The 54,673-nt window shown below is 62.7% G+C and carries 60 protein-coding genes and 1 pseudogene (1 of these 61 cut by a window edge); 38 read left to right on the top strand and 23 right to left on the bottom strand.

Annotated elements, in window-relative coordinates:
* On the top strand, nt 1-35 hold the final stretch of the coding sequence (locus NKI61_RS01150) for a mandelate racemase/muconate lactonizing enzyme family protein (protein WP_352838685.1). The gene continues 1,180 nt to the left of window position 1, outside the view; the window shows 35 of its 1,215 coding nt (coding positions 1,181-1,215); its start codon lies beyond the left edge, outside the window; the stop codon is at nt 33-35.
* Nucleotides 32-949, top strand: a complete 918-nt coding sequence (locus NKI61_RS01145; protein WP_023683741.1) for an NAD(P)-dependent oxidoreductase — start codon at nt 32-34, stop codon at nt 947-949. The genes NKI61_RS01150 and NKI61_RS01145 overlap by 4 nt, the downstream gene beginning before the upstream one ends.
* 92 nt (nt 950-1,041) lie before the next feature.
* Here the strand turns inward: NKI61_RS01145 and NKI61_RS01140 are convergent, their stop codons facing one another.
* Nucleotides 1,042-1,980: a diacylglycerol/lipid kinase family protein gene (locus NKI61_RS01140; protein ID WP_023689702.1), complete on the bottom strand. Its 939-nt coding sequence runs from the start codon at nt 1,978-1,980 to the stop codon at nt 1,042-1,044.
* A 771-nt stretch (nt 1,981-2,751) separates the two neighbouring features.
* Between NKI61_RS01140 and NKI61_RS01135 the strand changes: the two genes are divergently transcribed.
* Nucleotides 2,752-2,952, top strand: coding sequence for a hypothetical protein (locus NKI61_RS01135; RefSeq protein ID WP_027049921.1), 201 nt, complete (start codon nt 2,752-2,754; stop codon nt 2,950-2,952).
* A 38-nt stretch (nt 2,953-2,990) separates the two neighbouring features.
* Here NKI61_RS01135 and NKI61_RS01130 read toward each other — a convergent pair whose 3' ends face one another.
* The gene (locus NKI61_RS01130; RefSeq protein ID WP_352838684.1) at nt 2,991-3,623 is read right to left on the bottom strand and encodes a hypothetical protein; all 633 of its coding nucleotides are present in this window, start codon (nt 3,621-3,623) and stop codon (nt 2,991-2,993) included.
* Between the two features lie 285 nt (nt 3,624-3,908).
* Here NKI61_RS01130 and NKI61_RS01125 point away from each other — a divergent pair, with 285 nt between their 5' ends.
* On the top strand, nt 3,909-4,424 hold the full coding sequence (locus tag NKI61_RS01125; RefSeq protein WP_352838683.1) for a hypothetical protein: 516 nt from the start codon (nt 3,909-3,911) through the stop codon (nt 4,422-4,424).
* A gap of 224 nt (nt 4,425-4,648) precedes the next feature.
* On the opposite strand, the gene NKI61_RS01120 is transcribed toward NKI61_RS01125, so the two are convergent.
* Nucleotides 4,649-5,617, bottom strand: a complete 969-nt coding sequence (locus NKI61_RS01120) for a hypothetical protein (RefSeq protein ID WP_352838682.1) — start codon at nt 5,615-5,617, stop codon at nt 4,649-4,651.
* A gap of 46 nt (nt 5,618-5,663) precedes the next feature.
* Nucleotides 5,664-6,710, bottom strand: coding sequence for a CapA family protein (locus NKI61_RS01115; protein ID WP_352838681.1), 1,047 nt, complete (start codon nt 6,708-6,710; stop codon nt 5,664-5,666).
* Nucleotides 6,711-6,856: 146 nt separating this feature from the next.
* Between NKI61_RS01115 and NKI61_RS01110 the strand changes: the two genes are divergently transcribed.
* The 4 genes from NKI61_RS01110 to NKI61_RS01095 all read left to right on the top strand — a co-directional run bounded on the left by NKI61_RS01110 (nt 6,857) and on the right by NKI61_RS01095 (nt 13,608).
* Nucleotides 6,857-8,122: a hypothetical protein gene (locus NKI61_RS01110; protein ID WP_352838680.1), complete on the top strand. Its 1,266-nt coding sequence runs from the start codon at nt 6,857-6,859 to the stop codon at nt 8,120-8,122.
* Nucleotides 8,123-8,244: 122 nt separating this feature from the next.
* Nucleotides 8,245-11,421 (top strand): excinuclease ABC subunit UvrB, encoded by a 3,177-nt coding sequence (uvrB, locus tag NKI61_RS01105; protein WP_023821589.1) that lies wholly within the window; start codon nt 8,245-8,247, stop codon nt 11,419-11,421.
* A gap of 338 nt (nt 11,422-11,759) precedes the next feature.
* On the top strand, nt 11,760-13,286 hold the full coding sequence (locus NKI61_RS01100) for an ABC-F family ATP-binding cassette domain-containing protein (protein WP_352838679.1): 1,527 nt from the start codon (nt 11,760-11,762) through the stop codon (nt 13,284-13,286).
* Between the two features lie 148 nt (nt 13,287-13,434).
* Nucleotides 13,435-13,608, top strand: coding sequence for a hypothetical protein (locus NKI61_RS01095; protein WP_023672009.1), 174 nt, complete (start codon nt 13,435-13,437; stop codon nt 13,606-13,608).
* A gap of 48 nt (nt 13,609-13,656) precedes the next feature.
* On the opposite strand, the gene NKI61_RS01090 is transcribed toward NKI61_RS01095, so the two are convergent.
* Entirely contained in the window at nt 13,657-14,271 is a 615-nt protein-coding gene (locus tag NKI61_RS01090) for a glutathione S-transferase family protein (protein ID WP_023728227.1), read from the bottom strand.
* A 220-nt stretch (nt 14,272-14,491) separates the two neighbouring features.
* On the opposite strand from NKI61_RS01090, the pseudogene NKI61_RS01085 reads away from it, so the two are divergent.
* Nucleotides 14,492-14,833, top strand: a pseudogene (locus NKI61_RS01085) (VOC family protein); the annotation flags it as partial.
* Here NKI61_RS01085 and NKI61_RS01080 read toward each other — a convergent pair.
* Nucleotides 14,740-15,105 (bottom strand): hypothetical protein, encoded by a 366-nt coding sequence (locus NKI61_RS01080; protein ID WP_352630522.1) that lies wholly within the window; start codon nt 15,103-15,105, stop codon nt 14,740-14,742. The pseudogene NKI61_RS01085 and the gene NKI61_RS01080 sit on opposite strands and share 94 nt — an antisense overlap.
* Here NKI61_RS01080 and NKI61_RS01075 point away from each other — a divergent pair.
* Nucleotides 14,992-15,345: a DUF1428 domain-containing protein gene (locus NKI61_RS01075; protein ID WP_023683729.1), complete on the top strand. Its 354-nt coding sequence runs from the start codon at nt 14,992-14,994 to the stop codon at nt 15,343-15,345. The genes NKI61_RS01080 and NKI61_RS01075 overlap by 114 nt on opposite strands.
* A gap of 7 nt (nt 15,346-15,352) precedes the next feature.
* Here the strand turns inward: NKI61_RS01075 and NKI61_RS01070 are convergent, their stop codons facing one another.
* Both NKI61_RS01070 and NKI61_RS01065 read right to left on the bottom strand, forming a co-directional pair.
* Nucleotides 15,353-16,987, bottom strand: a complete 1,635-nt coding sequence (locus NKI61_RS01070) for a tetratricopeptide repeat-containing sulfotransferase family protein (RefSeq protein ID WP_352838678.1) — start codon at nt 16,985-16,987, stop codon at nt 15,353-15,355.
* A 203-nt stretch (nt 16,988-17,190) separates the two neighbouring features.
* Entirely contained in the window at nt 17,191-17,373 is a 183-nt protein-coding gene (locus NKI61_RS01065; protein ID WP_023728228.1) for a hypothetical protein, read from the bottom strand.
* 322 nt (nt 17,374-17,695) lie between these two features.
* On the opposite strand from NKI61_RS01065, the gene NKI61_RS01060 reads away from it, so the two are divergent.
* The 3 genes from NKI61_RS01060 to NKI61_RS01050 are packed head-to-tail and all read left to right on the top strand — an operon-like array spanning nt 17,696 to nt 18,403.
* Complete coding sequence (locus tag NKI61_RS01060; protein WP_023701590.1) at nt 17,696-17,965, top strand: hypothetical protein; 270 nt, start codon at nt 17,696-17,698, stop codon at nt 17,963-17,965.
* On the top strand, nt 17,962-18,228 hold the full coding sequence (locus tag NKI61_RS01055; protein ID WP_023711156.1) for a hypothetical protein: 267 nt from the start codon (nt 17,962-17,964) through the stop codon (nt 18,226-18,228). Before NKI61_RS01060 ends, NKI61_RS01055 begins: the two co-directional genes overlap by 4 nt.
* A 37-nt stretch (nt 18,229-18,265) precedes the next feature.
* On the top strand, nt 18,266-18,403 hold the full coding sequence (locus tag NKI61_RS01050) for a hypothetical protein (RefSeq protein ID WP_352626098.1): 138 nt from the start codon (nt 18,266-18,268) through the stop codon (nt 18,401-18,403).
* 377 nt (nt 18,404-18,780) lie between these two features.
* On the opposite strand, the gene NKI61_RS01045 is transcribed toward NKI61_RS01050, so the two are convergent.
* On the bottom strand, nt 18,781-19,197 hold the full coding sequence (locus NKI61_RS01045; RefSeq protein WP_352838677.1) for a Kazal-type serine protease inhibitor domain-containing protein: 417 nt from the start codon (nt 19,195-19,197) through the stop codon (nt 18,781-18,783).
* 472 nt (nt 19,198-19,669) lie between these two features.
* Here NKI61_RS01045 and NKI61_RS01040 point away from each other — a divergent pair, with 472 nt between their 5' ends.
* From NKI61_RS01040 to NKI61_RS01030, 3 genes are all read left to right on the top strand, one after another.
* A complete protein-coding gene (locus tag NKI61_RS01040; protein WP_192257800.1) occupies nt 19,670-19,882 on the top strand; it encodes a cold-shock protein in 213 nt (70 codons plus the stop codon).
* Between the two features lie 352 nt (nt 19,883-20,234).
* Nucleotides 20,235-20,447 carry a cold-shock protein gene (locus NKI61_RS01035; RefSeq protein WP_023672019.1) on the top strand — a complete coding sequence of 71 codons (213 nt, stop codon included), beginning with the start codon at nt 20,235-20,237 and terminating at the stop codon, nt 20,445-20,447.
* Between the two features lie 192 nt (nt 20,448-20,639).
* Complete coding sequence (locus NKI61_RS01030) at nt 20,640-21,065, top strand: BA14K family protein (RefSeq protein WP_023672020.1); 426 nt, start codon at nt 20,640-20,642, stop codon at nt 21,063-21,065.
* Between the two features lie 70 nt (nt 21,066-21,135).
* On the opposite strand, the gene NKI61_RS01025 is transcribed toward NKI61_RS01030, so the two are convergent.
* From NKI61_RS01025 to NKI61_RS01015, 3 genes are all read right to left on the bottom strand, one after another.
* Nucleotides 21,136-21,774 (bottom strand): MBL fold metallo-hydrolase, encoded by a 639-nt coding sequence (locus NKI61_RS01025; RefSeq protein WP_352838676.1) that lies wholly within the window; start codon nt 21,772-21,774, stop codon nt 21,136-21,138.
* A gap of 231 nt (nt 21,775-22,005) precedes the next feature.
* Nucleotides 22,006-22,320, bottom strand: a complete 315-nt coding sequence (locus NKI61_RS01020; RefSeq protein WP_023686110.1) for a hypothetical protein — start codon at nt 22,318-22,320, stop codon at nt 22,006-22,008.
* A gap of 145 nt (nt 22,321-22,465) precedes the next feature.
* Nucleotides 22,466-23,359, bottom strand: a complete 894-nt coding sequence (locus NKI61_RS01015) for a branched-chain amino acid aminotransferase (RefSeq protein ID WP_023672023.1) — start codon at nt 23,357-23,359, stop codon at nt 22,466-22,468.
* Between the two features lie 244 nt (nt 23,360-23,603).
* On the opposite strand from NKI61_RS01015, the gene NKI61_RS01010 reads away from it, so the two are divergent.
* The 4 genes from NKI61_RS01010 (at nt 23,604) to NKI61_RS00995 (ending at nt 27,579) form a co-directional block, all read left to right on the top strand.
* Nucleotides 23,604-24,137 (top strand): MarR family winged helix-turn-helix transcriptional regulator, encoded by a 534-nt coding sequence (locus tag NKI61_RS01010; protein WP_023734975.1) that lies wholly within the window; start codon nt 23,604-23,606, stop codon nt 24,135-24,137.
* Nucleotides 24,124-24,843, top strand: coding sequence for a response regulator (locus NKI61_RS01005; protein ID WP_023672025.1), 720 nt, complete (start codon nt 24,124-24,126; stop codon nt 24,841-24,843). Before NKI61_RS01010 ends, NKI61_RS01005 begins: the two co-directional genes overlap by 14 nt.
* A 76-nt stretch (nt 24,844-24,919) precedes the next feature.
* Nucleotides 24,920-26,335 carry an ATP-binding protein gene (locus tag NKI61_RS01000; protein ID WP_352521343.1) on the top strand — a complete coding sequence of 472 codons (1,416 nt, stop codon included), beginning with the start codon at nt 24,920-24,922 and terminating at the stop codon, nt 26,333-26,335.
* A gap of 221 nt (nt 26,336-26,556) precedes the next feature.
* Entirely contained in the window at nt 26,557-27,579 is a 1,023-nt protein-coding gene (locus NKI61_RS00995) for a glycosyltransferase family 4 protein (RefSeq protein ID WP_023672027.1), read from the top strand.
* A gap of 10 nt (nt 27,580-27,589) precedes the next feature.
* Here NKI61_RS00995 and NKI61_RS00990 read toward each other — a convergent pair whose 3' ends face one another.
* From NKI61_RS00990 to NKI61_RS00980, 3 genes are all read right to left on the bottom strand, one after another.
* Complete coding sequence (locus tag NKI61_RS00990) at nt 27,590-27,949, bottom strand: tRNA-binding protein (RefSeq protein ID WP_023672028.1); 360 nt, start codon at nt 27,947-27,949, stop codon at nt 27,590-27,592.
* A 6-nt stretch (nt 27,950-27,955) separates the two neighbouring features.
* Nucleotides 27,956-28,456, bottom strand: coding sequence for a type III secretion system chaperone family protein (locus NKI61_RS00985; protein WP_006202532.1), 501 nt, complete (start codon nt 28,454-28,456; stop codon nt 27,956-27,958).
* 315 nt (nt 28,457-28,771) lie between these two features.
* Complete coding sequence (locus NKI61_RS00980) at nt 28,772-29,074, bottom strand: accessory factor UbiK family protein (protein WP_023672029.1); 303 nt, start codon at nt 29,072-29,074, stop codon at nt 28,772-28,774.
* A gap of 77 nt (nt 29,075-29,151) precedes the next feature.
* Here NKI61_RS00980 and NKI61_RS00975 point away from each other — a divergent pair, with 77 nt between their 5' ends.
* The 10 genes from NKI61_RS00975 (at nt 29,152) to NKI61_RS00930 (ending at nt 37,312) form a co-directional block, all read left to right on the top strand.
* The gene (locus tag NKI61_RS00975) at nt 29,152-29,388 is read left to right on the top strand and encodes a hypothetical protein (protein WP_352838675.1); all 237 of its coding nucleotides are present in this window, start codon (nt 29,152-29,154) and stop codon (nt 29,386-29,388) included.
* Nucleotides 29,389-29,470: 82 nt separating this feature from the next.
* Complete coding sequence (locus NKI61_RS00970) at nt 29,471-29,710, top strand: BrnA antitoxin family protein (RefSeq protein ID WP_023683720.1); 240 nt, start codon at nt 29,471-29,473, stop codon at nt 29,708-29,710.
* A gap of 103 nt (nt 29,711-29,813) precedes the next feature.
* Entirely contained in the window at nt 29,814-30,698 is an 885-nt protein-coding gene (gene lgt / locus NKI61_RS00965) for a prolipoprotein diacylglyceryl transferase (RefSeq protein ID WP_023672032.1), read from the top strand.
* A complete protein-coding gene (locus tag NKI61_RS00960) occupies nt 30,695-31,759 on the top strand; it encodes a class I SAM-dependent methyltransferase (RefSeq protein WP_352838674.1) in 1,065 nt (354 codons plus the stop codon). Before lgt ends, NKI61_RS00960 begins: the two co-directional genes overlap by 4 nt.
* Before the next feature lie 151 nt (nt 31,760-31,910).
* Entirely contained in the window at nt 31,911-32,705 is a 795-nt protein-coding gene (gene pgeF, locus NKI61_RS00955) for a peptidoglycan editing factor PgeF (RefSeq protein WP_352838673.1), read from the top strand.
* On the top strand, nt 32,705-33,856 hold the full coding sequence (locus NKI61_RS00950; protein WP_023672036.1) for a M24 family metallopeptidase: 1,152 nt from the start codon (nt 32,705-32,707) through the stop codon (nt 33,854-33,856). Before pgeF ends, NKI61_RS00950 begins: the two co-directional genes overlap by 1 nt.
* A gap of 55 nt (nt 33,857-33,911) precedes the next feature.
* A complete protein-coding gene (locus NKI61_RS00945; RefSeq protein WP_023686118.1) occupies nt 33,912-34,508 on the top strand; it encodes a hypothetical protein in 597 nt (198 codons plus the stop codon).
* A gap of 141 nt (nt 34,509-34,649) precedes the next feature.
* Complete coding sequence (locus NKI61_RS00940; protein ID WP_023686119.1) at nt 34,650-35,585, top strand: ribose-phosphate pyrophosphokinase; 936 nt, start codon at nt 34,650-34,652, stop codon at nt 35,583-35,585.
* Nucleotides 35,586-35,678: 93 nt separating this feature from the next.
* Nucleotides 35,679-36,194 (top strand): hypothetical protein, encoded by a 516-nt coding sequence (locus NKI61_RS00935; protein WP_352838672.1) that lies wholly within the window; start codon nt 35,679-35,681, stop codon nt 36,192-36,194.
* Between the two features lie 146 nt (nt 36,195-36,340).
* Nucleotides 36,341-37,312 (top strand): Bug family tripartite tricarboxylate transporter substrate binding protein, encoded by a 972-nt coding sequence (locus NKI61_RS00930; RefSeq protein ID WP_352838671.1) that lies wholly within the window; start codon nt 36,341-36,343, stop codon nt 37,310-37,312.
* Between the two features lie 35 nt (nt 37,313-37,347).
* On the opposite strand, the gene NKI61_RS00925 is transcribed toward NKI61_RS00930, so the two are convergent.
* Nucleotides 37,348-38,220, bottom strand: coding sequence for an AraC family transcriptional regulator (locus NKI61_RS00925; RefSeq protein WP_352838670.1), 873 nt, complete (start codon nt 38,218-38,220; stop codon nt 37,348-37,350).
* Nucleotides 38,221-38,423: 203 nt separating this feature from the next.
* Here NKI61_RS00925 and NKI61_RS00920 point away from each other — a divergent pair, with 203 nt between their 5' ends.
* Both NKI61_RS00920 and NKI61_RS00915 read left to right on the top strand, forming a co-directional pair.
* The gene (locus tag NKI61_RS00920) at nt 38,424-39,668 is read left to right on the top strand and encodes an MFS transporter (protein ID WP_352838669.1); all 1,245 of its coding nucleotides are present in this window, start codon (nt 38,424-38,426) and stop codon (nt 39,666-39,668) included.
* Between the two features lie 142 nt (nt 39,669-39,810).
* Nucleotides 39,811-40,725, top strand: a complete 915-nt coding sequence (locus tag NKI61_RS00915; RefSeq protein WP_352838668.1) for an alpha/beta fold hydrolase — start codon at nt 39,811-39,813, stop codon at nt 40,723-40,725.
* A gap of 98 nt (nt 40,726-40,823) precedes the next feature.
* Here the strand turns inward: NKI61_RS00915 and NKI61_RS00910 are convergent, their stop codons facing one another.
* The gene (locus tag NKI61_RS00910; protein ID WP_352838667.1) at nt 40,824-41,666 is read right to left on the bottom strand and encodes an alpha/beta fold hydrolase; all 843 of its coding nucleotides are present in this window, start codon (nt 41,664-41,666) and stop codon (nt 40,824-40,826) included.
* A 149-nt stretch (nt 41,667-41,815) separates the two neighbouring features.
* Here NKI61_RS00910 and NKI61_RS00905 point away from each other — a divergent pair, with 149 nt between their 5' ends.
* Nucleotides 41,816-42,247 (top strand): MarR family winged helix-turn-helix transcriptional regulator, encoded by a 432-nt coding sequence (locus tag NKI61_RS00905; protein ID WP_352461951.1) that lies wholly within the window; start codon nt 41,816-41,818, stop codon nt 42,245-42,247.
* 22 nt (nt 42,248-42,269) lie between these two features.
* Here the strand turns inward: NKI61_RS00905 and NKI61_RS00900 are convergent, their stop codons facing one another.
* From NKI61_RS00900 to NKI61_RS00885, 4 genes are all read right to left on the bottom strand, one after another.
* Nucleotides 42,270-43,031: a glutamine amidotransferase gene (locus NKI61_RS00900; protein WP_352838666.1), complete on the bottom strand. Its 762-nt coding sequence runs from the start codon at nt 43,029-43,031 to the stop codon at nt 42,270-42,272.
* A gap of 78 nt (nt 43,032-43,109) precedes the next feature.
* The gene (locus NKI61_RS00895) at nt 43,110-44,111 is read right to left on the bottom strand and encodes a rhamnose ABC transporter substrate-binding protein (RefSeq protein ID WP_023701576.1); all 1,002 of its coding nucleotides are present in this window, start codon (nt 44,109-44,111) and stop codon (nt 43,110-43,112) included.
* 46 nt (nt 44,112-44,157) lie between these two features.
* Nucleotides 44,158-45,147, bottom strand: a complete 990-nt coding sequence (locus tag NKI61_RS00890) for an ABC transporter permease (RefSeq protein ID WP_023670040.1) — start codon at nt 45,145-45,147, stop codon at nt 44,158-44,160.
* Nucleotides 45,144-47,705 (bottom strand): ATP-binding cassette domain-containing protein, encoded by a 2,562-nt coding sequence (locus NKI61_RS00885; protein ID WP_023705906.1) that lies wholly within the window; start codon nt 47,703-47,705, stop codon nt 45,144-45,146. The genes NKI61_RS00890 and NKI61_RS00885 overlap by 4 nt, the downstream gene beginning before the upstream one ends.
* Nucleotides 47,706-47,944: 239 nt before the next feature.
* Here NKI61_RS00885 and NKI61_RS00880 point away from each other — a divergent pair, with 239 nt between their 5' ends.
* The 5 genes from NKI61_RS00880 (at nt 47,945) to NKI61_RS00860 (ending at nt 53,213) form a co-directional block, all read left to right on the top strand.
* Nucleotides 47,945-49,177 (top strand): ROK family transcriptional regulator, encoded by a 1,233-nt coding sequence (locus NKI61_RS00880; protein ID WP_352838665.1) that lies wholly within the window; start codon nt 47,945-47,947, stop codon nt 49,175-49,177.
* A 265-nt stretch (nt 49,178-49,442) separates the two neighbouring features.
* Entirely contained in the window at nt 49,443-50,087 is a 645-nt protein-coding gene (locus tag NKI61_RS00875) for a 50S ribosomal protein L25/general stress protein Ctc (RefSeq protein WP_023686131.1), read from the top strand.
* Nucleotides 50,088-50,108: 21 nt separating this feature from the next.
* Complete coding sequence (gene pth / locus NKI61_RS00870; RefSeq protein ID WP_023701571.1) at nt 50,109-50,849, top strand: aminoacyl-tRNA hydrolase; 741 nt, start codon at nt 50,109-50,111, stop codon at nt 50,847-50,849.
* A 94-nt stretch (nt 50,850-50,943) separates the two neighbouring features.
* Nucleotides 50,944-52,047, top strand: coding sequence for a redox-regulated ATPase YchF (gene ychF, locus NKI61_RS00865; RefSeq protein ID WP_023686133.1), 1,104 nt, complete (start codon nt 50,944-50,946; stop codon nt 52,045-52,047).
* 239 nt (nt 52,048-52,286) lie between these two features.
* Complete coding sequence (locus tag NKI61_RS00860) at nt 52,287-53,213, top strand: three-Cys-motif partner protein TcmP (RefSeq protein WP_084627161.1); 927 nt, start codon at nt 52,287-52,289, stop codon at nt 53,211-53,213.
* On the opposite strand, the gene NKI61_RS00855 is transcribed toward NKI61_RS00860, so the two are convergent.
* Nucleotides 53,168-53,920, bottom strand: coding sequence for a DUF5131 family protein (locus tag NKI61_RS00855; protein WP_023683701.1), 753 nt, complete (start codon nt 53,918-53,920; stop codon nt 53,168-53,170). The two genes, NKI61_RS00860 and NKI61_RS00855, sit on opposite strands and share 46 nt — an antisense overlap.
* A gap of 143 nt (nt 53,921-54,063) precedes the next feature.
* Nucleotides 54,064-54,673 (bottom strand): IS256 family transposase (locus NKI61_RS00850; RefSeq protein ID WP_352838664.1); only part of this gene is annotated, 610 nt, incomplete at its 5' end.

The following is a 54,673-nucleotide window of genomic DNA, read 5'->3' as shown; positions in this document are numbered from 1 at the left end:
ATTTGCAGATGATGCAAACGCCGCTGATGCCGTGAGCGAACGCTACGCCTTCATCGGCCTTGGCCATCTCGGCGGCAACCTTGCCGCCAGCCTGTTGCGCAACGGTTTTGTCGTCATCGTCTTCGACCGCGACCCCGCCGCCGTCGAGCGCCTCGTGGCGCTCGGCGCCACGGCCGCGACCAGCCCGGCCGAAGCGGCGGCACAGGCCGGCAATGCCATTACTTGCCTGCCCTCGCCCAAGGTCAGCGAAGCGGTGCTGGCGAATGCCGGCGGCCTGCTCGAGGGTCTGCCCAGGGGCGGCTCCTGGATCGAGATGTCGACCAACGGCCGCGACGAGATCCTGCGCCTCGCCGCCCTCGCCGCGGCCAAAGGCATCGAGACGCTGGAGTGCCCGGTCACCGGCGGCGTGCATCTGGCCGCGGTCGGAAAGATCACCGCGCTTGTCGGCGGCGATGCTGCGCTTTACGAGCGCCATCGTCCGGCCATCGAAGCGATGTGCGCAAAGTCGTTCCTGATGGGTCCGGTCGGCTCCGCGGCGGTGATCAAGGTGATCACCAACATGCTGGCCTTCATCCATCTCGTCGCCGCCGGCGAGGCGCTGATGTTGGCCAAGCAAGGCGGCCTCGACCTCGCGCAATCCTACCACGCCATCGTCGCCTCCTCCGGCAACAGCTTCGTCCATGAGACCGAAAGCCAGCTCATCCTCAACGGCTCCTACGACATTGGCTTCACCATGGACCTGGCACTGAAGGACCTCGGCTTTGCGCTTGCGATGGGCAGGGAGTTCAGACTGCCACTCCAACTGGCGCCGCTTGTGAGTGAGATTTTCCTGATGGGCAAACAGGAATATGGCGGCGGCGCCTGGTCGACCCAGATCGTCAAACTGCTCGAGGATGCCGTCGACATGGATCTGCGCGCGCCCGGTTTCCCAGCCAAGCTGGAAAGCTAAGCCGGGTAAATATGTCCTGCGATTTCAGGCCCTTGGCCGGTTCGCCGGAATCGCCGCTCAAACCACCTGAATCAATCCCTCAACGCCTTGATTCAATATCTCAGCGTCAGCGCTCCGGGCAGGATCTCAAACGTCGCGGGTATACGCCCCGGCGACTCGCCATCTATGTCGACCAGCGCGCCGTTCTTCTCGACATCGCCGATAGGTTCGACCACCACTTTCCGGCCACGCAATATGGTGATGGCCGGATGGTTGCGGTGCCGGCCGCCATAGAGCAGCCGAATATCCCAGATCAGCTTCAGCTTGCCAGCCGCGCGCAGGATGACGATGTCGAACTGGCCGTCGGCGAGTTCGGCGTCCGGGGCGATCATCATGCCGCCGCCGAAGAACTTTCCGTTGGCGACCGCCACCAGCGCCATGCGCGCCTCGACCGGGGTGCCATCGTCGACGGTGATCCGGACATCCTGGAAGCGGTAGCGGATGAACTCGACCACGGTGCGCCAGAAAAACAGCGCCTTGGCCGACATCCTGCCCTTGCGCTTGTCGGCATTGACCGCACGGTCCGTGGCGCCGGACAGGCCGAGGCTGGCGATATTGATGAAGTGCCGGCTGGCCAGCGCGCCATGGTCGTCGATGTAGCAGATGCGCCCGGCATCGACCTTGCGCGCCTTGGCTTCGGCGATCCGCTTCAGCACCGCATCCACCTCTTTCGGCAGCCCGAGCCCGCGCGCGAAATCGATGCCGGTGCCGCAAGGCAGCAAGCCAAGTTCGGTTGTCCGGCCGCTCTCATCGAATGCCTGCAGCAATCCGTCGGCCACCTCGCTGGCGGTGCCGTCGCCGCCGGCCGCGATCACCAGCTCGAAGCCGCTTGCCGCGAGGTCGAGCGCCAGCCTTTCGGCGTCGCCCTCGGCCTGCGTCTCGCGCAGCTCGAATTCGCCGAAATGCTTTTTCAGCGACGCAGCCACCTCCGGCCAATGCCGTTTCAGCCGGCCGCCGCCGGCAATCGGATTGAGCACCACCCCGACTTTCAATGCGTACCCTCCCCGCACCGAGCCGATAGGCTCGATGCTTTGCCGGCATTGAAGCCCGCGCCAGCCGGCGGAGCAAGGGGCACAGCCGATCAGGCGCCAAAAAGCGGGCGGGCTGTCTAATGCAGCTGGAGTCGAAATTCCGAGCTTTGTGGCAAACGATCCCCGATAATCCCGTTATCCACAGGCTCACGCCCATTCCCCAAAACCCTTACCCGGCGTAAGTTTAGCCCATCTCAGGCGGCTACCGATCGCCACGCCGAAAGGCAAAGCGAAAAGGCGGATTTCCTGAGGCCCGTACGGCCCGAAGCGAGAGCAGGCTTGCCTGTTCGAGGGACGGATGCCGAGACCTACGGGGCCGCGGAAAGCGTGCGAACGCCAACGGCGGACCGATGCTGCCATGAAGGACGGCGAAAACCTTCGATGGCGCGCCGAACGAAGCTCGCAAGGGTGGAGAACGGCGTGGTCTGGAACGGGCACTGCCCTCGGGCGGTGACTGGCAGGACCGTCAAAATCAAGGCCGGCATGGCGCGACGACTTTGCGGAAGTTGCTGCCGCGACCGTGTCCTGATCTGACAGGGAGGCGCTGGGAGAAATCCCGGCGCCGACTGTCTTTGGGCCAAGGGTCCGGTCGGCGAAGCGACGCGTAAGAAGCCGATACTTTGCTGGAACGCGATTTCGGCGCTGACGGCACCACTTCATCACCAGGCGCGGTCAGCAATTCACCGACATGATCCCGCGCCTGATCGACAGAGGCGTGTCCTTCGTCGATCGGTGGCAACGACGCGATCATGCTCACCGTGTTTCGGCGGCGGACTTCGCTCCGCCCAAAGGCTCCCGCACGCCGTTCAGCCAACCGTTCCGATCGATCCGGCCACCCGTCGCACCGGGCTGATCGTCGCCGTGCGCAAGCTGCACATCGTGCTGCCGGCGCTGTTCGAAGCAGGCGCGAGGCTGGAGCGCGTCTACAACTGAAGCCGCGCCCTGCACCGCGGCCTGCCCGGCGGGCCAAGCTACTTCTTCGGGCCGATGCCCGGGATCAAATTGAGGCCAGCGTTTATATATTCCGGCCGTATGGCGCCGCTGATGAGCGTGAAGGTGGCGAGCATGATGCAGGCCAGCGCACCGTCATGCCATGGCCTGAGGGCCAGCGCGTTGACGGCATAGGCCCAGAATGGGAAGGCGAGCATCGACATGACGATGTTGGCTCCCGGAGCCTCCGCATTGTCGGCTGAATCGCTGACCGATTTCAGATACACCGGCGTCATCGCCAGCGCGACGATCAACATGATCCATGAAATGGTCCAGACGCTGATACCGGCCATTTCAATCTTATAGATGGCTGCCTGCACCTTACCCGGAATGTCCCCCGGATTGCCTTTGGTCTCTTCCGCCACCGCATCGGTCAACGCCTTGGCAACCGGCTGCTCGGTGGCATTGACCAGGATGGAATTGACGAAGATGAAAAATGCCACGACTTCGGCAGGCACGTACTTCGCCACCCGGTCGAGATAGCCGTCGCCGCCTTTCGATCCTTGATCTCCTTGCTTGTCATCGTCGACGCCGAGCGGAGCATCGCCTGGAATGCCCTCGAGCGTTGAATCCCTTTTCGGCACAGGCTCGGCGGACCGGACAATTCTTCCCATGACAAACCCCTCCTATATTGTTGTATCGCCCCGTGAGTATCGTAGTAGAAAACCGGGCCAAGAAACAGTTGTCGCGGCCATAGCCGACAAGATTTATTCAGGCTTCTTCCTGCAAATGCATCACGCCCCCGCCCTATTGCTACCGGGTGTCTCGAAATCCACCTGTAGTGAGCGGTACCCAAAAAACGCATCCCCCGGCTCATCGCGTGATCGCGGCCAAAATCCCGCCTTGTTCGCGCGCGATGGAAGGACTGGCTGCCGGGGGGCAATCCGAAGGACAAGACCGTGCTCAAGACCGCCCTTGTCGCCATGACCATTGTCGGCTGCGACTGCGACGCCAAGCTTTGCGAATATATCGGCGAGACGCCGGCGAAGTGGGCGACCATCGCCGACTGCGAAGCGGCGATGAAAAGCCAGATGCTGCACCAGAAGAACTTCGACTATCCGCTGGTCTCCGGCATATGCCGCAGCAAGGGGTCGGCGTCTTCTTCGCAACTGGCGGCGGCCGCATCCCGCCCGGAACTGAAGCCGGCCAGCCGGAATGTCCAAACCCCGTTGCCGCCGGAACTGAGCCATCGGCCGAGCGTTTCCGTCGGCTCCCCGACGACGGCCATGGAGGCAGCAGCGGTACGGCCCGTCGCCTACGAGCAAGTGGTCGATGGCGGAACAGGCGTGCTCTACCGCACCAGGAACGGCTACGCCGTGGTGAAGACAGATCTCGGCCGCGTCGCGTCGGCAACGGTCGGCATGGCCAAGCGGTCCGCGAACTGGCTGGCAGGGCTGGTGCCGAGCGGGTTGTGAGCGGCCTGCCGTTCGGACCATACCACGCTGTCGCACTGCCGTTGAAAACTCCAGATAGATGCATGATGGTGTCAGGCATCGACACGCAGGAGCGCCATTTCATGAAGCATGCAGTTCGAACCGTGCTGTCCCTGGTGCCGGCCTTGGCGCCGGTTCCGGCCGGTGCGCAGGATTCCGGCCAGGGCGGAAGCGCGTCGCATGAATTCGTTTCGACGCGCGGCGCTTTAGGCCTCGCCATCCGTCGCGCCGATCTTGCGCACCAGCGCCGCGGTCGCCAAGATCGCGCCCATATCGGCGATCATCGGCGCGATGTGCTTGGTGTAATCGAGTGGCACGGAAATGGCGGGCAGTTCGAAGAAATTCTTCGGCTGCGGCAAGAGCAGGAAACCATCGCTGCCATTAAGTGCCACCCGCGCCGGATCATCGCGCCATGTCTCGTGCAGCCATTTCAGCGCCTGCGCCAACCGGCCGCTCACCAGCGGCTGCGCGGCGGCGACATTGTCGGTGCGAAATTCGTAGTCGCCGTCGAGCAGCGGATCGCCGCTGGACAGTTCCTGCATCTTGCCGGCGAAGATGCCGCGGAAGAAACCGACCACCGCGTTGCTGCGGCGCGTCGCGACCAATATGCCGGGGAACGGCGCGATCGTTTCGAACGCAACGATGACGCCCTTGAAGACCGTCGACGAGCCTTTGCCCGAACCTTGGCGCAACTCCGCCTCGTAGAGCTCGAACGGAAAATCCTCGTAGCGGCCTGACACGATGTCGTCGAAGCTCTGCCGGTTGAAGGCGCCGACCACGGCGCGCGGCAGCCGGTCGAAGGAATTCGGCGTCACGCTGTGCTGATAGCGCACATCCCTGATGAAGCCGAAGATGATCGGCAGCAGCGTCTCACGGAACGATTGCTGCAGCCGCGTCGCCGGCCTGATCGCCAGGAAGTACAGCAGCAGCGCCGCGAAGAAACCGCCGGCATAGAGGAACACATGCGGCGTCGAGAACCATTGCTCGTTCAAGTCGGCGACCTTGTTGAACAGCCAGGCCACCAGCACGACAAAAACCAGCAGCAGCCCCAGAAACACCGGCACCCGCCAGCGCACCTGGCGGCAGGCCGAAGCCCGTCCAGCCTCATAGATCTCGATATTCTTCCTGATGCCGGCGACCACCGCTTCATCAGGCATGAACTCAGCTGCTTCCATCGCCCCCTCGCAAAGTCCTATTATACCTATGATAACGGGAAAGTTGTCAGTCGCCAAAGATCGCCTTCAGCCTGGCCTGGACCTTGCCCTTCACCCGGCCAGTCAGCGCCTCGACCGGAACCAGCCGCTCATGCCCGCCTGCGCGCAGCCGCATGAAGGGATGCATCCGGTACCCGGCGATCGCACCGCGCATGCCGAGATCGGCGCTGACATCGACGACGAAAATGCCGGCGATGCGGCCGGGCCAGGGCTGCCGCGCCAGCGCCGTGCCGAGGAAGTCGCCAAGCCCGTAAGCCACGAGCGTCTTGCCGACCCATTGCACCGGCTGCACGACATGGGCGTGGTGCCCGGCAATCAGCCCGACGCCGTGACCGGCCAGCACCCTCGCCAGCATTTGCGTTTGCGGCTGCGGAAAATGCCGGAACTCCCAGTCCCAGTGCGGCACCGCACAGGTGAGATCGATATTCTTGTCGGCCGCGCCTCTCGGCCATGCCGCCGGATCGCCTTGCATCGAGACAAGCTCGGTGAATGGCCCGGCGTCACCATTGCGCCACAGTGTGAAGGCGGCAAAGCCGATCGTCAGCGGCCCGGCCTTGACCTGCTCGACCGGTCCTTTTTTCGCGGTGCCGATGGTGCGGATTCCAAGCCGCTTCAACGCCGCAACGGTCTCGTCGAAACCGGCGACGCCCTGGTCGAGCACATGGTTGTTGGCCAGCGACAGCACGAGCCTTTCGCGCGCGATGCCTACGGCGGCAAGCGCCGCGGCAAGAAACCGCTCGCTCATCGCATGGTGAGTGCCAAGCCGCGTGCCAAACGCCACGCTCGGCCGCTCGACGACCGGACTTTCGCAATTGCCGATCACCAGATCGGCTGAGCCCAAGAGCTTTGCGATCTCCGGATCGCACTCCGGCGCACTATGGTTGGCCACCGCCGAAATATCGCCGACAAAGGCCAGCCGCACCTTGCGCCCTGGCGGTGGATCGATGAGTGTCGTTGCCGCGATCGGCGCAAAATCCCTGACATCGCCGCCGAGAGACGGTTTCAGGAAGCGCGGCAGCCATGACAGTTTGTAGGAAAGCGGATAATTCGACACGCGACGCCCAATCGTTTGCCCAATCGGTTAGCTTGTGTAGACGGTCTGCCCGGGAAGTGTCGACCGTCAGTCCTTGAAACACTGCCGCCGGCAGACACGGCGCCAAATGCGTGTAATGTCTGCGCATCGCATAGTGGAGGGATGAGATGACACGTTTTGCAGGCCTGCTGGCGTCCGCCCTCCTCCTGTTGCTGCCTTTATCTTCGGCCCGCGCCGCCGCGCCCGAAGCGGCAACCGCTTTGTTCGAGGCCAAAACGGTGACCGAGCGCAACGCCGCGCTTACCACGCTCGAGGCTGCAGCCCAGGGCGATCCGGCGTCAGCCTATGCCGCCGGCGCCGGCGAATTCTTCACCGCGCTGGAAATCCTCGCCGGCGGTCTGCACCGCCACGGGTTCGAAAGCCCGCAATCCTTCATGCTGCCGCTGATGCGGCTGCCGATTCCGGACAATCCCAAGCCCGAACCGCTGACCTATGAGCAGTTCCGCGCCATTCTGGTCGCCTTCCGCGACCGGCTGGAGACATCCGCGGCCACTCTGGGCTCGGTACCCGCCGATGCCGATATCGGCATGGTCGTCGACCTCACCCATGCCGGCATCGATCTCAACGAAGACGGTGCCATCGCGCCGGATGAAAGCATGGCCGCGATCATGGCCTCGCTGTCGCGCGGCGGTATCTCGTCGGACGGCGCCGCTCCCTCGCTCACATTCCGCTTCGACCGGGCCGACGGTTTCTGGCTGCAGGGCTATGCCGAATTCCTGATGGCGCAGGCCGATTTCTGGCTGGCGCATGATTTCAGGACCATGTTCGACGGCTCGTTCCACATGCTGTTCCCGCACGCCAAACTGCCGCTGCAGGACGTTCTGGTGCCTCCCGCCGGGGACATGGGCAGCAGCATCTTCTCATCGGAATGGCGCATCGCGGATTTCATCTCCATGGTTCACCTCGTCAACTGGCCGGTGGTCGAGCCCGAGCGACGTCAAGCGGCGCGCCGCCATCTGCTCGAAATGATCCGGCTGTCGCGCCAGGACTGGAAGGCGATCCGCGCCGAGACCGACAATGACCGCGAATGGCTACCGGGACCGCAGCAGAAGGGCGAGAACCCGCTCACCGGGCTCGAAGTCGGCGAGGAGCAGGTCGAGGCCTGGCTCGCCACTCTGACCATGGCCGAAGACCTTTTGGAAGGCCGCAAGCTGCTGCCGCATTTCCGCATCACGGCCAGCACCGGCCAGGGCATCAACATGAAGCGTTTCTTCGAAGAACCGAAGCCTTTCGACCTAGTGCTGTCGATTACCGGCCCGGCCATCGCGCCCTACCTCGAGAGCGGTGAGATCGTGACCAGCGGCGAGTTCGACCAGATCCAGCGTCAGTTCGGTGGCGGTGGGTTTTTGACCTTCGCGCTGTGGTTCAATTGAGCAGGTGGCCCGGCTTTGCGTGACACAGCTCCTGACACCCTTGTGTCAGGAGCTTCGACCCGCTTAGTGTCCCTTGCCACTGCACTCTTTCCATTTTGGCGGACTCTGCCCATATTTGGGGCATGGCCAAACTTCCCGAGAAAAAGACACCGTCTCCGGCGGGTGACAACAGCGCTTCGCTGCCCAAGCGGCGCAGCCCGTTGACCGATTTCCTCGATGCTTCGGAGCCCTTGCACAAGGGTGGCTTCGCCGAGGCGCCGCAGGCTGACTTCACCGGCACGCCGCTGAGCGGCTCGATTGCCGACTGGGCCGAGCAGATCGAGCAGGAGGCCGAGAAGGAAGGCCGTCTCACCGGTAAGGGCGATGGCAAATCACCAAGGTCCGCGAAGAAGATCCCGGAGCGGTCCGCTGCGCCCGGCCGCAGTTCGCGCGGGACCTCGATGGGTGGCGCGGCAACGGCGCGCGAGCGCACCGCCGCCGGCCTCAACCCGGTCGCCGGTCTCGACATCTCGCTGGAAGACGCCGAGACGATGGCCTCGGGCAGCGTCACCGCGACGGTCGCGGCGCTGTCGGCGCTGATCGAATCCGGCAACCCGCTGCACAAGGACGGCGTGCTGTGGACGCCGCACCGCCCTGCCCGCCCGGAAAAATCCGAAGGCGGCATCGCTATCAAGATGGTGTCGGATTTCGAGCCGGCCGGCGACCAGCCGACCGCCATCAAGGATCTTGTCGAGGGCGTCGATAACAATGACCGCACCCAGGTACTGCTCGGCGTCACCGGCTCCGGCAAAACCTTCACCATGGCCAAGGTGATCGAGCAGACGCAGCGCCCTGCCTTGATCCTGGCGCCCAACAAAACGCTGGCCGCGCAGCTCTATTCCGAGTTCAAGAAATTCTTCCCAGACAATGCGGTGGAGTATTTCGTCTCCTATTACGACTACTACCAACCGGAAGCCTACGTTCCGCGCACCGACACTTTCATCGAGAAGGAATCCTCGATCAACGAGCAGATCGACCGCATGCGCCATTCGGCGACGCGTTCGCTGCTCGAGCGCGACGACGTCATCATCGTCGCCTCGGTGTCCTGCATCTACGGTATCGGCTCGGTCGAGACCTACACGGCGATGACCTTCCAGATGCAGATCGGCGATCGGCTCGACCAGCGGGCGCTGCTCGCCGACCTCGTCGCCCAGCAGTACAAGCGCCAGGACATCAATTTCGTGCGCGGCTCGTTCCGCGTGCGCGGGGACACGATCGAAATCTTCCCGGCGCACCTTGAGGACCGCGCCTGGCGCATCTCGATGTTCGGCGACGAGATCGAGGCGATCACCGAATTCGATCCGCTCACCGGCCAGAAGACCGGCGAGCTGAAGAGCGTCAAGATCTACGCCAACTCGCACTATGTGACGCCGCGTCCAACGCTCAACCAGGCGATCAAGTCGATCAAGGAGGAGCTCAAGCACCGGCTGGTCGAGCTCGAGCGCGCCGGCCGCCTGCTGGAGGCACAGCGGCTCGAACAGCGCTGCCGCTTCGATCTTGAGATGCTGGAAGCCACCGGCTCCTGCGCCGGCATCGAGAACTATTCGCGCTATCTCACGGGACGCCAGCCGGGCGATCCGCCGCCGACTTTGTTCGAATATATCCCGGACAATGCGCTGGTCTTCATCGACGAAAGCCACGTCACCGTGCCGCAGATCGGCGGCATGTATCGTGGCGACTTTCGGCGCAAGGCGACGCTGGCGGAGTATGGTTTTCGCCTGCCCTCCTGCATGGACAACCGTCCGCTGCGCTTCGAGGAATGGGACGCCATGCGACCGCTCTCCGTCGCGGTTTCTGCGACACCCGGCGCCTGGGAGATGGAACAGGCCGGCGGCGTGTTCGCCGAGCAGGTCATCCGCCCGACCGGCCTGATCGATCCGCCGGTCGAAGTCCGCCCGGCGAAAAGCCAGGTCGACGATGTCGTCGGCGAAATCCGCGACACCACGGCCGCCGGCTACCGCACGCTGGTCACCGTTTTGACCAAGCGCATGGCCGAAGACCTGACCGAATATTTGCATGAGCAAGGCGTGCGCGTTCGCTACATGCACTCCGACATCGACACGCTGGAGCGCATCGAGATTCTGCGCGATCTCCGCCTCGGCGCTTTCGACGTGCTGGTCGGCATCAACCTGCTGCGCGAAGGCCTCGACATTCCCGAATGCGGTTTCGTCGCCATCCTCGACGCCGACAAGGAGGGCTTTCTGCGCTCCGAGACGTCGCTGATCCAGACCATCGGCCGCGCCGCCCGCAACGTCGACGGCAAGGTCATCCTCTATGCCGACCAGGTCACCGGCTCGATGGAGCGGGCGATGGCCGAGACCAACCGCCGCCGCGAAAAGCAGATGGAATGGAACGCGGCCAACGGCATCACCCCGGAATCGGTGAAGTCGCGCATCTCCGACATTCTGGACTCGGTCTACGAGAAGGACCATGTCCGCGCCGACATCTCGCAGTTCACCGACGGCGCCGGCGCGATGATGGGCAACAATCTGAAGGCCCATCTCGACGCCATGGAAAAGCAGATGCGCGACGCCGCCGCCAATCTCGACTTCGAGAAGGCCGCCCGCATCCGTGACGAGATCAAGCGGCTGCGCGAGATGGAACTGTCCATCTCGGAAGACCCGCTGGCCAAATACGCTGACATGGAAAGCCCGGTCTCGGGCCGCGAGAAGGGCAAGCACAACAAGGGCGTGGCCAAGCACCGTACGGCTGAGGAACAGGAGCGTTTCCGCAAGTTCGACGACGCACGCGCGGCTGAAGAGGCGGCCAGGGCTGCCCGGTCCAACCTCTTCCGCAAGCCGGCGCTCGACGAGATGGGTGCCGAGGGCGCCGTGCCGGTGAAGAAACCGCTATTTGCCAAGCCGTCGATCGACGATATGGGGCCTGGTACCGACATGCCGACACCGTCAGGCGCGGTGTCGCGCTCGCTGTTCAAGAAACAGTCGGCGCAGGAAGCGCACGGCTCCGACTTCGGCATTCCGGGCGGCGCCACCAAGCCACTGTTCAAGAAGAATTCGCTCGACGAGATGACCGTGCGGCGCACGGAAAAGCCGGTCGAAGGGAAAGTGCCGGCCAAGCCCCAGCCAATCTCCCCCCGAGTGGAGGAGATGCCCGGCAGGGCAGAGGGGGGCGCGAAGGAACGCGACGATTCCCCAAAGCCATTCGTTCGCCAGCGCGCCGGCATCGGCTCCTACGAAGACCCAGGCGACGCCCGCCGCGAAAAGCGCCGGCCGGGCAAGACGGGACGGCCGGGGAAATAGCACCTCTTTCCTTCTCCACTTGTGGGAGAAGGAAAGAGCGCTCCACCACCGCCGCATCCGTCGCCCACTTGCCTCCACCCCCGCCTTTGGTGTAATCGCTCCACACACTCAAAGTTTTGTCTTGAAAGGAGGGCTGCGTGTCTATCGATCACCATCATCAGCGTGGCCCGATTTCTGCCCTGCGAGTTCGCTTGCAGGGTTGACCAGGGACATTACGGGTTTTCCCGTTTCGATTTTTTGGTCTGCCTTTCGTGGTGCGCAAAGCTGAGCCTGATGGCCGGCAAGCACACCGTCAAAGTGCATCCGGAGTTGTCTCCGGCGAGACCAGAGAAATCGCAATGGCCCTGATCAGCCTCAAATCCCTCGGCGTCACCATGAGTGCGCCGCTGTTTTCCAATCTCGACCTCACCATCGGCGCCGGCGACCGGCTCGGCATCGTCGCCGCCAATGGCCGCGGCAAGTCGACCTTGCTTAAATGCCTGACCGGCGCGCTGGAGCCGACCTCGGGCGACATTTCTCGCACGCGCGGCCTGCGTGTCGGCCATGTCGAGCAGTCGGTTCCGCCTGCCCTTCTTAGCCGCAGCTTCCATCAGGTGGTGGCCGATGCCTTGCCGGCCGAGCAGGCCGACAGCGAGATGTGGCGCGTCGATGTGGTGCTGGATTCGCTCGACGTGCCCGAGCCGATGCGCGAACGGCCGATGCAGGCGCTGAGCGGCGGATGGCAGCGGCTGGCGCTGATTGCCCGCGTCTGGGTCACCGACCCCGATGTGCTTTTGCTCGACGAGCCCACCAACCATCTCGACCTCGCCAAGATCAGCCAGCTGGAAAGCTGGCTGAACGCGCTGCCTCGCGAGGTGCCGGTGGTCATCGCCAGTCACGACCGCGCCTTTCTCGACGCCGTCACCAACCGCACGCTGTTCTTGCGCCCGGAGGACTCGCCGGTGTTTGCACTGCCCTATTCCAGGGCGAGGCAAGCGCTCGACGACCTGGACGCTTCGACGGCGCGCCGGTTCGAGCGCGACATGAAGGTGGCGCAGCAGCTGCGCAAGCAGGCCGCCAAGCTCAACAACATCGGCATCAATTCCGGCAGCGACCTTTTGACGGTGAAGACCAAGCAACTCAGGGAACGGGCGGAGAAGCTGGAAGACGCCGCGGTATCGGCGCATCGCGAGAAATCAGCCGGCGCGATCCGGCTGGCCAACCGCGGCACCCATGCCAAGGTGCTGATTACGCTGGACGACGCCACGGTGGAAACGCCGGACGGCATGCTGCTGTTCAAGACCGGCAAGCGCCACATCTGCCAGGGCGATCGCATCGTGCTGCTCGGCCGCAACGGCGTCGGCAAGTCGCGTTTCGTCGATCTGATCCGCAACGCCATCGCCGAGCCGGACACGGTGCCGAACGTCAAGGTGACGCCGTCGACGGTGCTTGGCTACAGCGACCAGGCGCTGGCCGGCATCAGTGGCGACGACACGCCGCTGGCCCTGGTCTCGCACCGCTACGATGTCGGCGAGCAACGCGCCCGCTCGCTGCTTGCCGGCGCCGGCGTGGTCATCGAGATGCAGGAGAAAAAGATCGGCGTGCTGTCCGGTGGCCAGAAGGCGCGGCTGATGATGCTGGCGCTCAGGCTCGCCAACCCTAACTTCTACCTGCTCGACGAGCCGACCAACCATCTCGACATAGACGGCCAGGAAGCGCTGGAAGCGGAACTGCTGGAACATCAGGCGAGCTGCCTGCTCGCCTCGCATGACCGTTCCTTCATCCGCGCCATCGGCAACCGCTTCTGGCTGATCGACAAGCGGAAGCTGACCGAAGTCGAAGACCCCGAGGATTTCTTCCGCTCGGTGGCTGAAACGGCGGGCTGAGGAACTACCACCATGGGCCGTACCGTGTTGCGGCCCATGCTTTCGCATCTCCCGCAAATATTTTCAGCGCTCTGTCGGATCGCCTGAACCTGCTGCGTCCTTGGGATGCCGACACGATGATGCCGGCTTCATCTGAGGAGAACGCATCATGTCCATTCTGTCATCCATAGGCCGCGTCGCCGCCCGTTACGCACAGAACCGCGCCCGCTATCGCAGCGAGCGCGAGCTTCTGGCCCTGCCGATCGAACTGCGCAAGGATATCGGCTGGCCGGAAATCCTCATCGACGCGCAAAACGGCCCGCGGATCTGCAGGGCGCCCTGACCATGCGGTCGGGAAAATCGATGCAGGCCGCCGCGGGGCGACCGTTGCTCAGTCATGCGTATCGCCCGACAGCGGCGTCGCCTGCATCGATCGACGCTTTTCGAACGCCTCGAACCAGCGCGTCAGCCGCGCCCGCGCGCGAAAGGACGGCAGCTGGCGGAACGTCATCCAGGACAGCGTGGTGGCAAGCGCTATGTGGCCGACATGGAGCGATGTCTCGTCGTCCAGCGCGCTTTCGATCCAGTCATAGCTGGCCTCGATTTTTTCCCGGTAGCCTTCGGCAAGCGCTGCATAGCGCAACTGTTCGGGCCGCCTTTCCGTCTCCCAGCGCAGGCCTATGCCCGTCTGCGCCAGGCCTTGGGCGACCGCCTGCAGCCGCAACGCCTGCCAGCGCGCTTCGCCGTCCTGCGGCAGCAATTTGCGGCCATCATGCAGCGTATCGAGATAGGCGCAGATGACATCGGAATCGAAGAGCGGCGACGCATCCGGCCGCAGCAGCACCGGCACCTTGCCGAGCGGGTTTTCGGCGTAGACACGGGCATTGCGCAAGGTCGGGCTGGTCTCGTGATGAATGACCTCGAGCCGGTCGGCAAGCCCGACCTCATGGGCGAAGACGAGCGCCTTGCGCGCAAAGGGCGAATGGGTCTGGTAATAGAGGATCATTGTCGTCTCAGCGGGTTGGAGAAGCAGTCCCCTTTTCTAGCCTGCTCATACCGAGGATTGCGCTCTGATTGGGCGCCGCCGACGCAAGTTCATTTCACCCCAAAAATCGCATCGGCCCAAAAAATCGCATCAGACATGTAGGATTGCCGCCGCCTCGTTCGTCCTGAGGTTCGCAAAGGCCAGACCAAGCGCCCAGACCAAACCCAAAGAGGAACAAGACATGACCGACCAGACCCCCATTCAGCCGGCCGCGAAAGTTCTCGGTGGATTGACCCCCTATCTGCAGCTGGACGGCGCCTTCAAGGCCGCCGAATTCTACAAGAAGGCCTTCGGCGCCGAGCAGGTGTTCTTCTATCCGCCCGATGAGCAGGGCCGCACCATGCACATCCATCTCCACATCAACGGCTCGACGCTGATGATTTCCGATTTCTACCCCGAAAACGGCATGCCTGCCGTCAAGCCGCAGGGCTATACCATGCAGCTCCATCTCGGCGCCGACGAGATCGATGACTGGTGGAAGCGCGCGGTCGATGCCGGCTGCGAAGTCGCAGTGCCGCTGCAGCTGATGTTCTGGGGCGACCAGTGGGGCAACATGCGCGATCCCTTCGGGGTCGAATGGGCGATGAACGCGCCGGCGAAGAAAGACTGACCACCGCTGACAAAGCTCCTCACCGGCTGACGCCGGTAAGGAGCTTTGTGAGATACTCCAAGGAGAACCTGATGTCCTATGTCGATGGTTTCGTGCTCGCCGTGCCGAAGGCAAATATCGATGACTACAAGAAGCTGGCCAACCTCGCAGGCCCGATATGGAAGGAACACGGAGCGCTCGCCTATGTCGAATGTATCGCCGACGACGTGCCCTATGGTGAGTTGACCTCGTTTCCGCGTGCCGTTCAGGCAAAAGACGACGAGATCGTCGTCTTTGCTTGGGCCGTCTATTCGTCCAGGCAAAGCCGCGACGCGGTAATGGCCAAGGTGATGGCCGATCCCCGTTTGACACCCGATTTGGGGCCCATGCCCTTCGATATGAAGCGCATGATCTTCGGCGGCTTCCAGCCCTTCATCGAGCTTTAGCCGCTGCTCAGGCCAGCTTGTCCAGCAGCGGCTTCAACCTGTCGCCATAGCGCTTCCAGAGATCGACCGAGCCCTGATACATCGGCTGGCGCACCTGCGCGGCCGAGGCCGTGCGCACCGGGCGGTCGGTCTCGTGGAACGACAGCGCCTTGTCGTCCCAGGACAGGCCGAGATGCCCGATCAGCGCCCGCGTCTGTCCCTCCTGGTCGGCCACGAAATCCTCGTAACGCACGTCATGGACGACGCCCGGCAGAACATCGTGCCAATGCGTCATGATGTCGGTGTAGATGTTGTGGAAATCGGCGAGCTCGCCCAGATCATAGCCGTAGCGGTGGTTGTCGCCGCGGAAATGCACTTTGTAGATCGAAAGGCAGGTCGCCGCCGCATCGCGCGCGCAATGGATGATCTTGGCTTTCGGCAGCATCATATGGATGAAGCCGATGAGCAGGAAGTTGCCGGGCATCTTGTCGGTGACATGCCTGAAGTTGGGATAGCGCTCATGCAGCATGTCGAGATAGGCTTGGCCCGCCTCCGCAAACTCCGCGTCGGATACATCGACCAGTCCCCAGGGGAAACCTCCCGGCATGGTCAGCGGAAATTGCTTGCCGACCGCGGTTTTCAACATGCTGAGCTCGCCCGCGCCATAGACTTGTGGATGGCTGGCGATGATCTGTTCGACCAGCGTGGTGCCGGAGCGCGGCATGCCGACGACGAAAATCGGCGTGTCGTCGGAGATTGCACTTGGCTTGTGCTTTTCGAAAAAGCCGGCGTTGAACACCGTCTTCATCGCCTCGAATTCGGCCCGCGTCCTGACCGGATCATAATCGATGCCCTTGCGGCGGATCGCATTGCCTTCAGCGAAATAGTCGAAGGCCCTGTTATAGTCCTTCAAATCGTCATTGGCCTTGCCGAGACCGAAGGACAGCTGCATGCGTGCCAGGCTGTCGGCCGGCGCCTTGGCATGCTGGGCCTCCATGCCGGCGAGTTCGGCGTCGCGCTCCTTCTGGCGCTTGACCTGCGTCAGCATCAGCCAGGCCTTTGCCATGCCTGGCGTGATCGCCAACGCCTGCCGAAACAGGTCTGCCGCTTCATCGAGCTTGCCTTTTTCCATCAGCCCGACGCCGAGCCCATGCAACAGGTCGGCATCCTTGGGCCGGATCGTCAGCGCCTCGCGAAAGGTCGCCAGCGCCTCATCCAGACGACCGGCTTCCTGCAACGTTTCGGCAAGCCCGATGCGGGCGCGGACATGGAAGGGATTGCGCCCGATTGTGCCGCGATAGATGTCCTCCGCAGCCTCGAACTGGCCGAGCTGTTTCAACGCCGAACCCAGATTGTCGCGTGCCGCGAGCTGGTCGGGCTTGAGATCGACCGCGCCGCGGAAGAAATCGGCGGACGCGGCAACGCGGCCGAGATCGCGCATCACCGTGCCGAGATTGTTGAGGAAATCGGGATTCTTCGGCTGCAGACGCACAGACTGCTCGATCAGCTCCAGCCCTTCGGGGCTGCGCCCGGTCTGGTGCAGCAACAGGCCCAGGAAATGCGCCGCTGCCGGGTGATTGGCCTTGCGCGCCAGCACCTGCCGGTACAGCGTCTCGGCCTCCTGCCGGCGCCCGGCCTGATGCAGCTGCAGCGCCTGCTGCACATATTGGTCGAGGCCCAGCGGCGCCTGTCCGCCAGCTCCAGCACCCGCCGCTCTTCTCTGATCTCTGTTGATGGGAAACCTGCCGTGTTTTGTCCGCTTGCCGCGATCTAGGCCATCGGCGCTGCAGGTTCAAGGGAAGAGTGGGCTCGCCAAGGGCGCGGACCTCTTCGAAACTCTAGAGGAATTCCAGGAAAATGTAGCGTTCAAATCAGCCGGTGGCTCTCGGCGAGCCGGCGCTCCCGCCGTAGCGTGCCGTCGGTGTCGGCAATCTTGCGCCGTGCCGCTTCGTCGCTTCTTATCGTCAGGCGCACTGATATTGCCTTGGGGAAGAGGACGATTGGCTCGATTGTTGCGGTCGGACGATCCGGCGTTTTCATGAATCTCATATATTTTTGCCTTTCGTAAAAAATAATCTTAGGGGCACCGGAATAATTTTCCGATGCTCTCTAAATAAGAAATTGGCTGATATTGTTCCACAGTAGCAGATTTATTAGGGGTTTATACGAGAAATTTTTTATACCGGTCGAGCCGTGGCGGAAATCAGCTTGAATAACCAACAATTTCGGATTATTGATCTGAGATCGTTTTTTGGGTCAAGCTTGGCATATAGCGGCGTCGGAGATACTCGACCCGCCAAACTCATTCCAATCGCCGATGGTTGAGTTCCCGGTTGATGCCGGAAAGCATCGACGAACCAGAGCCAAGCCAATGCCGGATCGCACCACCCGTTCCATCGCCCATTTCGCGGCACCCTTCGTGCTTAGCGGGCTGGAAGGGCAACTGCCGGCCGGCGACTATGACATCGATCACGACGAAGAGCTGATCGAGGGCATGTCGCGGCTTGCCTGGCGTCGCGTCGCCACCTTCATCCATTTGCCGGCAAGGGCGGTGAAGAACCCGGCCACCAGCCAGCTTGTCGCCATCGACTACCTCGAACTCGAAACAGCGCTGAGGCGCGACCAGGAGAACGCAGCATGATCCGCTTCCAGCAGAATGCGCGTCCGCGCACCGACACGCCCTCGCACCTCTTCGCCATCGGCCAGACCGTGCGCATGAAGAGCCGCAGCGGGCTCGCCCAGAAGACCGCCGAGCTGTTTCAGATCAAGAGCAGATTGCCGGTCAAGGATGGCTCGCCACAATATCGCATCCGCAGCGAGCAGGAGACGTATGAGCGGGTCACCACGGAAGACAACCTCGAAGTGGCGGACGCCCCGGCTGTCCCCGACAGCCCGGCCGTCTGACACCGCACCCACCCAGCACGTACGAAGGAACAGACAGATGGCCAAGGGTCAGCAGCGCAGCAATCGCGAAACGCGCAAGCCCAAGAAAGACAAGGTGGTGGCCAAGGCCGCCTCCCCGTTCGGTTCCTCGGTCAAGCAAGCCGAGAGCAGCCTGAGGCCGAAGTCGAAGGGCTGACAAGGCAGGGGCGCGCCTGGCGTACCTGCCGGCAATGGACTGACGATCTCGGACTGACGATCTCGCGCAAAACTCTGCAACGGAGGCTTGCTTGACGTTCTTCGTCGAGCCGCTCGCGCGACGTCGACGAAGCCACGCTCGACAAGGTATCCTTCTTCCCTTGGAGGTGAGAAGCCGGTCCGCGCAGCAGACGAAAAGGCCAATTGCTTGACTTTTCGAGTTTCGAGCGCCCTGAGCCTGCGAAGGACCGAGGGTGGCCCGGTCCACCTGCGGGGTCCCCGCTGCTTCGCAGCGTCCCGGCGTTCGCCAGCCTTTCATCGTGCTACAGAGACGATGGATACTCCTCCGGCGGACTCACCCGACAGGGGAGAAGAAAATCAGCAGGGGCCGTCCTCGACGACGCGGTAGTCGGCGGCACGGGCCTCGCAGGCGTTGGGAAAGGTGCGCAGCTCGCCATGGCGGCGGGCGCAGACCGGGGCGTATTCGCGCGTGCAGAATGTCGGCTCTTCGCCGCCACCACCGCCACCACCGCCGCCGTCGCGGCAAGGGCCGTCGCGAACGATGCGGTAGCCTTCCCGTTCGGCAAGGCAGGCATTGGCGAAGGTCTGGCGGTCACCGCCGCGCCGCGCGCAGACCGGCTCGTATTGCCTGGTGCAGAATTCCGGTTCCGGCCGTGGCGGGCGCGGACGTGGTCCCGGCCCGTCATCGACGACGACGGTGCAGGCCGCAAGAAGACCCGACAGGAAGAGAATGGCAAAACCCTGGCGCGAGAAGATCGCCGCAAGAAATCTCATGAATATGCCTCCCTCGAGCCGGCGCAAAACGCGCCTGTCGATCCTCGCCATTCCCTTGCCAAATGCAACCCCCGTTTGCGGCGCGGGAGCCATGCGATGCTCGCCCCCGCATTGGTCTGGCCCTGGCCAGACCGCTGGACCATGCGTGGCCGGGCTCTGGCCGATGATCTCTTAGGAGGCCGGGTTTATCGAAGCGCCTGCGTTGGGATGCGTCGATGGACGCGGCCCGCGGCGCTATCTTGCAACGATCACGTTTCCGTGCGATAAATTTTGTGTTCGGGCATTTGCGACCCGGAGAGCGGAACGTTTTGGACGACCTTTCCCCGATACTGTGAATCTCTGACGGCCCCGTTTTCGGCGGGGGGTTTTACCATGCGCAAATGCAGGACTGCCGAAGCAACCACCGGGACTTGCCCACGATGCCAGGCGGCGGGCAAACCACAAGACTGACACGGGTGAAGGAGTTTCCCCAATGGCCCAGACCGGCACCGTTAAATTCTTCAACGCGACCAAAGGCTTCGGCTTCATCACGCCCGACGGCGGCGCCAAGGATGTGTTCGTCCACATTTCCGCGATCGAGGCCTCGGGCCTGCGTACCCTCGTCGACGGCCAGAAGGTCACCTTCGACGTTGAACCCGACCGCATGGGCAAGGGTCCGAAGGCGGTCAACCTCCGCGCGACCTGAACCGGCGGTGCCCGCGCGCCCGTCAGGGCGCTCGAAAAAGCACCTCAAGCGTGCTTGAACCGGCGTTGTCAGCCGTCCAGAGTTTCGAAGGCGCGACGTTTCCCGTTGCGCCTTTTTCATGTCCGCCGTCGCCGGAGGCAAAGGACGCTTTACCGGTCAATGCCGTGGCTGATCGCCGGAGCAATCGTCTGGCGCGAATTGCCTTCGGTGCCACGATCTATTTGAGCAGCCTTCAGCGTTGCCGCCGTCGCTAAAACTTTCTCTTGCCGATAGCGCTAAAATAAAGGACAAATTTCCCTTCGGGCATTTGCCGGCCCGAAACTGGACTTTATGGGATCAAAGGGAGCTTCCCATGCCGCAGACCGGCACCGTCAAATTCTTCAATCATGCCAAAGGCTTCGGCTTCATTACGCCGGACGACGGGCAGAAGGATGTCTTCGTCCATATTTCGGCCGTGCAGGCCTCGGGTCTTTCCGGTCTGGAGGATGGACAGAAAGTGACATTCGACACCGAGCCGGACAAGCGCGGCAAGGGTCCGAAGGCCGTCAACCTGTCGGTCGGCTAAGCCGGCTCAAGACAGTCCGGACGGAGATTGACGAGGCGGAGCGCCTTGCGTACGCGCTTGGTTTTGCCGCAAGAACTGGATCGTATCAGCCAATTCCGTTCAGCCCCCGTTCAGCCACGGTCTTCTATTAATCGTCCCCTAGGCTGGACCGCATCCCCGAAAACTATCCGGGCCGGCACGAAGGAGACCAAAATGAATCGCATTTTCAAGACCGCCATCCTGGGCGCCGCTCTCGCCGCGACCACCCTCGCCACCTTGCCTGCCGCCAATGCCAAGGACTGGAACCGCTGGCATCATGGCCATGGTCGTCATCATAATGGCGACGCGCTTGCGGCCGGTGTCGTCGGCCTTGCGGCCGGCGCTCTGATCGCCGGTGCGCTGAGCAACCCGCAGCCGCGCTACAGCAGCTATGACGACGACTATGACTATCGCGAAGTGCGGCCGGCGCCGGTGCGCCGTTACTATGCCGAACCGCGGGTCGTCTATGCCGACCGCTATGCCGAGCCGTGGACCCGCGACTGGTACGAATACTGCTCGGACCGCTACCGGAGCTTCAATGCCCGCAGCGGCACGTTCACCGGCAATGACGGTGAGCAGCATTTCTGCGTCGCGAATTGAGGCTTCCCTGCCCCAAAAAAAAAGCGCTGACCGCAAGGCCAGCGCTTTTTTCGTTGGCAGAAAGACATCGCTAAGTCAGGAAGGGATTGGTCCGCCTTTCCTCGCCAAAGCGGCCACCCGGGCCGTGGCCGCAGATGAAGCCGATCTCGTCACCGAGCGGCAAAAGCTTGTTCTTAATCGAGGCGATCAGCGCCGCATGGTCGCCGCCCGGCAGGTCGGTGCGCCCGACCGAGCCGCGAAACAGCACGTCGCCGACATGAGCGAACTTCGCCGCGCGATTGTAGTATACGACATGGCCGGGCGCATGGCCGGGGCAGTGCAGCACCTCGAACATATGTGAGCCGAACGAAACCGTCGCGTCCTCTGCGAGAAACCGGTCGGGCACGCAGTTGCGCGCCCCGGCAATGCCGTAGCGCTGGCCCTGGTTCTCGAGATTGTCGAGCAATAGCTTGTCGGCTTCGTGCGGGCCGATGATCTCGATGCCGAGTGCTTCCTTCAGCTCCATGGCGCCGCCGGCGTGATCGATGTGGCCATGGGTGATCCAGATCGCAGCGGCGGTGATCGCATTGTCCTTCAGCACCGCCAGCACCTTGTCGATGTCGCCGCCCGGATCGATGACGACGCCATGCTTGTCATCCATGTCGAACAGGATGGTGCAGTTCTGCTGGAAAGGCGTGACCGGCACGATGCCGGCATTGAGCTGACCCATGATTGTCCTTTCGCTGTTCAAGCGTGATGTAGAGGCGCGGGCGAAGGCCGTCCACTGCTGAAAGGCAAACAGTCCGTCCCAAAACAGAAAATGGGCGGCCCAACGGCCGCCCATTTGACGAAGCCTGAGTCTCGAGCAATTCCAGGAAAACTGTAAAGCGGTTTTCCGTCCGGAATTGCGTAAAACAACAAACTAGATCATTCGCCGTGAAACGGTGAATGATCTAGAGGCTTACTTCTTCATCGCGCCCATGACCGCACCGATGATGCCGGTCAGGATGGCGCCGCCACCGGCGCCGCCGAGCAGGTTTTTGAGGTTCAGCGTATCACCCAATCCGCCCGCTGCCGTGGCAGCCGCTGCCGGGTCGGCCGTGCCGCCGAGCAGGCTGCCGAGGATCGCCGCGCCGCCGACGCCGCCAACGGCGCCACCGATGATTTTGGTCAGCTGGCCCATCGCCGCATTCTTCAGCGCAACGCCGACCGCCTGACCACCGACAACACCTGCAATTACCTGTACAACGAGCGCAATGAGCGTATTCGTATCCATGTACCTAGTCCCTCCATAGCTGCCAGCCTCCCGGGCCGACACCATCATGAGACGCTGAATTATACGAAAGTCAAATGCACAGATGCTGAAATAAAGGGGCGGGCCTCAAAACCGCCCCTGCTTGCGAAAAAAGCTGTGACTTTCGTTATTCTGCGGCTATCGCATGCTTAGGTTGCACCGCAGCAGAATAGTCGTTCATCAAAGTCTTGGCGATCTCGCCGACCTCGAATCGGTACGGACCGATCTCGGAGACCGGCGTCACTTCCGCTGCCGTTCCGGTGAGGAAGCACTGTTCGAAGCCTTCGAGTTCCTCAGGCATGATGGCGCGCTCGACGACTTCAAGGCCGCGGTCCTTGGCGAGGCCGATGACGGTGCGGCGGGTGATGCCGTCGAGGAAGCAATCGGGCTTCGGCGTGTGGATCTTGCCATCCTTGACGAAGAAGATGTTGGCGCCCGTTGCTTCGGCGACCTGGCCGCGCCAGTCGAGCATCATGGCATCGGCATAGCCCTTGGCCTCGGCGGCATGCTTGGACATGGTGCAGATCATGTAGAGGCCGGCGGCTTTCGACTTCGACGGCGCGGTGCGCGGATCGGGCCGGCGCCATTCCGCCAGATCGAGACGGATGCCCTTGAGCTTCTGCGCCGGGTCGAAATAGCTCGGCCATTGCCAGATGGCGATGGCGCAGTTGATGCGGCTGTTCTGCGCCGACACCCCCATCTGTTCGCTGCCGCGCCAGGCGATCGGCCTGACATAGGCGTCCTGGAAACCCTGCTTCTTCAGAAGCGTGGTCGAGGCGTCATTGAGCTCGGCCACGGAATAGGGAATATTGAAGCCGAGCAGGCGCGCCGATTCATGCAGACGCTCGGTGTGCTCATTGAGCTTGAAGATGGCACCGCCATAGGCGCGCTCGCCCTCGAAGACGGCGCTGGCATAGTGCAGGCCGTGGGTCAGCACGTGGATCTTGGCGTCGGCCCATTTGACGAACTCGCCGTTGATCCAGATGAAGCCGTCCAGTTGGTCGAAGGGAACGGATGCCATGGAAACCTCCCGCGGGCGGCGACCCGCATATCATTGGTGTTGTTTTTGTTGCGCGACAGCCGCGTCGGGCGGCCCTTGAAGCGTAAGCGGAGAATCGAACTCTGGCAAACTCAGGAAGTTCCGGAAAAACCGCACTCCCTTGCCTTTTCGTTCGCATTCAGCCGAAAAGCTTGTCTAAAATTACCATTGCGGGGAAATTACGTCAATAGTACTGACATAATTTCCCTCTATGGACGGAGAAATGATGACGGATCGAAGCCCAGCTGCCGGAAAACCGATCAAGACGCCGATCACCGACGAAGACGGCATCGACTTTGCCATCATCGAACTGTTCTTCTTTGCCTATCGCGATTTCACTTCCGATCCCGACCAGATCCTGGCCGATTACGGCTTTGGCCGCGCCCATCACCGTGTGCTGCATTTCGTCAACCGCCGGCCGGGACTGACGGTCGCCGAACTGCTCGACGTGCTCAAGATCACCAAGCAGAGCCTGGCGCGGGTGCTCAAGCAGCTGATCGACACCGACCATGTCGTCCAATTGCAGGGTCCGCGCGACCGCCGCCAGCGGGAGCTCTATCCGACAGCCAAGGGCCGCGCCTTGGCGCTGGCCCTGGCGCGGCCACAGTCACGCCGCATCCGTGCTGCATTGGAAGATTCCGGAGCCAGCGAGCGTCCCTTGATCGAACGATTCCTGGAAGCCATGGTCAATCCGGAACTAAGGGCGCAGATCGACATTGTGCCTGCAAACATGTCAGGGAAAAGCCATGGAGACCATTGAGAGGGTGGACCAGCCGACGGCGCCGGACGATGACGCGCCGCATCTGCTTGTGGTCGACGACGACACCCGCATCCGCAATTTGCTCAAGCAGTATCTGACCGAAAATGGCTTTCGCGTCACTGTCGCCGGAAATGCCGGCGAGGCCAGGCGCAAGCTCGCCGGGCTCGACTTCGACCTCCTTGTCCTCGACGTCATGATGCCCGGAGAGACCGGCGTCGACCTCACCAAGGCGCTGCGGGCGGAGAAGAACGTGCCGATCCTGATGCTCACCGCGCTATCGGAAACCGACAGCCGCATCACCGGGCTCGAGGCCGGCGCCGACGACTATCTGCCCAAGCCCTTCGACCCGCGCGAACTGATCCTGCGCATCAACAACATCCTGCGCCGCGGCGGCCCGGCGACGACGCCCAAGGTCGAGCAGCTGGTCTTCGGCCCCTACACCTTCCAGATCGCCAGGCGCGAGCTGAAGCGGGGCGGCGAGGCTCTGAAGCTGACCGACCGCGAGCAGGAGATCCTGGCGATCTTTGCCGCGCGGGCCGGCGAAACCATCCCGCGCCATGAGCTTGTCGGTGACGATTCGGAAGTCGGCGAGCGCACCATCGACGTTCAGATCAACCGGCTGCGCCGCAAGATCGAGCGCGATCCGTCCAATCCGGTCTGGCTGCAGACGGTGCGCGGTATTGGGTATCGGCTCAGCGTGGAATAGAATGCCGCTGACGGCCGCCCTTTGGCCATAGATATGTGGCCATCGACCAGCGGCCATTGACCCAGCGGAAGGATAAATGGCGACCACGCAACTGGAACGGCCGGAACAAGGCGGCTTTGGCGCGCGCGTATCACGCGCGCTGAAAGCAATGCCGCGTGCCTGGAAGCGGTTCTGGCGGCTGGTTGCGTTCTATATGCCCAAGCGGCTTTATGCCCGCTCGCTGATCATCGTCATCGCGCCGATGATCCTTCTGCAGTCGGTCGTCGCCTTCGACTTCATGGAACGCCACTGGGCAACCGTGACGCAGCGCCTGTCGCAGGCAACCGTGCGCGACATCGCCGCGATCATCGACATGATCGAGACCTATCCGCATGATGGCGACTACGCCAACATCATCCGCATCGCCCAGGACCGCATGCAGTTGAAGGTCGACCTCTTGCCGCCCGACCCGTTGCCGGCGCCTGGGCCCAAGCCCTTCTTCTCGATCCTTGACGACGTCCTTTCCACCGAGATCACCCGCCAGATCAACCGCCCGTTCTGGATCGACACGGTCGGCAATTCCAACATCGTCGAGGTCCGCATCCAGCTCGAGGGCAAGGTGCTGCGCGTCTTCGTGCGCCGCAGCCAGGCCTATGCCTCCAACACCCACATCTTCCTGATCTGGATGGTCGGGACGTCGCTGGTGCTGCTGACGATCGCCATCCCGTTCCTTCGCAACCAGATCCGGCCGATCCTGTCTCTGGCCGAGGCCGCCGAAAGCTTCGGCAAGGGCCGGCCGATGCCGCGCGATTTCCGCCCACGCGGCGCCGAGGAGGTCCGCCGGGCCGGCTTTGCCTTCATCCAGATGCGCGAGCGCATCGAACGCCAGCTGGAACAGCGCACCGCCATGCTGACCGGCGTCAGCCACGATCTCAGAACCATCCTCACCCGCTTCAAGCTGCAGCTGGCGCTGGCCGGCGGCAAGCCCGAGACCAAGGCCGCGCTCAACCAGGACATCGACGACATGCAGTCGATGCTGGAAGGCTATATCGCCTTTGCCCGCGGCGAAGCGTCGGAAGATGCCGGCCATTTCGATCTCGAGGCCTATTTCCAAAAGCTCGGCGAGGAGGCGTCGCTGCACAAGCGCAAGCTATCGACCGTGCTCGCCGGTGATCCGGACGTGCATGTGCGCCCGCACGCTTTCGCCCGGCTGTTGTCCAATGTCGCCGGCAATGCCTTGCGCTATGCCAAGACGGTGGAGATCAGCGCCGATCACGGCCGCGGCTCGCTCGTCGTCACCATCGACGATGACGGTCCGGGCATTCCGCTGGAAAAGCGCGAGGACGTGTTCAAACCGTTCGTGCGGCTCGACGAGGCGCGCAACCTCGACGCCAGCGGCACCGGCCTTGGCCTCTCCATCGCCCGCGACATCGCCCGCAGCCATGGCGGCGACATCACGCTGGAAGACAGCCCGCTCGGCGGCCTGCGGGCGGTGATCAAGGTGCCCGCCTGACCAAAGCATGATCTGAAAGGCGGGTTCAGCCAAAACCACCTTCATCCGCCCGTCATGAAACCATGGTCAAGAGCGCGCATGAAGCGCGCGACCTCAGTTGATTCAGCTCAGCCGCCTCACTTCGACCTCGTGCCTGCCCGGGTGCGCTGGAGCGAAGCGAGGGCAGCCGGGCCGTACCGCTATCGCATCAAGGCAACTGTCGACCCGAGCAAAGGACCGCCATGCGCATCCTGATGGTCACCGACGCCTGGCGGCCGCAAGTCAACGGCGTCGTCCACACGCTGGAGCGGCTCACCGAAACGCTGAAAACCTTCGACGTTGCGGTCGACTTCCTGACCCCGAACATCTTTCGCACCTTGCCGTTGCCGACCTACCCCGACATCAGGCTGGCGCTGACCACGCCCGGCCATGTCGCGCGGCTGATCGAGGCTCGCAAGGCCGACCATATCCATATCGTCACCGAAGGCCCGCTCGGCATCATGGCGCGGCGCTATTGCCGCAATGCCGGCCGTCCCTTTACCACCAGCTATCACACCCGCTTTCCCGAATATCTGAGCGCCCGCCTGCCAGTGCCGGAGAGCTGGGCCTATCGCTGGCTGCGCGATTTCCACAATTCGGGGCAAGGCACGCTGGTCGCCACCCAGTCGCTGGCGGAGGACCTTGCGTCGCGAGGCTTCACCAAGCTCAGGCCGTGGACGCGGGGCGTCGACACCGATCACTTCCGCCCGGACAAGAAGAAGGACCTCGGCTTTCCCGGCCCGGTATTCCTGTGCGTCGGCCGCGTCGCCATCGAGAAGAACCTGAGCGCCTTCCTCGATCTCGACCTGCCCGGCAGCAAGGTGATCGTCGGCGAAGGACCGGAACTGGCCAGGCTCAGGGCGAAGTACCCGCAGGCGCACTTCCTCGGCCATCGCCCGAACGATGAGCTGGCCGAGATCTACGCCTCGGCTGATGTTTTCGTTTTCCCCAGCCGCACCGACACGTTCGGCAACGTCATCATCGAGGCGCTGGCCAGCGGCACGCCGGTGGCCGCCTATCCGGTCACCGGACCGATCGACATTGTCGGCGACGGCATCGGCGGCGCGGTGTCGACCGATCTGCGCGAGGCCTCGCTCGCAGCGCTCAATGTCGACCGCGCCGAGGCGCGCGAACGCGCCATGCGCTACAGCTGGAAAGCCTGCGCCGAAATGTTCATGGACACGGTCGAAGAGGCGCTGGGAACGAAGCGCAAGCTGGCGGCCTGACGCAATCTTCCTAAAACAACCTGCCGCCGTCCGGCACCTTGCGCTCGATGGCGCCAAGGACCACGGCGCCTTCCTCATCAGGGAAGCCGAGCGTGAGCACTTCCGACATGAACGGACCGATCTGGCGCGGCGGGAAATTCACCACCGCAAACACCTGCCGTCCCACCAGCGTTTCCGGCGCATAGTATTTCGTGATCTGTGCCGAGGATTTCTTCACGCCGATCTCAGGGCCGAAATCGATCTTCAGCTTGAAGGCGGGTTTGCGCGCCTCGGGGAAAGGCTCGGCCTCGACGATCGTGCCGGCACGGATGTCGACACGATCAAAATCGGCAAAGCTGATCTCGGGCTTGCGCGCGCTGCTCGAACTCATGGAAGCTCAAGCGTTGCCATAGGTCTCGAACAGGACACCGGCCAGCGCATCCTTGGCCGAGGTTCCCGACCAGACAACGAACTGGAAGGCCTGGAAATAGCATTCGCAGGCTTCAAGCGCCGACGACAAAAGCACCTCGACCTGCTGGCTCGACGGTTCGACCCCGCCGGCGAGCAGCAGTGACTGGCGAAACATGATCGCGCCCTCCTGCTCCCAGAGATCGAAATGGCCAAACAGCATCTGCTCGTTGATCAGCGACAAAAGCCGCATCACTTCCAGCGCGCGGGCTTCCGGCACCTTGATGTCGAAAGCACAGGCCAGATGCAGCGCCTCGAAGTCCTCCATCCATGAGAAGGAGACGTGATAGTCGGTCCAGCTGCCGGCAACCGAGATCGAGATTTCGTCATCGCCGGCCCGTTCGAAGGACCAGTCATTGTTATGGGCGACCTGCTCGATGACATCCACCGGATGGATTTCGCGGGAGAATTCGAGTTCGAGAAGTTCCATGGAATGCTTCCTGTGTTCAGGGGAGCGCCACACGCTCCGCGGGGCACACACGACGAACAATCTTGTCTTGAACTCGGACGGCCAGGACTTCACGACACAAAGACCCCGGACCGGACCCCACCGCCCGGCCGCATGACCCTGCTCGAATCATGCAACAAATTCAGTCTATTGATCGGGAGTCGCGTGAACAGCCTAATTTTTCGCACTGCGTCATCAGCATGTGGAAAGGCGCTGTCACAAAGATTCATGCATCGCCGGTAAACGATTCACGGCAAAGCATTTTTTCGGATTGTGCTTTGTGGAAAAGTTCAAATTTTATTTTTTTGCTTTGGGCTTTGCCGCAGCCACAGGTGCGGCCTGTCCGGTCAATTCGGCAAGCCTGGCCTCGAGCGCATCGATGCGGGCGGCCAGCCTGGTGTTTTCTTCGCGGGCCTTGGCAGCCATGTCGCGGGCAGCCTCGAACTCCTCGCGCTGCACCACATCCATGGTGTTGAGGATGCGCTCGGCCTGCCCCTTGAAGGCAGTCTCCACCTCGCGGCGCACGCCTTGTGCGGCACCCGCAGCATCGGTCATCAGCTTGGCGAATTCATCGAGAATGCGGTTCGGTCCGGTCGACATGGCAAATCCTCGCTTGCTGGAATTGACGTAGTGGCACTGCCTGCGGAATGCAAGAACGTTGAAGCTGGTGCGGCTTCATGTCGGACGCGATTTGGCTCACGTTCCGGCCGACAGATTGCTATTATCGCAAATGGATTCTTGGAACGACGGTTGCCGTGACGGACAGTGCGGACTTGGAGAAGCGCTTTGCAGCACTCGATGCAGCACTCGCAAAGGGCATTTCGGATGCCGATGCGGGCCGGGTCAAGCCTGGCGACGAGGTGCTGGACAGGCTTGAAGCCAAATACAGGGCAATGGCAGAGAGAACCAAGTGAAGTTACTGGTCTTCACAGACCAGCGGCCTAGTTTTCCTCACGACTTGCTCCAGGCAAGAGTCACTCTCATTCAGGATCAACCATGGCAACGCCCCCGCGCCGACCGACCAATCCGATGGAAGCCGCTGAAGCGGCCTTCAAGCCGGTCAAGAAACCCGCGCCTCCCATTCGCGAACCCTCCGCCGCACCAAACGTTCGCGAGCTTGTCTCGATCAGGATCGATCGCGCCGTGCTCGACCATTTCCAGGAAGATGGCCCCGGCTGGCAAGACAGGATCAACGATGCGCTCAGGCAATTGGTCGCCGGCAAGCCGCAGGGTTGAGCCCATTATCTCTGACGATCAGGCTGTCGTCACCTTGCCTTGACCCCGCCAAAACCCTGCCGCATGGTCCGCGCCCTAACGCGAGCCCTCCCAGGAGATCCTGTTGAACGACTATTTCCCGCTGCCGATGGCGTCGCTGTCCTTCCCCAACATCGACCCGATCCTGGTTCAGATCGGCCCGCTGGCTGTGCACTGGTACGGCATCGGCTATATCGTCGGCATCCTGTTCGCCTGGTGGTACGCCAAGCGGCTCGTCACCAACACAAGGCTGTGGCCTGATGGCGTCTTGCCGATGAAGCCGATCGACCTCGACGATTTCATCGTCTGGGCTGCCGTCGGCGTCGTACTTGGCGGCCGCACCGGCTATGTGCTGTTCTACGATTTAAAGCGCTATATCGACCACCCGCTCGACATCTTCGCCGTCTGGCAGGGCGGCATGTCGTTCCATGGCGGCCTGCTTGGCGTCATCCTCGCCATGACGCTGTTTTCCCTCAAGCGCGGCATCCGCACCTGGACGCTGTTCGACGTGGTGGCAGCCGGCGTGCCGGTCGGGCTCGGCCTCGTCCGCATCGCGAACTTCGTCAATGCCGAACTCTGGGGTCGCGTGACCGACGTGTCGTGGGGCGTCGTCTTCTGCAACGAGCGTCTCCAGCAGACCGTGGCGGGTTGTGTCGCGGGCCTGGAGCCTCGCCATCCGAGCCAGCTCTACGAAGCGCTGCTCGAGGGCGCGGTGCTGTTCCTGGTCCTGCGCTTCCTCACCCATTCGCGGCTGAAGCTGAAGACGCCGCGCTTTGTCGGCGGCGCCTTCATTTGCGGCTACGGCCTGTCACGCATCTTCGTCGAGTTCTTCCGCGAGCCCGACCAGCAGCTCGGCTACCTCCTCGGCGGCTGGCTCACCATGGGCATGGTGCTGTCGCTGCCGATGGTGCTGGCCGGCATCTGGGCGATGGCCACAGCCAAACCGGCGCCGCAACCACAGCCGGCATGACACGGCTGAAGACCCGCATCGTCGACCTGATCGGCGCGCTCGGCCCCCTCCCCGTCAACGAGTACATGGCGCTCTGCCTGTTCGATCCCAGCGACGGTTACTACACCACGCGCGAGCCGTTCGGCGCCGCCGGCGACTTCGTCACCGCACCCGAGATCAGCCAGATGTTCGGCGAACTCGTCGCCGTCTGGCTCTATCAGGCCTGGCTGGCGATCGGCCGACCCCTGCCGGTCACCATCGCGGAGATCGGGCCTGGCCGCGGCACGCTGATGAAGGACATGCTTCGCACCCTGACGCGGCTCGATCCGGCTATCGCCGCCGGAGCCTCCTTCGCCCTGGTCGAGACCAGTCCGCGGCTGACTGAAATCCAGAAGCAGACGCTTGCCGAAACTTCGGTTGAGCTCGGCTGGCACGAAACCATCGCCACACTGCCGCAGGCGCAGTTGCTGATTGTCGGCAACGAATTGTTCGACGCTGTGCCGATCCGCCAGTTCATCCGCGCCGGCGCCGGATGGCGAGAACGGATGATCGGCCTTGATGACGCAGATGAGTTGAGCTTCTTCGCCGGCGCCGGTTCGGTCGAGGCAACGCTGCTGCCGGAAGACGCCGCCGAGGCGCCACAAGGCTCTATTTTCGAAATAGCACCGGCCCGCGCGGCACTGATGGCGACCATTGCCGAACGCATAGCCGACCACGGCGGCGCCGGGCTGTTCCCCGATTACGGCCATCTCCAGCCCGGTTTCGGCGACACATTGCAGGCCGTGCGCAGGCACGCCCCCGAAGATGTGCTGGCCAATCCCGGCGAAGCCGATCTCACCGCCCATGTCGACTTCGCTGCACTGGCCGCCGTCGTGCGGGCGCATGGCCTCGATGTGGAATTGGCGACGCAGGGCGACTTTCTGCTTGGCATGGGATTGCTTGAGCGAGCTGGCCAGTTGGGCAGCCAGGCAAGCCAAGAGGCACGACAAACCATTGCCGATGCCGTCGAGCGCCTGGCCGGACCCGACGGCATGGGCACGCTGTTCAAAATCCTGAAAATCCTGCCGCATCAGCCAGTCTGACCCTCAGAGATCGTTACAAGCCGTCCCGCCATGTCGCTTGTGGTCGCATGCCTGCTTTTGGCCAATGCAAAGTCGACGCAGCAGCACTGTCGCAATCACTCGGCCGAACTTCGCCTTGACGAAAACGCCGGCGCGGACAACAAACCCATCCATGCTGAATCAGACCAAACCGGATCCTGTTCGCTCGCCGCTGCTGGAAGCGGCCAAGCCGCGAGGTATCCGCCATGGCTATTTCACCCGTATCGGCGGCGTCTCCGGCGGCATCTATCAGGGACTTAACATCGGCACCGGGTCGGATGACGATCAGATGCTGGTCGCCGAGAACCGCCGCCGCGTCGCTGCCTGGATGGGTGTACCGGCCAGCCATCTCCTGACCGCGCATCAGGTCCACTCGCCCGATGTCGTTATTGCCAGGGAACCCTTTCCCGGCCCGCGGCCCAAGGCCGACGCCATCGTCACCGACCGGCCGGGCATCGCCATCGGCGCCTCGACGGCCGATTGCGGCCCGGTGCTGTTCGCCGATGCTCAAGCGCGCATCATTGGCGCAGCGCATGCCGGCTGGAAGGGCGCTTTTGCCGGCGTGCTTGAAAACACCATTGCCGCGATGGAAAGCCTTGGCGCCCGCCGTGAGCGCATCATTGCGGTTCTCGGTCCTTCGATCGGCCCCGACAATTACGAGGTCGGGCCGGAATTCGTCGCCCGTTTCGTCGAAGCCGATGCCGAAAACATCGGCTATTTCGCGCCTTCGGCCAATCCGGCGCATGCAATGTTCGATCTCAACCTCTATACGGTCGACCGGCTGAAGAAGGCTGGCGTGACCGCGCAGGGGCTTGGCCGCTGCACCTATGCCGAGGAGGATCTCTTCTTTTCCTACCGGCGCGCGACGCATCGCAAGGAACCGGACTACGGTCGGCAGGTTTCGGCAATTGTTTTGGAGAACGGATAATGGCGCTGCATTTCGAACGGTCGGAATTTGACGCCCGGCGTGACCGGTTGATGATCGAGATGACGGAAAAGAAGCTCGATGCTGTACTGCTTTTCGCCCAGGAGAGCATGTACTGGCTAACCGGCTACGACACGTTCGGCTTCTGTTTCTTCCAGTGCCTGGTTGTGAAGGCTGACGGCTCGATGGTGCTGCTCACCCGCTCGGCCGATTTGCGCCAGGCGCGCCACACCTCGATCATCGACAACATCGTGCTGTGGACCGACCGCGACGGCGCCAACCCGGCGATCGACCTGCGCAACCTGCTCAACGACCTCAATCTCCTTGGCGCCCGCATCGGCGTCGAATACGACACCCATGGCCTGACCGCCTTCAATGGCCGCCGCGTCGACGAGCAGCTGCAGACCTTCGGCCAGATCGCCGACGCCTCCGGTATTGTCGGCCGTCTGCGCCTGTTCAAGAGCCCGGCTGAAATCGCCAAGGCCGAAAAGGCCGCCAACCTTTCCGACGACGCGCTCGACGCGGCCCTGCCGCTGATCAAGCAGGGCGGCGACGAAGCGCTGATCCTTGCCGCCATGCAGGGCGCGGTGTTTGCCGGCGGCGGCGACTATCCGGCCAATGAATTCATCATCGGCTCGGGCATCGACGCGCTGCTCTGCCGCTACAAGGCCGGGCGCCGCAAGCTGACCAAGAACGATCAGCTGACGCTCGAATGGGCCGGCGTGTTCCATCACTATCACGCGCCGATGATGCGCACCGTGCTGACCGGCAAGGCGTCGAAGCGCCATCAGGAGCTGTTCGACGCCGCCCGCGCGGCTCTTCTGGCGGTCGAGAAGGCGATGACGCCCGGCAACACCTTCGGCGACGTCTTCGACGCGCATGCCCGCACGCTGGAGGCGCACAGCCTGACCAAGCATCGGTTGAACGCCTGCGGCTATTCCGTCGGCGCCCGCTTCACCCCGTCCTGGATGGATATGCCGATGTTCTACCAGGGCAATCCCGAGCCGATCGCGCCCAACATGACATTGTTCGCGCACATGATCATCATGGACTCCGAAACCGAGACGGCGATGACGCTTGGCCGCACCTACCTGACCACCGAATCCCAGCCGAAGCCGCTTTCACGCCATGATCTCGACTTGATCGTACAGTGAATCCATAATGGTTGGTCCACGCGGGGGCGTTCGCGACTAAGGAGTTTTCGGGCAGATGAGACGATCGCATGTGACGACCGTGTCATTGCTCGCAGCGCTTGTGCTGGCCGCTTGCACCAATGCCAAGGACGTCCTTGAGCCGTCCGCCATCACGCCGCCGGCAGCCTCGGCCCAACCGGCTCAGCCCTTGGCTGCCCCGGGCATCGCGCCCGCCGCCACACCAGCGCCGGCCGTCGGCGCCACGACACCCGCCAACCCCGCGCAGAGCGCCGCCGCCTTGTCGAAGACTCGGCTGCAGATCGCGCCGATCGTCGGCGCCTCCGTGGAAGCGGCAACGCCGCTGACGGCCGAACTGCAGACACGCGCCAAGCAGCGCGGCATCACCCTTGCCGGCAGCGCCGACCAGGCCGCCACCCATGTGCTGAAGGGCTACTTCTCGACCATGACGGAAGGCAAGGATACCACCGTTATCTATGTCTGGGACGTCTATGACCCCGCTGGCAACCGGCTACACCGCATCAATGGCCAGCAGAAGGCGCCCTCGGTCAATGCCGCCGAAGGCTGGCCCGCGGTTGCACCCGCTACCATGCAGGCGATCGCCGACCAGACGATCGACCAGTTCGCGGCCTGGCTCGGCGGCAGCGCCGGCTGATCCGCCTGTTACCGGCTTCCGTTCACTGTTGACGTTTTTGAGATTAGCCGGCGGATTCCCGTCAACGAGGCTTGCAATACCGGCACGGCTCGCTACAAGCCCGATTAAGAGGACCTCCCCATCCTTCGCCAGGAACGGTGCATGAAGCTTTTCGCGGGCAATTCCAACCGGGTGCTGGCCGAAGCGGTCGCCCGCTATCTCAATGTCCCGCTGGGCAAGGCCAGCGTCAGACGCTTCGCCGATCAGGAAATCTTCGTCGAAATCCAGGAAAACGTGCGCGGCGAGGATGTCTTCATCCTGCAGTCGACCTCGTTCCCGACCAACGATCATCTGATGGAACTGCTCATCATGATCGATGCCTTCATGCGCTCCTCGGCCAAGCGCATCACCGCGGTCATCCCCTATTTCGGTTACGCCAGGCAGGATCGCCGGGCCTCGGGCCGCACACCGATCTCGGCCAAGCTGGTCGCCAACATGATCACCCGCGCTGGCGTCGACCGCGTTTTGACGCTCGACCTCCATGCCGGCCAGATCCAGGGTTTTTTCGACATTCCGACCGACAATCTGTTCTCGGTGCCGGTGATGGCCCGCGACGTGAAGGCAAAATACAAACAGCTTGCCAATGTCGTCGTCGTCTCGCCCGATATTGGCGGCGTGGTGCGCGCCCGCGCGCTCGCCAAACGCTTCGACGCACAACTGGCCATCGTCGACAAGCGCCGCGAACGTCCCGGTGAATCCGAAGTGATGAACATCATCGGCGCGGTCGCCGGCAAGGATTGCCTGCTGATCGACGATATCGTCGATTCCGGCGGCACGCTGTGCAACGCCGCCGATGCGCTGCTCGCCAACGGCGCTACCAGCGTCACCGCCTATATCACCCACGGCGTGCTGTCGGGCGGTGCGGTCGCCCGGATCAGCGGCTCGAAGCTGCAGGAACTGGTGATCACCGATTCCATCCAGCCGACGCAAGGCGTGCTCGACGCCCCGAATATCCGCGTCATCTCCATCGCCGACCTGATGGGCGAGGCGATTTCGCGCACAGCGACCGAAGAGTCCGTGTCGAGCCTGTTCGATTAATCCATGTTGCCCAAAAGCGTGCCCCCGGGCCTGGCACCGGGGTAATCTCGTTTTTGGAATCTGCCCCAAACCGTCGTGAAAGGAGCGCAGCTGATGCGCAATCGAATCAAGGCTGCAGGCATCGCAGGAATGCTTCTCGCAATCGGCATCGCCAGCGCGGCCTATGCGCCGACAGTCGCTCCCGTTTCGACCGCGCAGGCGCAAACGGAATATCTTCCCACCGAAAAGGATTTCATCGGCAAATGGAGCATCGCGGGGTCCGCAATCCGGCCACCGCGTGATCTGAAGGAGCCGGCGAAGCCCGACCAGGAAGCGTCTGCGACCGAATTTCAGCAGACTGTGACCGCCTTTTATGGCGCCTTCGACCATCTGGAGATCACGGCGGACGGCCGCTACAATTTTCACCAACCGGGTGACCCGGCATCGGGGCCTTGCGTCTGGTGCGGGACATGGTCGTTCAAGAACGATTCCCTGTGGCTCGAACTGGACACGGCGCCCAGGCTCGACATCTACGCCGAGGGCGGCGACATGCAGATGACCTACACGGCCGAGCCTGAAGAGACGTCACGATACAAATGGCTTGTTTTCAGCTGGACCAAGGCTGATTGAACTGAGGGGTGAGGCGTTCTCGCGCACGCCAACCGAAGCATCGGTGTCAAGCCCGATCTCCTGAGGCGGGCAGTCAGTCCATGGTTGCATTGTGCGAGGAGTTCACCATGGCCATACTGCCCCTCCAATCAACGGAGGAGTAGCAGATGCGGCGTAGGACTTTGCTCGGGCTCGCGGTTTCCATCGCAGCCACCCTTTCAGCACCGGCGGCCTGGGCCGCCGATTTTCCGGGCCGGACCATCACCATGGTTGTCCCCTTTTCCGCCGGTGGCTCGACGGATCTGGTCGCGCGCCTGGTCGCCAACAAGATGTCCGAAAAGCTGGGCCAGCAGATTGTCGTCGAAAATGTCGGCGGCGCCGGGGGCAGCATCGGCGCTGCCCAGGTCGCCCGAGCCGAACCGGACGGCTACACGATCCTGATGGGCACGGTCGCAACCCACGCGCTCAACCCGCTGATCCTGAAGACAAAGCCCTACGATGCGGAGAAGGATTTTGCGCCGATATCGTTGCTCGTGCTGGTGCCAAACGTCCTGGTCGTGAACCCTGAATTCCCTGCCAAGGACGTCAAGGAACTGATCGAGATGCTGAAGAAGGATCCGGACAAATATGCCTACGCCTCATCAGGCAATGGCACCCCGCTCCATCTCTCCGGCGAGCTTTTCAAGACGATGGCCGGCGTCAGCATGCAGCACATTCCCTACAAGGGCGCCGGACCGGCCTTGAACGACGTTATCGGCAATCAGGTGCCGATGATGTTCGACAACCTCCCCTCTTCATCGGGCCATATCAAGAGCGGGACGCTGAGAGCGCTTGGCGTCACCACCAAGGAGCGCGTTCCCTCCTTCCCCGACATACCGGCCATTGCCGAAACCATTCCCGGCTATGAAACCTACAGCTGGAACGCTCTGTTCGCGCCCGCAGGCACGCCGCCGGAGGTCGTCGCCGTTCTTCAGAAGGCGGCAGTTGAAGCCCTGAAAGACCCTGATGTGATCGCCCGCATGGCCCAGTTCAGCGCCTCGATCGTGGCCTCCACCCCGGAAGAGCTTGGAGCGCATGTGAAGGCCGAACTCGCCAAATGGGAACCGATCGTCAAGGCCAGCGGCGTTCAGCTGGACTAGGGCCTACGACAAAGTGCTGCGGGCTTTTCCTGGCGCTACGGCGCCGGGGCCTCAAGCCGAGGCTGAGCCCGCTGCATGCCTTCGTCGCGGGCGCTGCGCATATAGAAGCGCGGCGAGGCGCCGAGCATGCGCTTGAACATGGTTATGAATGCCGGCACGCTGTCATAACCGAGGTCGAGCGCCACCCTGGTGATCGGCTCGCCGTCGGCGAGCCTGGGAAGAGCCGCAAACAGGCAAGCCTGCTGGCGCCATGTCGACAAGGACAGTCCGGTCTGGCGGTGGAAGGCACGGGTGAAGGAGCGCCGGCTCATCCCCGCGGCATTCGCCCACTCGTCGATCGTGGCGTGCGGCGAAGGTGCCGCGACAAAGCGTCGGCAGAGCGCCGCCAGCCTCGGATCAGACGGGAACGGCAGGCCGAGCGGCCGTTCCGGCAAGGTCGGGATCTCGTGCAGCAAGAGGTTCATGATCAACCCGCCGCGGCCTTCCAGTTCGCCGCCTTGCGGCAGCTTTTCCGATTCGACGATCAGGCTGTGCATCAGCTCGGTGATGCCGACGACGCGCAAACCTTCCGGCAGGCCCGGGATCGCGCCCGGCATGACATAGACCGAGCGCATCGAGACATCGCCCAGCATTTCGACGGAATGCTCGGTGCCGGCCGGTATCCACATTGCGTGGTCGGGTGGCACCATCCAGCGCCCGTACCTGGTCGTCACCAGCACGACACCGACCAGCGCATGCAGCAGCTGGCTGCGGCTGTGGCGGTGTTGCGGAACGTGGTAGCCGTCGGGATATTCGGTCGGCAAAGCCACCGCCGGCCCGGAAACCTCCTCCAGCCACTGCCAGCGGCTTTCGTGCAATCGGCCGAGATCGGCATTGCCGGCGCGGAAGATATCCCTGCGATGTGGCATCGGCTATGGCCCACTTGCGAAACTATTGGACCAAACCACGAAAGAAGTCGCCTCGCAAGCGGCTTATAAGGCAGCCATCCCCAAGGCGCTCCGCAGGGGCGTCGCCCAAGCGCTTCAGACGAGCGTCCTTAAGGCGGTCCGCGGGAGCGGCCGCCAAGCCTGCCCGCGGGCAAACACCCGCCAAAAAGACCTCGGAGCCTGCCTTGACCGATACGACAGCCACCAGCATTGCACCGCAGCCAAGCGCCAGCCTCCCTTCAGCCCAGGCGACCGCCTTCACCGTCATTCTGGCGGTGAGCTTTTGCCACGGCATCAACGACATCATGCAATCGCTGCTGCCGGCGATCTATCCGCTGCTGAAAGAGAATTACGGTCTCGATTTCTGGCAGATCGGTCTTCTGACCTTCACCTTCCAGGTCACGGCGTCGCTGCTGCAGCCGGTCATCGGCATGATCACCGACAAGCGGCCAATGCCCTATTCGCTGCCCTACGGCATGGCGTCCTCGCTGATTGGCCTGATCGTTCTGGCCTATGCCGGCCACTATGCGCTGCTTCTGGTCGGCGCCTCGCTGATCGGCATCGGCTCGGCGATCTTCCATCCGGAATCCTCGCGCATTGCCCGCTTTGCCTCCGGCGGCCGCTTTGGCCTGGCGCAATCTTTGTTCCAGGTCGGCGGCAATTTCGGCCAGTCGATGGGGCCGCTGCTCGCTGCCTTCATCGTTGTGCCCTTCGGCCAGACCAGCATTTCATGGTTCGCCGTCGGGTCTCTGATCGGCATCATCGTTTTGTCGCGGGTCGGCGGCTGGTACAGCCGGATGCGCGCCGCGCAGGGCAATCGCAAGGCGGCAAGCTTCGTCTCCCCCTTCCCGCGCAAGAAGGTGATGGGAGCGCTGGCGGTGCTGACGCTGCTGGTGCTAACCAAGAACGCCTACATCGCCTCGCTCTCCAGCTACTACACCTTCTATTCCATCCATAAGTTCGGCGTGTCGGTGCAGATGAGCCAGGTCATGCTGTTCCTGTTCCTCGGCGCCTCGGCGCTGGGCATCCTGCTCGGCGGACCGTTCGGCGACCGCTACGGCCAGAAGGCGATGATCTGGTTCTCGATCGTCGGCGTGCTGCCGTTCACGCTGGCGCTGCCCTACGCCAATTTCGAATGGACGATGGTGCTGACGGTGCTGATCGGCCTGATCCTGTCCTCGGCCTTCTCCAACATCGTCGTGTTTGCGCAGGAGTTGGTGCCGGGACGTGTCGGCACCATCGCCGGGATCTTCTTCGGCCTCGCCTTCGGCATGGGCGGCATTGCAGCCGCCGTGCTCGGCGTCGTCGCCGACATGAAGGGCATCGATTTCGTCTTCCAGATCTGCTCGTATCTGCCGCTGCTCGGCCTGCTGACGGTGTTCCTGCCCAACATGAAGGAAGCCAGGAAGGCGCAAGCGGCGGCCAGATAAAACCGGTCGATTTTGCGGATTTGACGCAGGGCGCGGCATTGCTGCGCCCTCTGTGATTCTTTCACCATGCGCTGGTTGAAAAGCCTGCTAGAGATAGTCATCAACGAAGGCTTGGGGCCTTCGACGTCTCTGGGGGGATGACATGCGCAAGATCGTATTGGCCGTATTGGGTGTGCTTCTTGTTACCTCGCCGGCGACGGCACGCATCGTTCCCTTTCCGCCGGGTTTCAAGACGCAGTCCGTCGAAACCAACGGCACCAAACTCTATGTGCGCGTTGGCGGCAAGGGTCCCGCCGTCGTGCTGCTGCACGGCTTTGCCGATACCGGAGACATGTGGGGCGCCGCGGCCATCGCCCTCGCAAAGGACCACACCGTCATCGTGCCGGACCTGCGCGGCATGGGTCTGTCGGCCCACCCGGAAGCGGGCTACGCCAAGAAGAACCAGGCCGTCGACATCGCCGGCGTGTTGGATGCCCTGAAGATCGACAAGGCAGATCTCGTCACCCACGACATCGGCAACATGGTCGGCTATGCGCTTGCCGCGCAATATCCCAAGCGCATCACCAAATGGGTCATCATCGATGCGCCGCTGCCCGGCATCGGCGATTGGGAAAAGATCAAGCAAAGCCCGCTGCTTTGGCACTTCAACTTCCGCGGCCCGGATATGGAGCGGCTGGTCGCAGGGCGCGAGCGCATCTATCTCGATCGCTTCTACAACGAACTGTCGGCAGACCCCAAGAAGATCGACGAGGCCACGCGCAAGCACTACGCCAGACTCTATGCCCGCCCGCATGCGATGCATGACGCTTTCGAGCAGTTCAAGGCGTTTGACCAGGACGCGATCGACAACCAGGCGATGCTTGCCGCCGGCGGCAAACTGACCATGCCGGTGCTGGCTGTCGGCGGTGAAAAATCCGCCGGCACCACGCAGGCCGATCTCCTGCGGCTTGTTGCGACCGATGTCACGGGCGGCATCGTGCCCGCTTCCGGACACTGGATCATGGAGGAAAACCCCGACGACACCGTCAAACTGATCACTGGTTTTCTCGATAAATAGGCACTGTCCCGCTGACATTTCGACGAAAGCAAATGCACCCGCCCGGCGGCGGGTGCCTTGCCTATCCAACTGGACGATGTCTATTCAACTGAACGATTCTACGCCTTGAAGAACGCCAGCAGGTCGGCGTTGATCACATCGGCGTGGGTGGTCGCCATGCCGTGCGGGAAGCCCTTGTAGACCTTGAGCTCGCCCTTTTTGAGCAGCTTGACAGCCAGCAGCGCGGAGTCGGCGATCGGAACGATCTGGTCGTCGTCGCCATGCATCACCAGCACCGGCACCTCGATGGCCTTCAGATCGTCGGTGAAGTCGGTTTCCGAGAACGCCTTGATGCAATCGTAATGCGCCTTGGTGCCGCCCATCATGCCCTGGCGCCACCAATTCTCGACGACAGCCTGCGACACCTGGGCGCCGGGGCGGTTGAAGCCGTAGAACGGGCCGGCCGCAACATCGTGGAAAAACTGAGCGCGGTTGGCTGCCTGGGCGGAGCGGAAACCATCGAACACCTCGATCGGCAGGCCACCCGGATTGGCCGCCGTCTTCAGCATGATCGGCGGCACCGCGCCGAGCAATGCGGCCTTGGCGACACGGCCACCGGAGCCGTACTTCGCGACATAACGGGCCACTTCGCCGCCACCGGTGGAATGGCCGACATGGATGGCGTCTCTGAGGTCGAGATGCGCCGCAAGTTCCGCGACATCGGCGGCATACGTATCCATCTCGTTGCCGGTATCGGTCTGGGTCGAGCGGCCATGGCCGCGCCGGTCATGGGCAATGACGCGGTAGCCCTTGGAAAGGAAGAACAGCATCTGGGCGTCCCAGTCGTCGCTGCTCAGCGGCCAGCCGTGATGGAAGACGATGGGTTGTCCCGTTCCCCAATCCTTGTAGAAAATTTCGGTGCCGTCCTTGATGGTGATCGTGCTGCTGCCGGGCTTGGTCATCTCGCTCTCCATTGATTGCTTCCGCGATAATCAATATCGCGATAACCATAAGATTAGCGCAGGTCCAAATCCTTGTCTACAGAAAAATATATCGCGATATCATTTTTCGTGGTACATATTGATGTGCTCAGTCGGCAAAGGAATGCCTCGTGCCTCTCCCGTTGGACAACCAGCTCTGCTTCACGCTTTACGCCACCAGCATGGCAATCAATCGCACCTACAAGCCCATGCTGGACGAGATGGGCATCACCTATCCGCAATATCTCGTGCTGAACGCACTTGCCGAAGCCGGCGGGATGTCGGTCGGCTCGATTGCGCACAGGCTCGCTTTGGAATCGAGCACCATCACGCCGCTGGTGAAGCGCATGGAACAGGCCGGTCTCGTCACCCGCCAGCGCAGCCAGACGGACGAGCGCCAAGTGCAGGTCGACCTTACGCCTGCCGGCGGCGCGCTGCTCGTCCAGTGCAACTGCCTCAACGAAACCCTGATCGAACGCTCGGGCATGACGATGGCTGATCTCGATGCCTTGAATCGGCGGATTCAGGCGCTGCGCGAAGCGTTGAGCAGCAAGCCGGACTAGCTGCCCTACAAACACGCCAGGCTTAATCCTTGCCGGCCAGCCAGCGCACGACGTTGCCCATCAGCTTGCCGTAGAGCGGCCATCCCAAAAAGTCCTGCGACAGCCAGTGCGGGCCGATGTCGGTCGCCCACGCGACGGTGCGGCCACGGCCATGCTCACGAACCGCAGTCAGCGGCCAGTCCGTGCCACGATAATGGCAGGTCGCCAGAAGCTGGGACGAGCCGTCGCGCCTGAAATCGAGTTTGTTCATGCCGAGGATCGGCGGCAACGGACCCGCGACACCGGCAAGGATCGGATGCGACGCCTGAAGGATCGACGGCTGCAGGCCTTGCGGCACTTCCAGCCCGTCCGAGAATGGCAGGCAGCGCACGGGCAGCACGTCCTCGACCGGGGTGTCGTGGAAACGCGCCGTGCCGAACATGCCTTGGAACCCCATATAGCCGCCGGCCAGCATCAGCCCGCCGCCGCCTTCGACATAGGCCTTGAGGACGTCGAGGCGGTTGACGCCGATGCGCCCGGCGCGGGCCTCCGGCGTGACCAGCAAGGTCAGCGCGCCGACATCGGAGATCACCACCGCCTGGTATTCGGCCAGCGCGTCGAGGTCATACGGAAATTCGGCCGCACAGCGATCGCCACCGATCTGCGTCACCGCTATGCCCTCTGCGGCAAGGGCGGCATTGAAGGCCGTCGCGCCATTCACCCATGTCGCACTTGTCAGAACGTCGCCGCCGGCAGCGACCGACGTCGTCGCCGCGAAGGTCTCGCCTGCCAGCAAAAGTTTCATCGTCGCCCTCACGCTTTTCGACTGAGGATTGAAAGGCGAGCGCCGGCTCGAGCCGGCGCCCGCAAAGCCTTGGGAGGCTTAGAACTTAAACTCGGCCAGATTTTCCGGCGTCACGATCTTGGCCGGGCCGAGGATCAGTTCGCCGCTGGCCCCAATCGTGTATTCGCCGAGCCTGCCCGCCGTGAACTTCTCACCTTCCTTGCCGGTGATCTTGCACTGCGCCAGCGCCTGGGCCGCCTGATAGGTCAGGTAGCCGAGATCGGTGACATTCCACCAGATGTCCTGGGCGGCGCCGTCCTTGATGTATTTCGAAATCAAAGTGGCCGGCGCAAGGCCGGTCAGCTTGACCTTGCCGATCATGCCGGCTTCCTCGAGTGCGCGCGCGGCCGCCGGAAGGCCAATGCCTGCCGGCACGATGATCACCTTGAGATCCGGAAACGCCTGCACCAGCGCCAAGGCCTGCTGCTGGTTGACCTGCTCGCTCTCCTCGCCATAGGCGACCTGCACCAGTTTCATCTTGGCGTATTTCGGCTCTGCCGCCATCTTCGCCTTCATGAAGTCGATCCAGGCGTTCTGGTTGGTCGCCGTCGGCGTCGACGACAGGATGGCGAACTCGCCTTCGCCGCCGCTGAGGTTGAATGCGCTTTCCAGCATCATTTCGGCCAGACTGTCGCCCTTCACCTGGTTCACGAACACCGCGCGCGCATCGGCCGCGACGTCGGAATCGTACGAGATCACCCGGACGCCTTGCTGAACGGCGCGCTTCAGCGCAGGCGCAACCGCATTGGCGTCGTTGCCGGCGATAGCGATGACCCCGACCTTCTGCGACACAAGGCTGTTGATGAATTCGATCTGTGCCTCGGCCGTCGCTTGCGAAGGGGCAACCTGGGTGGCGGTGCCGCCAATTTCCTTCGCAGCCTCCTCGGCGCCGCCGAAAGCCACCTTGAAGTAGGGATCGGTGTCGAGCTTGGGCAGGAAGCCGACGGTCACCGGTTCCTTGGCGCATTCCTGGCTGTAGGCCAGCGAGGCCGGCGCAAGCAGAACCGCGGATGCGAGCAGGGCTATTCTAAACGCTTTCATTGTGTCTCCTCCGTCAGAATTCGGGCTTGAAGAAAGGGGCCCGAGATCACCCCTTGGTTTCGCGCAGGACGCGCGATCTTGACAGCCGCTCCTCCAGGGAGCGCCAGTAATTGCCGACCAGCAGCGAGCCGATCAGAAGCAGGCCGATGATCATGCCTTGAGCGTCGCCGCCGATCTGGTTGAGCGCCAGCACATTTCGGATGATGGCGATCAACAGCAGCGCCAGCATGACCCCCGTGAGCCGCCCCTTACCACCGAAGACGCTGACGCCGCCGAGCAGCACGATGGTGATGACGTCGAGCTCCATGCCGAGCGCATTGTTGGCGCGGGCGTTGGAGAGGCGCGCGGTATAGACGATGCCGGCGATGGCTGCGACCATGCCCGAAACGACGAACAGCTTCAGCACCATTTTGCGCGTATCGATGCCGGAATAACGCGCCACTTCGGGGCTGCCGCCGAGCGCATAGATGCGCTTGCCGGTCGGCGTCTTCTGCAGCACCACCGCGAAGATCGGCGCCAGCAGCAGGAACGGCACGATGGTCCACGGGATTTGTGTGCCCGGCAGATTGCTGATGCCGAAATCGACGACCGCCGGCGGCAATATGTTGACCGAACCGGTGCCGAGCAGGATGTAGCCAATGCCCCGATAGAGCGCCATGGTGCCGAGCGTCACCACCAGCGACTGCAGCCCCAGCCCTGAAACCAGATAGCCATTGAAGGCGCCGAGCAGGCCGCCGAAGACCAGCGTCAGCGGAATGGCCGCCAGCGTCGGCACGCCGCCCTGGACGAGCAGGCCAAACACCACGGATGTCAGCGCCAGCACCGAGGCGATCGACAGGTCGATCTCGCGGGTGATGATGAGCAGCGTCATCGGCAGGATCAGCAACGCCTTTTCCGAGGCGCTTGCGGCCAATTGCGAGAGGTTGAAGCCGGAGACGAAATTCGGCACGAACACCGCCGCATAGATAAAGACGGCGAGGCAGGCGGTCGCCAGCAGCAGATCCCAGAAGTCGATCGAGCGGATAAACTTTCTCATCTCGCCCTCGCCTGTCTCGCCTGTTCGGCGCGCCGCACGATGAAGGTGTCGATGCCGATGGCAACCAGGATCACCAGGCCATAGACGCCCTGCAGCCAGAGCGGATCGACGCGCACCAGCGTCAGCCCGTTCTTGATGACCAAGAGCGTGAGCGCGCCAAGGATGATGCCGAGCAGCGTGCCCGAGCCGCCGCGGATGGCGACGCCGCCGACCACCGCAGAGGCGATCACCGTGAGTTCGAAGCCGAGCGCGACGCGGGCATCGATGGTGGCGTAGCGCGAAGCCCACAGGGCGCCGCACAGGCCGCCTAGCAGGCCGGCCATGCCGAAGGCCAGCAGGATGCGCCGGTCGACCGGAATGCCGATCAGCCTTGCGCCGTCCGGGTTGGAACCGGTGGCAAACAGCTCGCGCCCGGTTGCGGTGCGATAGAGCAGCACATAGCCGGCGCACAGGATGACAATAGCGATGATGACGATCAGCGGCACGCCTGCGATCTTCAGCCCGGTCATGTCGAGCCAGGCTTGCGTGACTTCGTCGGCGCTGACCTGGTCGCCCGCCGCCCAGATCGAGTTGAAACCGCGGAAGATCGACATCGAAGCCAGCGTAACGACGATGGCCGGGATCTTTCCCCTGGTAACGACAAGGCCGTTGAGCAGTCCGGCAAAGCCGCCGACCGCGCAGGCGGTGATCAGGCCGATGCCGATGTCCAATCCGGGATAGGCCTGAACCATGCTGGCCGCCATATAGGCGGAGAGGCCGATCACGGCTGCGATCGACAGGTCGATGTTGCGGGTGATCAGCACCAGCATCTGCGCCAGTGCGGCGACAATCAGCAAGGCCGCGTCCATCGACACAGCGGTGAGGTTCGCCGCGCTCACCATGCGCGGGTTGATGATGGTGACCGGAATGGCGACGGCGAGCATCGCCGCAAGCAGGCCGAATTCCCGCCGCCTCAGAAAATCGAACGGTCCTTTTGCCTTTTCCTCCTCGGCGGCGCGTTCTATCTGCGCTGCCTGGCCGGCACGTTCATCGGTCCTGGTCGCCGCTTCCAGTACCTTTTCCTGCGTGGCTTGCCCGCGCGAAAACTCAGCAGTCTGGCGGCCTTCGCGCAGCACGATAATGCGGTCGCACATGCCGATCAGCTCGGGCATCTCTGACGAGATCAGCAGGATCGCCATGCCTTGCGCGGCAAGGTCAGCGATCATTGCATGCACTTCCGCCTTGGTACCGACATCGATGCCTTGCGTCGGCTCGTCGAGGATGAGCACGCGCGGCTCGGTGCGCAGCCATTTGGCCAGCACCACCTTCTGCTGGTTGCCGCCGGATAACTCTTTCACCGGCTGCCCGTAGCCGGAAAAGCGCAGCTTCATGCGCTTCAGCCAGTCCGCCACCAGACCGATGGCGCGGTCGGTGCCGTAGAGACCGCGTTGTGCGGCCTTGTCGAGAACAGGTAGCACCGCATTGTCGAGGATGGAGAAATCCATCACCAGGCTCTGGCCCATGCGATCTTCCGACACATAGGCGATGCGCGCATCCATGGCGTCGCGCGCCGAGGCGAACTGCACGGGCTTGCCGTCGATCAGGATTTCGCCGGCGTCGGGCCGGTCGATGCCGAACAGCACGCGCGCAATCTCGGTGCGTCCGCTGCCGACCAGGCCGCCAAGCCCCAGCACCTCGCCGGCGTGAAGCTTGAGGTCGATACCGGCAAACCCGCCGGCGCGCGAAAGTCCCTTCGCCTCCAGCACCAGCGCGCCTGAGGCATGGCGCCGTTCGGGATAGAGGTCGGTGACTTCACGCCCGACCATCATGCTGATGGCGGCAGCGCGGCCAAGCTCGGCCTTCGGCTTGACGCCGATCAGGCGCCCGTCACGCAGCACGGCGATGCGGTCGGCGATGCGGAAGATTTCATCCATGCGGTGGCCGACGAACATCATCGCCACGCCATGCAGCCTGAGATCGGCAACGACGGAAAACAGCCGCTCGACCTCGCGCTGTGACAGCGCCGCCGTGGGCTCGTCCATGATCAGCACGCGGGCATCCAGCGACAGCGCGCGGGCGATCTCGACCAGTTGTTGTTCAGAGGTACGCAGTGTCCCCAGCCGCGTTGCCGCCGGCACGTCGAGCCCGACGGTAGCCAGCACCTTGCGGGCGCCGGCCAGCATGGCGGCATTGTCGATGCCGCCAAAGCGGTCGCGCGGCATGTGGCCGAGATAGATGTTCTCCGCCACCGACAGATCGGGAAACAGGCCAGGATGCTGGTGCATGACCGCAATGCCGGCCGCCTGCGCGTCATGCGGCGAATGGAAGACGGCTGATTTGCCGTCAACCTCGACATGACCGCTGGTGGGAGAATGCACACCGGCCAAAAGCTTCACGCAGGTGCTCTTGCCGGCGCCGTTTTCGCCAAGTAGCGCCAGCACCTCGCCGGAGCGCAATTCGAAGGAGGCGTCCTTGAGCGCAATCGTGCCGCCGAAAGCCTTCGTCGCCTGAACCAGGGCAACAGGAACAGCCCGCACCACCGCAGCGTCGGCTTCGCTTTGTGTGCCCGAGTGCAGCACGTCTCCTCCCGGTCTAGTTATTTTTTAAATTTGCTATATTAAATACCGCAAAGGCGCAACGGCAAAATTGACTTCGGTGGTTCCGACGCGCACTGTCGCCGCCAACACAGGCACTGACGGGTGCCTGCCGCCGCAGTAGTTTATGGCCCTCGCGGCCGAACGACGACGTTGGGGAGATGCGGGTCTTGTCAGGAAAAGGCAGCAATTCTGTCAAAGTTCGGCACTATAACGAGCGTTTCGTGCTCGACGCCATCCGTCGCCTCAAGGAAGCCTCCAAATCCGATCTGGCGCGCGCGGCAAGCCTCACGCCGGCGGCCGTCGCTGCCATCGTCGACGGCTTGGAATCATCCGGATTCGTAAAGCAAGTGGGAAAAAGGTTCGGGCAGCGCGGTTCGCCCTCCACGCTGTACCGGCTGACACCAGAGCGCATCTACAGCGTCGGCATCAAGATCGGCCGGCGGGCGCTGGAAGCCGTTCTTGTCGACTTCGCCGGCGAGATCCGCGGCCGCGAGTCGCATGAATACCGCTTTCCCGACCCCGACCTGGTGCTCAAGGCCGGCAACATGGCGCTGGCCACGTTCGAGAAGCTGGTCGACGGGCTTGGCGATGCCAGCATCGTCGGTGTCGGCATTGCCTCACCCTATTTCCTCGGCGGCTGGAACGAGGAACTCGGCTTTCCCGACGATCTCGGCAGCCGCTGGGAAGCGATCGACCTGACGACATGCTTTGCCACGCCGGCAAAGACGCCGGTGTTCGTGGAAAACGACGCCACGTCGGCGGCGCTGGCCGAACTTGTCCAGGGCGCCGGCGCCCGCTTTCGCGATTTCATGCACATCTCGATCGACACTTTTGTCGGCGGCGGCCTGGTGCAAGGCGGCAGGGTCCATACCGGGCCGCATGGCAACAGCGCTGCCCTCGGACCCTTGCCGGTCTCGCCCTCAAGCCTCGATTCGGTGGCGGCGAAGCCGGCGCGCTACCAGAGCCTGCTGCATCGCGCCTCGATCTATGTGCTGGTCAATCACCTGAGGTCGCGCGGCGTGGTGATCAATCGTGTGCGGGAACTCGATCCGTTGCCACCCGAAGCGCGCGTGCCGCTGTTCGAATGGATCGACGATTGTGCGAGCGCGCTCGTCGAGGCGATCATCGCCATCACCTCCATCATCGACATCGAGGCCGTCGTTCTCGACTCGATCCTGCCCAGGCCGATCCATCTCGAACTGCTGGCAAGGGTGCAGACCCAGTTCAACCAGGCCAGCGCAATCGGCATCGTGGCGCCGGAGATCGTGTCGGGGCAATTCGGCCCTGAGGCCTCCTCGATCGGCGCTGCCATGCTTCCGTTCTCGGCGCTGCTGGCGCCCGACAGCGGCGTGCTCATGATCGGCAAGGACCGGACGAAACTGCTGAGCGCTCTGTCCACGCTCGGTGGCGCCAAGGGAAACGGATCAAATCCGCCCACCGACCTGCCGGCCTGAGCGCAATGCGGCGCGCCCAACGCAGGCATCGGCCGCCCTTGCCCGCCATGGCTTGCACGCCTGCCCGCCTTCCGCTATAGAGCCGCCACCCGCGTAGACACCCTTGGAGGCAACGCGGCGGAAGGCTGCCTTCCCTTGTGATCCCGAACAAAGCTCCGCGTATGCGGTTTCTGGCATTCGGACATCCAGGCCTGGCGGCTTTCGACGTTTACGGTCCAGGCACACTGCCACCGCAAACGCTCCATAAAACGCGAAAGGAAATGCCATGAGCCACGATACTTACGAGCTCAAGGCCGAAGCGCGCGAACAGGTCGGTAAGGGGTCCGCCCGTGCAGTTCGCCGCAACGGTAAAGTGCCTGCAGTTATCTACGGCGACAGACAGCCTCCCCTGGCGATTGCGCTGAACTACAAGGACGTCTTCTACAAAATCCATGGCGGCGGGTTTTTGACCACGATCGCCACGATCGATGTCGACGGCAAGAAAATCCAGGTTCTGCCCAAGGATTTCCAGCTCGACCCGGTCAAGGATTTCCCGGTCCATGTCGACTTCCTGCGCATCGGCAAGGACACCGAGGTCAACGTCGACGTGCCCGTCCACTTCATCAATGAAGACAAGTCGCCCGGCATCAAACGCGGCGGCGTGCTCAACATCGTGCGTCACGAAGTCGAGTTCCACTGCCCGGCCAATGCGATCCCGGAATTCATCACCGTCGATCTCACCGGCGCCGACATTGGCGATTCGATCCACATCTCGGCGGTTACCTTGCCGGCCGGCGTCAAGCCGGTGATCTCCGATCGCGATTTCACCATCGCGACCATTGCCGGCTCCTCGGCGATGAAGCCGGAGACGGAAGAGACGGCGGAAGCGGCAGCCCCCGAAGCGGCGGCTCCTGCTGCCGAAGAGAAGTAATTTTCGGGCCCGGAGTTCACGATGCTTGTCTTTGCAGGCCTCGGCAATCCGGGCGCGAAATACGCTGATAACCGGCACAATGTCGGCTTCATGGCGGCGGACGCAATTGCCCGCCGCCATTCGTTTTCGCCCTGGTCGAAGAAGTTCCAGGGCCTGATCGCCGAAGGCACGATTGCCGGCGAAAAGATTCTTCTGATCAAGCCGCAGACCTTCATGAACCTGTCGGGACAGCCGGTCGGCGAAGCCCTGCGCTTCTACAAGCTCGGCCCCGAGGCGCTGACCGTCTTCTACGACGAGATCGACCTGCCGGCCGGCAAATTGCGGGTCAAGGTCGGCGGTGGCGCCGGCGGACACAACGGCATCCGTTCGCTCGACCAGCATGTCGGCAAGAACTTTCGCCGCGTGCGCATCGGCGTCGGCCATCCCGGCGTCCGGGAAATGGTGCAGTCCCATGTGCTCGGCGATTTCGCCAAGGCCGACCGCGAATGGCTGGACGTGCTGCTCGACACCATCGCCGACGATGCCGGGCTGCTGGCCAAGGGCGACGACAGTTCTTTCATGAACCGGGTGACGCTGGCCTTGCGCGACAAACTAACGCCAACCGGCGACGACGACCGGCCGCCGCCAAAGGCGCCGAAGGCTGAGGGCCCGAAAGCTCAAAGCCACATCCGCCAGGCACGGCCACAGCAGGCGCCGGCCAAGCTGCCGGAAAGCGGCCCGATGGCCGCCATGCTGAAGAAACTGTTCGGCAAGAAGGACTGAGCGTCGATAGGATCGGGACCAAGGGCTTGACGTTGCTCACCCCTATCGCCCATAGCCCTCATCAAATTTCTAGTTTCCCGATAGGACCGGACACATGGGTTTCAAATGCGGCATCGTTGGCTTGCCCAACGTCGGCAAGTCGACGCTTTTCAACGCATTGACCAGGACGGCGGCGGCGCAGGCCGCCAACTATCCGTTCTGCACCATCGAACCGAACACCGGCGAGGTGGCGGTGCCTGATCCGCGGCTGCAGAAGATCGCCGCAATCGCCAAGTCTAAGGAGATCATCCCGACCCGCATCTCCTTCGTCGACATCGCCGGCCTGGTGCGCGGCGCCTCCAAGGGCGAAGGGCTGGGCAACCAGTTCCTCGCCAACATCCGTGAGGTCGACGCCATCGTGCATGTGCTGCGCTGTTTCGAGGATGACGACATCACCCATGTCGAGGGCAAGATCGACCCTGTCGCCGACGCCGATACGGTCGAGACCGAGCTGATGCTCGCCGACCTCGACAGCCTCGAGCGCCGCATCGTGCAGATCCGCAAGCGCGCCGGCAGCAAGGACAAGGAAGCAACCACCGTGCTGCCGATGATGGAGGCCGCACTCGAGCTCCTCCAGGCCGGCAAGCCGACCCGCATCCTGCTCAACGGCATTTCAGCGGAAGACCTGCGCATCCTGCAGGGACTGAACCTCTTGACCTCGCACCCCGTGCTCTATGTATGCAACGTCGCCGAAGCCGACGCCGCCACCGGCAACGAGCACACCAGGGCCGTGGAAAAGATGGCGACCGCGCAGGGCGCCGGCACCGTGGTGATCTCAGCCGCGATCGAAGCCGAAGTCGCCCAGCTCTCCGACGAGGAAGAGATGGAGTTCCTGTCCTCGCTCGGCCTCGACGAACCTGGCCTCAACAAGGTCATCCGCGCCGGCTATGATCTGTTGCACCTGATCACCTATTTCACCGCCGGGCCGAAAGAGACGCGCGCCTGGACCATCCACAAGGGCGACAAGGCCCCGCAGGCCGCCGGCGTCATCCACACCGACTTCGAGCGCGGCTTCATCCGCGCCCAGACCATCGCCTATAACGACTACGTCACGCTGGGCGGCGAAGTGGCGGCCAAGGAGGCCGGCAAGGCGCGCGACGAAGGCAAGGAATATGTCGTCCAGGACGGCGACGTGCTGCTGTTCAAGTTCAACACCTGATTTGATGGAAATCGCGTCACCCATGGGGCGCGGCCATGTAGGCGAAGGCAGGCGCCTACACCCGCAGTGGGCACGAGATTGCAGGATGGCATCCCCGATACTGTAAAGCGCACCGATACGGCGGTCGATATCTGGGTAGACGAAATCATTCAGCCTCTATGCGCAATAAATACACCCCTATGACATAGTTCCTCCTAGACACTCCACTCATTCTGCGTATCGATGTACGAGGGTGGAGGATGACGACGATGGTAACACACGTCTTTGGGGGGCCAGACACCCCTAAAAAGCTCCGTTGCTTACAGGAATATCTCCAAGCCTTCGCTATCGCTTTGCGCGATCAGGATTTCGCTTGCGTTTACATCGACGCTTTTGCCGGCTCGGGGACCCGTACAGAAGTCCGCCCCGGTCTTCCTCTCTTCGGTTCAGAAATGGCAGAACCAGAAGAAGTAACCACACGGGGATCAGCCAGGATTGCAATCGAGGTCGACCCGCCGATGCATTCTATCGTGCTGATCGAACAAGATAATTCCCGTTTTGCGCAGCTCGAGGAGCTGATCTCTGAGTATCCCGATCGCAAGATAATTGCTCGAAACGGGGATGCTAACGATCTTGTCCAGCGCCTTTGCAAGCGCACAAATTGGCGCGGACCGGAGACTGTCGGCCGTGGAATTCGTGGCGTTGTCTTTCTCGATCCCTACGGCATGGAGGTTTCCTGGAACACGGTAAAGGCCATCGCAGCAACAGAAGCCTTAGACTGTTGGTATTTCTTTCCGTTATCAGGTCTCTACCGAAATGCTCCCCATGACCCAGCAAAGCTCGATCCGAGCAAGCAGGCAAGCCTGGATCGCGTTCTAGGAGCAACCGATTGGCGGGAGCGTTGGTATGGTCACGAAGGTGCGCGCCAAGACCTATTCGAAACGAACGGGCAAGCAGTTCGACGAGCGGATGTGAACGCTATCGAATCCTACGTGAAGGAGCGCCTGCGCACAGTATTCAAAGGGGCTGTTTTGGACCCAGTTCGCCTTCATCACAAAGGCGGCGCGCCACTGGCTTCACTTTTTTTCGCTGTGTCAAACACTAGTCCGGCCGCAGTCGCACTAGCGACAAAGATGGCCTCTCATATTCTCAAATCGGGAAGATCGTCCCAAAGCCGGTCACGATAGGTGCGGCCTGTCACCTTCTTGTTCTTGCCGCCCCACTGTTTGAAGAAGAACGCTGTGTCCGCATCGGTGCATTGGTCGAAAATCTCGTCCACCCATCGGGTGTCTAGCGGCCTAGCCTGCGGTCCGCTTTCGCCTCCGACGATTGCCCAGTGAATGCTTTTAAGATTGGCGCCGGCGACAGAGCCGATCAGGGGTTCGAATGAAACAAATCTCACGGCCGCAGGAACCGCCCGGAGTTCATCCAGCCTGTACAGCACACGACTATCTTCGACACTGGTGCCGAGCCAGACGTTCGGAAGCACATTAAACTCGGGGGAGGAAAGTACTTCCGACATCCTATCGGGCCGCTTTGTCAGAATTTGATAAGTGTGGCGAGGCGTAGCGGCCATGACCTGCCATATCTCAGCGATGAAGGCCGTTGGCACTTCCGCATGGAAGAGATCCGACATTGAGTTTACGAAGACACGCTTGGGTTTCTTCCACTCTTGCGGAACAGAAAGCGATGCGTGATCGAGCTTAATCTTGCCTGTCCATTTCGCTTTGCCGCCGGTTTTGCGTGTCACCCCCGCATACTTGTCGACTCCCATGGCCTCCAGCCGAGCAGCCATCCTCATCGCGTAGCAATTTGTACATCCGGCAGTGAGGATGGTGCAGCCGGCGACCGGGTTCCAGGTCGCATCTGTCCATTCGATTGATGTTTCGGCCATCAAATCACCTTCCGTGTTGATGGAAGAGTGGCATAGACATTGTAAACGTCACTCTAAGAAATACTCTAGGAATTTGTTCACAACGAGGCTTTTGGGTGGTTGTGTGCGTCAAGTTCTGCAAAATGGGGCGGCCATGATGCTGGTCATGCGGCTTGGCGCAGAGCGAGCTTCTTGTGCTCGCGCAGGTCGTCCATATTGATGTATCGGTTGGCCTCCATCCAGTTTTCATTGGTCTCGACGGCCAACGCCCTGACCAGGCGCAGGCAGCTTTCGGTATTGGGGAAGATGCGCACGACATAGGTGCGCCGGCGGATTTCCTCGTTGAGCCGCTCCAGCATGTTGGTGGATTTGAGATGCTTGTGGTGCTGTCTGGGCAGCCTGAAGAAGGTCAGGGTTTGTTCGATGGCATCCTCGGCCCAGCCTGTCAGGCGCGGATAGCGTGCCGACCATTTGGCAAGCCATGCGGCAAGATCAGCCCTGGCCTCTGCGAGATCGCGCCGGTCGTAGAGCCAGCGCAATTCCTGCAGGCAGTCGTCGCCGTGCTTCCTCGGCAGATGATCGAGCGCGTTCCTGAGGAAGTGCACGTAGCAGCGTTGCCAGGCGGCTTCGGGGATCACCTCGCCGATCGCTGCCACCAGGCCGGCGTGATCGTCGGACACAACCAACTCGACGCCCTTGAGGCCGCGCGCCTTGAGGCCGACGAGGAAGTCCCTCCAGGCCGAGCGGCTCTCGCGATTGGCCATCTCCACGGCC

Source organism: Mesorhizobium sp. M0514 (genome assembly GCF_040321145.1).
Lineage (GTDB): Bacteria > Pseudomonadota > Alphaproteobacteria > Rhizobiales > Rhizobiaceae > Mesorhizobium.
Note: the sequence above shows the minus strand (reverse complement) of the source record. Positions and strands in the feature narration are given on the sequence as shown.

What these genes read in the sequence shown, in the direction of transcription:
- NKI61_RS01035 (WP_023672019.1), top strand. Translation starts at nt 20,235, where the DNA reads ATGCCGCAGACCGGCACCGTCAAATTCTTCAATCATGCCAAAGGCTTC.
- NKI61_RS01100 (WP_352838679.1), top strand. Translation starts at nt 11,760, where the DNA reads ATGGCCCTGATCAGCCTCAAATCCCTCGGCGTCACCATGAGTGCGCCG.
- NKI61_RS01025 (WP_352838676.1), bottom strand. Translation starts at nt 21,774, where the DNA reads ATGGGTCAGCTCAATGCCGGCATCGTGCCGGTCACGCCTTTCCAGCAG.
- NKI61_RS00900 (WP_352838666.1), bottom strand. Translation starts at nt 43,031, where the DNA reads ATGAAACTTTTGCTGGCAGGCGAGACCTTCGCGGCGACGACGTCGGTC.
- NKI61_RS00925 (WP_352838670.1), bottom strand. Translation starts at nt 38,220, where the DNA reads ATGCCACATCGCAGGGATATCTTCCGCGCCGGCAATGCCGATCTCGGC.
- NKI61_RS00915 (WP_352838668.1), top strand. Translation starts at nt 39,811, where the DNA reads ATGCGCAAGATCGTATTGGCCGTATTGGGTGTGCTTCTTGTTACCTCG.
- NKI61_RS01040 (WP_192257800.1), top strand. Translation starts at nt 19,670, where the DNA reads ATGGCCCAGACCGGCACCGTTAAATTCTTCAACGCGACCAAAGGCTTC.
- NKI61_RS00985 (WP_006202532.1), bottom strand. Translation starts at nt 28,456, where the DNA reads ATGGAACTTCTCGAACTCGAATTCTCCCGCGAAATCCATCCGGTGGAT.
- NKI61_RS00990 (WP_023672028.1), bottom strand. Translation starts at nt 27,949, where the DNA reads ATGAGTTCGAGCAGCGCGCGCAAGCCCGAGATCAGCTTTGCCGATTTT.
- NKI61_RS00890 (WP_023670040.1), bottom strand. Translation starts at nt 45,147, where the DNA reads ATGAGAAAGTTTATCCGCTCGATCGACTTCTGGGATCTGCTGCTGGCG.
- NKI61_RS01120 (WP_352838682.1), bottom strand. Translation starts at nt 5,617, where the DNA reads ATGGAAGCAGCTGAGTTCATGCCTGATGAAGCGGTGGTCGCCGGCATC.
- NKI61_RS01045 (WP_352838677.1), bottom strand. Translation starts at nt 19,197, where the DNA reads ATGAGATTTCTTGCGGCGATCTTCTCGCGCCAGGGTTTTGCCATTCTC.
- NKI61_RS01010 (WP_023734975.1), top strand. Translation starts at nt 23,604, where the DNA reads ATGACGGATCGAAGCCCAGCTGCCGGAAAACCGATCAAGACGCCGATC.
- uvrB (WP_023821589.1), top strand. Translation starts at nt 8,245, where the DNA reads ATGGCCAAACTTCCCGAGAAAAAGACACCGTCTCCGGCGGGTGACAAC.
- NKI61_RS00970 (WP_023683720.1), top strand. Translation starts at nt 29,471, where the DNA reads ATGGCAACGCCCCCGCGCCGACCGACCAATCCGATGGAAGCCGCTGAA.
- NKI61_RS01005 (WP_023672025.1), top strand. Translation starts at nt 24,124, where the DNA reads ATGGAGACCATTGAGAGGGTGGACCAGCCGACGGCGCCGGACGATGAC.
- NKI61_RS00875 (WP_023686131.1), top strand. Translation starts at nt 49,443, where the DNA reads ATGAGCCACGATACTTACGAGCTCAAGGCCGAAGCGCGCGAACAGGTC.
- NKI61_RS01095 (WP_023672009.1), top strand. Translation starts at nt 13,435, where the DNA reads ATGTCCATTCTGTCATCCATAGGCCGCGTCGCCGCCCGTTACGCACAG.
- NKI61_RS00945 (WP_023686118.1), top strand. Translation starts at nt 33,912, where the DNA reads ATGAGACGATCGCATGTGACGACCGTGTCATTGCTCGCAGCGCTTGTG.
- pgeF (WP_352838673.1), top strand. Translation starts at nt 31,911, where the DNA reads ATGCTGAATCAGACCAAACCGGATCCTGTTCGCTCGCCGCTGCTGGAA.
- NKI61_RS01075 (WP_023683729.1), top strand. Translation starts at nt 14,992, where the DNA reads ATGTCCTATGTCGATGGTTTCGTGCTCGCCGTGCCGAAGGCAAATATC.
- NKI61_RS00860 (WP_084627161.1), top strand. Translation starts at nt 52,287, where the DNA reads ATGACGACGATGGTAACACACGTCTTTGGGGGGCCAGACACCCCTAAA.
- NKI61_RS00895 (WP_023701576.1), bottom strand. Translation starts at nt 44,111, where the DNA reads ATGAAAGCGTTTAGAATAGCCCTGCTCGCATCCGCGGTTCTGCTTGCG.
- NKI61_RS01130 (WP_352838684.1), bottom strand. Translation starts at nt 3,623, where the DNA reads ATGGGAAGAATTGTCCGGTCCGCCGAGCCTGTGCCGAAAAGGGATTCA.
- NKI61_RS00855 (WP_023683701.1), bottom strand. Translation starts at nt 53,920, where the DNA reads ATGGCCGAAACATCAATCGAATGGACAGATGCGACCTGGAACCCGGTC.
- NKI61_RS01030 (WP_023672020.1), top strand. Translation starts at nt 20,640, where the DNA reads ATGAATCGCATTTTCAAGACCGCCATCCTGGGCGCCGCTCTCGCCGCG.
- NKI61_RS01020 (WP_023686110.1), bottom strand. Translation starts at nt 22,320, where the DNA reads ATGGATACGAATACGCTCATTGCGCTCGTTGTACAGGTAATTGCAGGT.
- NKI61_RS00930 (WP_352838671.1), top strand. Translation starts at nt 36,341, where the DNA reads ATGCGGCGTAGGACTTTGCTCGGGCTCGCGGTTTCCATCGCAGCCACC.
- NKI61_RS01065 (WP_023728228.1), bottom strand. Translation starts at nt 17,373, where the DNA reads ATGAGATTCATGAAAACGCCGGATCGTCCGACCGCAACAATCGAGCCA.
- NKI61_RS00960 (WP_352838674.1), top strand. Translation starts at nt 30,695, where the DNA reads ATGACACGGCTGAAGACCCGCATCGTCGACCTGATCGGCGCGCTCGGC.
- NKI61_RS01060 (WP_023701590.1), top strand. Translation starts at nt 17,696, where the DNA reads ATGCCGGATCGCACCACCCGTTCCATCGCCCATTTCGCGGCACCCTTC.
- ychF (WP_023686133.1), top strand. Translation starts at nt 50,944, where the DNA reads ATGGGTTTCAAATGCGGCATCGTTGGCTTGCCCAACGTCGGCAAGTCG.
- pth (WP_023701571.1), top strand. Translation starts at nt 50,109, where the DNA reads ATGCTTGTCTTTGCAGGCCTCGGCAATCCGGGCGCGAAATACGCTGAT.
- NKI61_RS00995 (WP_023672027.1), top strand. Translation starts at nt 26,557, where the DNA reads ATGCGCATCCTGATGGTCACCGACGCCTGGCGGCCGCAAGTCAACGGC.
- NKI61_RS00935 (WP_352838672.1), top strand. Translation starts at nt 35,679, where the DNA reads ATGCGCAATCGAATCAAGGCTGCAGGCATCGCAGGAATGCTTCTCGCA.
- NKI61_RS01110 (WP_352838680.1), top strand. Translation starts at nt 6,857, where the DNA reads ATGACACGTTTTGCAGGCCTGCTGGCGTCCGCCCTCCTCCTGTTGCTG.
- NKI61_RS00950 (WP_023672036.1), top strand. Translation starts at nt 32,705, where the DNA reads ATGGCGCTGCATTTCGAACGGTCGGAATTTGACGCCCGGCGTGACCGG.
- NKI61_RS00910 (WP_352838667.1), bottom strand. Translation starts at nt 41,666, where the DNA reads ATGACCAAGCCCGGCAGCAGCACGATCACCATCAAGGACGGCACCGAA.
- NKI61_RS01015 (WP_023672023.1), bottom strand. Translation starts at nt 23,359, where the DNA reads ATGGCATCCGTTCCCTTCGACCAACTGGACGGCTTCATCTGGATCAAC.
- NKI61_RS01055 (WP_023711156.1), top strand. Translation starts at nt 17,962, where the DNA reads ATGATCCGCTTCCAGCAGAATGCGCGTCCGCGCACCGACACGCCCTCG.
- NKI61_RS00975 (WP_352838675.1), top strand. Translation starts at nt 29,152, where the DNA reads ATGTCGGACGCGATTTGGCTCACGTTCCGGCCGACAGATTGCTATTAT.
- NKI61_RS01050 (WP_352626098.1), top strand. Translation starts at nt 18,266, where the DNA reads ATGGCCAAGGGTCAGCAGCGCAGCAATCGCGAAACGCGCAAGCCCAAG.
- NKI61_RS00940 (WP_023686119.1), top strand. Translation starts at nt 34,650, where the DNA reads ATGAAGCTTTTCGCGGGCAATTCCAACCGGGTGCTGGCCGAAGCGGTC.
- NKI61_RS01090 (WP_023728227.1), bottom strand. Translation starts at nt 14,271, where the DNA reads ATGATCCTCTATTACCAGACCCATTCGCCCTTTGCGCGCAAGGCGCTC.
- NKI61_RS01000 (WP_352521343.1), top strand. Translation starts at nt 24,920, where the DNA reads ATGGCGACCACGCAACTGGAACGGCCGGAACAAGGCGGCTTTGGCGCG.
- NKI61_RS00980 (WP_023672029.1), bottom strand. Translation starts at nt 29,074, where the DNA reads ATGTCGACCGGACCGAACCGCATTCTCGATGAATTCGCCAAGCTGATG.